44 protein-coding genes (1 of these 44 running past the window's edge) are annotated in these 57,671 nt (G+C 72.1%); 11 read left to right on the forward strand and 33 right to left on the reverse strand.

The genetic code is table 11. The features are described from left to right. Positions 1–322: 322 nt before the first annotated feature. The 7 genes from E1212_RS10955 to E1212_RS10980 form a co-directional block, all read right to left on the reverse strand. Entirely contained in the window at positions 323–1,378 is a 1,056-nt protein-coding gene (locus E1212_RS10955) for an HTTM domain-containing protein (RefSeq protein WP_162605421.1), read from the reverse strand. Further along, on the reverse strand, positions 1,375–2,307 hold the full coding sequence (locus E1212_RS29395; RefSeq protein WP_162605422.1) for a DUF5819 family protein: 933 nt from the start codon (positions 2,305–2,307) through the stop codon (positions 1,375–1,377). Before E1212_RS29395 ends, E1212_RS10955 begins: the two co-directional genes overlap by 4 nt. Positions 2,308–2,317: 10 nt before the next feature. Continuing rightward, a complete protein-coding gene (locus E1212_RS10960; protein WP_131982244.1) occupies positions 2,318–3,460 on the reverse strand; it encodes an HTTM domain-containing protein in 1,143 nt (380 codons plus the stop codon). Then, on the reverse strand, positions 3,457–4,224 hold the full coding sequence (locus E1212_RS10965) for a DUF5819 family protein (RefSeq protein ID WP_131982246.1): 768 nt from the start codon (positions 4,222–4,224) through the stop codon (positions 3,457–3,459). Before E1212_RS10965 ends, E1212_RS10960 begins: the two co-directional genes overlap by 4 nt. 155 nt (positions 4,225–4,379) lie before the next feature. Continuing rightward, entirely contained in the window at positions 4,380–5,891 is a 1,512-nt protein-coding gene (locus E1212_RS10970) for a choice-of-anchor G family protein (RefSeq protein ID WP_131982248.1), read from the reverse strand. A gap of 613 nt (positions 5,892–6,504) precedes the next feature. Further along, positions 6,505–8,802, reverse strand: a complete 2,298-nt coding sequence (locus E1212_RS10975; RefSeq protein WP_162605423.1) for a choice-of-anchor G family protein — start codon at positions 8,800–8,802, stop codon at positions 6,505–6,507. Between the two features lie 322 nt (positions 8,803–9,124). After that, positions 9,125–9,802 (reverse strand): acyltransferase, encoded by a 678-nt coding sequence (locus tag E1212_RS10980; RefSeq protein ID WP_203416744.1) that lies wholly within the window; start codon positions 9,800–9,802, stop codon positions 9,125–9,127. 91 nt (positions 9,803–9,893) lie between these two features. On the opposite strand from E1212_RS10980, the gene E1212_RS10985 reads away from it, so the two are divergent. Further along, positions 9,894–10,466 carry a GNAT family N-acetyltransferase gene (locus E1212_RS10985; RefSeq protein ID WP_131982254.1) on the forward strand — a complete coding sequence of 191 codons (573 nt, stop codon included), beginning with the start codon at positions 9,894–9,896 and terminating at the stop codon, positions 10,464–10,466. Positions 10,467–10,490: 24 nt separating this feature from the next. Here the strand turns inward: E1212_RS10985 and E1212_RS10990 are convergent, their stop codons facing one another. Both E1212_RS10990 and E1212_RS10995 read right to left on the reverse strand, forming a co-directional pair. Beyond that, positions 10,491–11,450: a class I SAM-dependent methyltransferase gene (locus tag E1212_RS10990; protein ID WP_131982256.1), complete on the reverse strand. Its 960-nt coding sequence runs from the start codon at positions 11,448–11,450 to the stop codon at positions 10,491–10,493. Then, positions 11,450–12,244 (reverse strand): enoyl-CoA hydratase/isomerase family protein, encoded by a 795-nt coding sequence (locus tag E1212_RS10995; RefSeq protein ID WP_131982258.1) that lies wholly within the window; start codon positions 12,242–12,244, stop codon positions 11,450–11,452. Before E1212_RS10995 ends, E1212_RS10990 begins: the two co-directional genes overlap by 1 nt. A gap of 67 nt (positions 12,245–12,311) precedes the next feature. Between E1212_RS10995 and glgX the strand changes: the two genes are divergently transcribed. Beyond that, entirely contained in the window at positions 12,312–14,489 is a 2,178-nt protein-coding gene (glgX, locus tag E1212_RS11000) for a glycogen debranching protein GlgX (RefSeq protein ID WP_131982260.1), read from the forward strand. A gap of 39 nt (positions 14,490–14,528) precedes the next feature. Here glgX and E1212_RS11005 read toward each other — a convergent pair whose 3' ends face one another. The 4 genes from E1212_RS11005 to E1212_RS11015 all read right to left on the reverse strand — a co-directional run bounded on the left by E1212_RS11005 (position 14,529) and on the right by E1212_RS11015 (position 19,830). After that, complete coding sequence (locus tag E1212_RS11005) at positions 14,529–14,747, reverse strand: PDDEXK family nuclease (protein WP_131982262.1); 219 nt, start codon at positions 14,745–14,747, stop codon at positions 14,529–14,531. A gap of 30 nt (positions 14,748–14,777) precedes the next feature. Then, a complete protein-coding gene (locus E1212_RS29400; RefSeq protein WP_162605424.1) occupies positions 14,778–14,936 on the reverse strand; it encodes a hypothetical protein in 159 nt (52 codons plus the stop codon). Between the two features lie 708 nt (positions 14,937–15,644). Continuing rightward, positions 15,645–18,194, reverse strand: coding sequence for an alpha-glucan family phosphorylase (gene glgP, locus E1212_RS11010; protein WP_131982264.1), 2,550 nt, complete (start codon positions 18,192–18,194; stop codon positions 15,645–15,647). Positions 18,195–18,306: 112 nt separating this feature from the next. Next, complete coding sequence (locus E1212_RS11015) at positions 18,307–19,830, reverse strand: LVIVD repeat-containing protein (protein WP_131982266.1); 1,524 nt, start codon at positions 19,828–19,830, stop codon at positions 18,307–18,309. A gap of 188 nt (positions 19,831–20,018) precedes the next feature. Between E1212_RS11015 and E1212_RS11020 the strand changes: the two genes are divergently transcribed. The 5 genes from E1212_RS11020 (at position 20,019) to E1212_RS11040 (ending at position 26,645) form a co-directional block, all read left to right on the forward strand. Beyond that, positions 20,019–20,687 carry a DUF305 domain-containing protein gene (locus E1212_RS11020; protein ID WP_131982268.1) on the forward strand — a complete coding sequence of 223 codons (669 nt, stop codon included), beginning with the start codon at positions 20,019–20,021 and terminating at the stop codon, positions 20,685–20,687. 473 nt (positions 20,688–21,160) lie between these two features. Continuing rightward, a complete protein-coding gene (gene treS / locus E1212_RS11025) occupies positions 21,161–22,885 on the forward strand; it encodes a maltose alpha-D-glucosyltransferase (protein ID WP_131982270.1) in 1,725 nt (574 codons plus the stop codon). Further along, positions 22,882–24,282: a maltokinase N-terminal cap-like domain-containing protein gene (locus E1212_RS11030; RefSeq protein ID WP_203416746.1), complete on the forward strand. Its 1,401-nt coding sequence runs from the start codon at positions 22,882–22,884 to the stop codon at positions 24,280–24,282. The genes treS and E1212_RS11030 overlap by 4 nt, the downstream gene beginning before the upstream one ends. 47 nt (positions 24,283–24,329) lie before the next feature. After that, complete coding sequence (locus E1212_RS11035; protein ID WP_131982272.1) at positions 24,330–26,363, forward strand: hypothetical protein; 2,034 nt, start codon at positions 24,330–24,332, stop codon at positions 26,361–26,363. A gap of 9 nt (positions 26,364–26,372) precedes the next feature. Beyond that, a complete protein-coding gene (locus tag E1212_RS11040) occupies positions 26,373–26,645 on the forward strand; it encodes a hypothetical protein (RefSeq protein ID WP_131982274.1) in 273 nt (90 codons plus the stop codon). Here the strand turns inward: E1212_RS11040 and E1212_RS11045 are convergent. Next, positions 26,638–27,684 carry a hypothetical protein gene (locus E1212_RS11045; protein WP_131982276.1) on the reverse strand — a complete coding sequence of 349 codons (1,047 nt, stop codon included), beginning with the start codon at positions 27,682–27,684 and terminating at the stop codon, positions 26,638–26,640. The genes E1212_RS11040 and E1212_RS11045 overlap by 8 nt on opposite strands. Before the next feature lie 83 nt (positions 27,685–27,767). Between E1212_RS11045 and glgB the strand changes: the two genes are divergently transcribed. Further along, entirely contained in the window at positions 27,768–29,642 is a 1,875-nt protein-coding gene (gene glgB, locus E1212_RS11050) for a 1,4-alpha-glucan branching protein GlgB (RefSeq protein ID WP_131982278.1), read from the forward strand. A 238-nt stretch (positions 29,643–29,880) separates the two neighbouring features. Here glgB and E1212_RS30760 read toward each other — a convergent pair whose 3' ends face one another. Beyond that, positions 29,881–32,601: a S8 family serine peptidase gene (locus E1212_RS30760; protein ID WP_203416747.1), complete on the reverse strand. Its 2,721-nt coding sequence runs from the start codon at positions 32,599–32,601 to the stop codon at positions 29,881–29,883. 298 nt (positions 32,602–32,899) lie between these two features. On the opposite strand from E1212_RS30760, the gene E1212_RS11060 reads away from it, so the two are divergent. Next, positions 32,900–35,431, forward strand: a complete 2,532-nt coding sequence (locus E1212_RS11060; RefSeq protein ID WP_131982282.1) for a M14 family zinc carboxypeptidase — start codon at positions 32,900–32,902, stop codon at positions 35,429–35,431. 24 nt (positions 35,432–35,455) lie between these two features. Here E1212_RS11060 and E1212_RS11065 read toward each other — a convergent pair whose 3' ends face one another. The 13 genes from E1212_RS11065 to E1212_RS11125 all read right to left on the reverse strand — a co-directional run bounded on the left by E1212_RS11065 (position 35,456) and on the right by E1212_RS11125 (position 50,130). Continuing rightward, positions 35,456–36,259 (reverse strand): putative protein N(5)-glutamine methyltransferase, encoded by an 804-nt coding sequence (locus E1212_RS11065; RefSeq protein WP_131982284.1) that lies wholly within the window; start codon positions 36,257–36,259, stop codon positions 35,456–35,458. Positions 36,260–36,346: 87 nt separating this feature from the next. Further along, positions 36,347–37,198, reverse strand: coding sequence for an HpcH/HpaI aldolase/citrate lyase family protein (locus E1212_RS11070; RefSeq protein ID WP_131982286.1), 852 nt, complete (start codon positions 37,196–37,198; stop codon positions 36,347–36,349). After that, positions 37,195–38,382: a CaiB/BaiF CoA transferase family protein gene (locus E1212_RS11075; protein ID WP_131982288.1), complete on the reverse strand. Its 1,188-nt coding sequence runs from the start codon at positions 38,380–38,382 to the stop codon at positions 37,195–37,197. Before E1212_RS11075 ends, E1212_RS11070 begins: the two co-directional genes overlap by 4 nt. Then, on the reverse strand, positions 38,379–40,358 hold the full coding sequence (locus tag E1212_RS11080) for an SUMF1/EgtB/PvdO family nonheme iron enzyme (RefSeq protein WP_131982290.1): 1,980 nt from the start codon (positions 40,356–40,358) through the stop codon (positions 38,379–38,381). Before E1212_RS11080 ends, E1212_RS11075 begins: the two co-directional genes overlap by 4 nt. Beyond that, positions 40,358–41,251 carry a ribokinase gene (rbsK, locus tag E1212_RS11085; RefSeq protein ID WP_131982292.1) on the reverse strand — a complete coding sequence of 298 codons (894 nt, stop codon included), beginning with the start codon at positions 41,249–41,251 and terminating at the stop codon, positions 40,358–40,360. Before rbsK ends, E1212_RS11080 begins: the two co-directional genes overlap by 1 nt. Then, complete coding sequence (locus E1212_RS11090) at positions 41,242–42,597, reverse strand: ADP-ribosylglycohydrolase family protein (protein ID WP_131982294.1); 1,356 nt, start codon at positions 42,595–42,597, stop codon at positions 41,242–41,244. The genes rbsK and E1212_RS11090 overlap by 10 nt, the downstream gene beginning before the upstream one ends. A gap of 57 nt (positions 42,598–42,654) precedes the next feature. Beyond that, positions 42,655–43,803, reverse strand: a complete 1,149-nt coding sequence (locus tag E1212_RS11095; protein ID WP_131982302.1) for an ADP-ribosylglycohydrolase family protein — start codon at positions 43,801–43,803, stop codon at positions 42,655–42,657. Then, the gene (locus E1212_RS11100; RefSeq protein ID WP_131982304.1) at positions 43,800–44,852 is read right to left on the reverse strand and encodes an ADP-ribosylglycohydrolase family protein; all 1,053 of its coding nucleotides are present in this window, start codon (positions 44,850–44,852) and stop codon (positions 43,800–43,802) included. The genes E1212_RS11095 and E1212_RS11100 overlap by 4 nt, the downstream gene beginning before the upstream one ends. Before the next feature lie 205 nt (positions 44,853–45,057). Then, entirely contained in the window at positions 45,058–46,017 is a 960-nt protein-coding gene (locus tag E1212_RS11105) for an ADP-ribosylglycohydrolase family protein (protein WP_131982306.1), read from the reverse strand. Beyond that, on the reverse strand, positions 46,017–47,321 hold the full coding sequence (locus E1212_RS11110; RefSeq protein WP_131982308.1) for an ABC transporter substrate-binding protein: 1,305 nt from the start codon (positions 47,319–47,321) through the stop codon (positions 46,017–46,019). The genes E1212_RS11105 and E1212_RS11110 overlap by 1 nt, the downstream gene beginning before the upstream one ends. A 27-nt stretch (positions 47,322–47,348) precedes the next feature. After that, entirely contained in the window at positions 47,349–48,185 is an 837-nt protein-coding gene (locus tag E1212_RS11115; protein ID WP_131982310.1) for a carbohydrate ABC transporter permease, read from the reverse strand. Further along, on the reverse strand, positions 48,182–49,129 hold the full coding sequence (locus E1212_RS11120) for a carbohydrate ABC transporter permease (RefSeq protein WP_131982312.1): 948 nt from the start codon (positions 49,127–49,129) through the stop codon (positions 48,182–48,184). The genes E1212_RS11115 and E1212_RS11120 overlap by 4 nt, the downstream gene beginning before the upstream one ends. Further along, the gene (locus tag E1212_RS11125; protein WP_131982314.1) at positions 49,126–50,130 is read right to left on the reverse strand and encodes a LacI family DNA-binding transcriptional regulator; all 1,005 of its coding nucleotides are present in this window, start codon (positions 50,128–50,130) and stop codon (positions 49,126–49,128) included. The genes E1212_RS11120 and E1212_RS11125 overlap by 4 nt, the downstream gene beginning before the upstream one ends. Before the next feature lie 265 nt (positions 50,131–50,395). On the opposite strand from E1212_RS11125, the gene E1212_RS11130 reads away from it, so the two are divergent. Further along, positions 50,396–52,513: an alpha/beta hydrolase-fold protein gene (locus E1212_RS11130; RefSeq protein ID WP_131982316.1), complete on the forward strand. Its 2,118-nt coding sequence runs from the start codon at positions 50,396–50,398 to the stop codon at positions 52,511–52,513. Positions 52,514–52,576: 63 nt separating this feature from the next. Here E1212_RS11130 and E1212_RS11135 read toward each other — a convergent pair whose 3' ends face one another. The 3 genes from E1212_RS11135 to E1212_RS11145 form a co-directional block, all read right to left on the reverse strand. Continuing rightward, entirely contained in the window at positions 52,577–53,509 is a 933-nt protein-coding gene (locus E1212_RS11135; RefSeq protein ID WP_131982318.1) for a tetratricopeptide repeat protein, read from the reverse strand. Between the two features lie 46 nt (positions 53,510–53,555). Beyond that, a complete protein-coding gene (locus E1212_RS11140) occupies positions 53,556–53,735 on the reverse strand; it encodes a hypothetical protein (protein ID WP_131982320.1) in 180 nt (59 codons plus the stop codon). Between the two features lie 307 nt (positions 53,736–54,042). Continuing rightward, complete coding sequence (locus E1212_RS11145; protein WP_131982322.1) at positions 54,043–55,752, reverse strand: coenzyme B12-dependent isobutyryl-CoA mutase large subunit; 1,710 nt, start codon at positions 55,750–55,752, stop codon at positions 54,043–54,045. A 72-nt stretch (positions 55,753–55,824) separates the two neighbouring features. Between E1212_RS11145 and E1212_RS11150 the strand changes: the two genes are divergently transcribed. Next, entirely contained in the window at positions 55,825–56,280 is a 456-nt protein-coding gene (locus tag E1212_RS11150) for an RrF2 family transcriptional regulator (RefSeq protein WP_131982324.1), read from the forward strand. Positions 56,281–56,293: 13 nt separating this feature from the next. Here E1212_RS11150 and E1212_RS11155 read toward each other — a convergent pair whose 3' ends face one another. Next, entirely contained in the window at positions 56,294–56,944 is a 651-nt protein-coding gene (locus tag E1212_RS11155) for a DUF998 domain-containing protein (protein WP_131982326.1), read from the reverse strand. A gap of 95 nt (positions 56,945–57,039) precedes the next feature. Continuing rightward, positions 57,040–57,671, reverse strand: partial view of an RNA polymerase sigma factor gene (locus E1212_RS11160; protein WP_131982328.1) — the 3' portion only. It continues 622 nt past the right edge of the window; the window shows 632 of its 1,254 coding nt (coding positions 623–1,254); its start codon lies off the right edge, out of view; the stop codon is at positions 57,040–57,042.

The raw sequence follows: 57,671 nt of genomic DNA on the forward strand, positions 1-57,671 counted from the left end.
CCGACCGGCCCGCGCCGGTGCAGCAGGCCTGGCGCCGGGTACGCGGCGAGGTCTAATCCCCCTCGGGGAGCGGGCCATCACGAGGATCACCCGAGCCTCAACACGCCTGCAGGCCTGGTACGGCACGCAATCCCCTGGTGAACGTGATCATCTCGAGCCAGCGGGGCCGGGCGAACGCCCCAGACCAACCGTCAGCGGGCAGCGGAATCCGGCGCCAGCGGTACGAGGCCCAGGGCCGTCCTTGGGGAGGGGCCTAATGGTCTTGAGACCGCCGCGCTCTCGACGATCGAGACGGCTGGGGCTCAGCCGCCAACGCCGCGGCTCACGACGAACTGGACGGTGATGACGGGACCGGGCGCGGCTCCGCCAACTCGGGGTCGGCGGGTGACGGTTCGGGGTCGGGCGGGTGTTGGCGCCGACGGGCCCGGTTCACCCAGCGGATCAGCGCGCGATAGGTGTCGTCGCGGACGAAGATCATGTCGGCGGCGATCATCGAGAGCGAGAACCACGGCAGCGCCATGGTGACGGCGATGCCGATGTGCATCGCGAAGATCGCCAGCAGCGCCAGCACGCGCGTCCCGCGCCGCATCAACAGCAGCGGGAACAGCACCTGCACGAACACCGTCACGTAGCTGCCGACCGTGACGAAGAAGCCGTTGGTGTAGACGAGCTCGTTCAGGCCGGGCCAGGGCGCGTACTGGCCGATGCGCAGCGGGTAGTAGAGGCCGACGCCCTCCTGCCACATGCTGCCCTGGACCTTCGACAGCCCGGAGGTCATGTAGATCATGAAGACCTGCGTGGCGACGGCGATCAGCGCGACGTTGTGGAAGAGCGTGCCGGTCCACGGGGGCAGCGCGATCAGCGGGCGGTAACCGGGCCGGGCGCGCCGGCGGGCGTCGAGCGACCAGCGCATCGACGTGTCGGCGAAGCACAGGAACAGCAGCATGATGCGCACGATGTTGTCGCCGGCGTCGTCGCCCAGCGGGTTGAGCCGCATCAGGCTCGCGATGAAGATCATCAGCACCGGCGTGACGACCCGGGTGCGCCAGCCCAGCGTGAACGCGACGGCGAGCGCGGCCAGCAGCAGGTACTTCAGCGTGAAGACGGTGGTGTTGTCGTCATGGGCGAAGACGGCGGTGAACGGGAAGCCGTACTCGTCGACGGTGAGCCAGGGGGTCAGCCAGCGCGCGCCCGGGCCCCACACATAGTGCCGGTTGGTGAAGTTGACGGTGAGCGAGCCGAGGATCGCGATGCCGATGAGGATGCGCATCGCGGCCAGCCCGTAGGTGGCCTTCTTGCCGTCGAACAGCCAGCGCTCGCCGGAGTCGACGGTCCGCCCGACGGCGCCGGTGACGACCCGGATCGCATCGCCGATCACTGTGACATCCGTTCGTCGGGCCGGGCGACGCCGGACGCGCCTTCTCCGGTACCTCGCGGTCCCGGATCGACGGCCGGGGGAACCTCCGGCCCGCGCCCGTCCGCCGATGTCGCCCGGCCCTCCCGAGACTCGCCGTCCCGGTTCTCGACCAGGCCGTCGACGACGTCGGCGAAGGCGGCCTCGTCCTGGTTCGGGTCGACGAGCACCGGGCGCCAGCCGAAGTCGCGGGTCGTCTGCTGCGGGTTCTCGGGCACCGGGTCGAAGCGGACGTCCCAGCGCGGCACCGGCGTGCGGACCAGCTGGATCTGGACGGCGACGACGTCCTCGCCCCACAGCGCCCGGGCGAACTGGGTGGCGTAGCCGGTGGCGACACGGTCGGCCCGGACGATGTTGGCCACCCGCGACGACGTCTCGCCGCCCTGGGCCGCGATGAGGTCGTCGGCCAGCGGGCGCCAGTCCTCCATGTCGGTGTAGTCGCGGGCGACGATCTCCTGCTGCTCGTCGCTCAACGCGTTCCATGCGGTGTTGACGCGACGGTGCAGGTTCGACGTGAGCCGGCTCGCCCGCGACGGCGCGGGGTCGTGGTGGATCAGCGTCCACTCCAGCCGGGTCGGCTCCTCCCAGTCCGTCGTGCGCAGGGCGCCGGTCTGCGGGTCCTCGACCTGCGCCCGCACCAGGATCTCGTCCTCGGCGTTGACGGGGTTGGGCGCGAACAGGCTCCAGTTCTGCTGGAAGAACGGGCGCATGTACCCGGACACCTGCCCGCCGACGGAGTCCTTGATCGGGTTGGCGGGCGCGTTCCAGAGGAACGTCATCACGAAGTGCAGCGCGACGACGCCGACCAGGAAGAACGCGACACCCTTCGCGATCGGCGGCACCTGCGCGCTCCGGCTCTCGTCCGGTCGCGCGTCCGGCCTCTCGTTCGGCACGCGGGCCAGGCTACCTGGTGGGCACGGGCTCGGCCGGAGCCTCCTCGCCGACGGGGCGGCCGGCAGCCGGGCGGCCGGCCGCCGGCCGGCCGCCCTCGGGCGGGACTCCCCCGCCGGGCTCCGCGGCACCCGGCCGCCGTCGTCGCCGTCGCTCCTCCCACGCGCCCCGGACCCCGGCCGCGATGCCCTGGTAGGTGGAGTCGCGGATGAAGACCTGGTCGCCGGCCATGATGAACAGCGAGAAGAACGGCAGCCCCATGATGACCGCGATGCCCGCGTGCATGCCGAGGACGCCAAGGAGCGCGACCACGCGGGTGCCGCGGCGCAGCAGCATCAGCGGGAAGAACAGCTGGATGAAGACGGAGAAGTACGAGACCACCAGCACGCCGAACGGGTTGTCCGACAGCAGGTCGTTGAGCCACGGCCACGGCCGGTACTGCCCCACCTGCATGGGGTAGTAGACGGCGGTGCCCTCCTGCCAGGCCTCGCCCTGCACCTTGTAGAGCGCCGAGGCGACGTAGATGATGCAGATCTGCGCGGCGACGGCGACGACGGCGAGGTTGTGCACCAGAATGCCCAGCCGGCCGGCGCCACGGCGCAGCGGCTCGGGCGTGAACCGGCGCGGCCACAGGCGGCGGCTGAGGCCCTGCTCCTGCCGTGTCCGGCGGCGGGAGTCGAGCGACCACCGTCCGGACAGGTCGGCGAAGCACAGGTAGATGAGCAGGATGCGGAAGATGTTGTCGCTCTGGTCGCCGTAGAGCGGGTTCGACTCGATGAGGCTGACCCAGCAGATCAGCAGCAGCGGCGCGACGACTCGGGTGCGCCAGCCGAGCGTGAACAGGATCGCCAGGGCGAGGACGATGAGCATCTTGATGGTCAGCGTGGTCGGGTCGCTGCCGCCCTCGAACAGGGTGAAGGGGAACCCGAAGCCGCCGTTGCGCTCGATCGGCGACATCCACTGCGCGGCGTCGCCCCACAGATAGTGCCGGTTGGCGAAGTTGGCCAGCAGGAACCAGACGGCCGCGCCGCCGAAGATGATGCGGACGACGGCGACACCGTACGTGGCGCGCTTGGCGCCGAGGAGCCACTCCTCGCCCTTGCCGACGGTGGCGGCCACGCCGTCCAGCGCGCGGTCGACGGCGGACCCGATCACCGGAACCTCCCGATGGCCTCGGCGAACGCGTCGCTGTCCTGGCCGTCGTACTGGTAGAGCGGGCGGCGGCCGAACTCGCGGACCTGCACGCTGGGGTCGTCGCCGCGGTCGTCGAAGCGCGGCGCGCGGGTCTCTTGCAGCTGCACCTCGACGTACTGGATGCCGGAGTCGCGGCCCCACCAGGCCCACACGAACTGGGTCGCGTACGCCGTCATGGCGCGGTCCAGCCGGAGCACGTAGGAGATGCGGGCGTCGGAGCTGCGGTCCGCCTCGGCCAGCATGCGCTCCTCCATGCGGTGCCACGCGTTCTCGTGGTAGTTCCCGGCCAGCGTCTCGCGCTCCGACGCGGTGACGAGGCGGTACTGCTTGCGCATGTTGCCGGCCAGCCTGCGGGTGACGATGCCGGCGCGCGACGGCGCCAGGCTGTGCAGGATGTTGCCCTCGATCTCGAGGTCGGTGACGTTCACCCATTCGGTCGAGGTGTCGGCGTCGTACCAGCCGCGCACCAGCATGGAGTACTCGACGCTGATGGGCGTCGGGGCGAAGAGGCTCCACTCCTGCTGGAAGTACGGCTGCATATAGGTGGTGAGCGACGTGCCCAGTGTCGTCTTCGCGGCGTTCGCCGGCCCGACGAACACCGCCGTGGCCAGCAGGTGCGCCACCAGCACCGCGCCCAGCGCGCCGGCGACCACCTTGATCCATGTCGGCCGCGGCTGCTGGTGGTGCTGCTGGCGCGCCGCTGCCGTCGTCTCCTGGTCCTGCATCGTGTCTGCCCTCGTGTGTCGACCGCCTGGTTCGACCGGTCCCGGAAACGCCGATCTGGTGGGTCCGCGCCCTGGCTTGGGAGCGGACCCACCGTGATCGATCACCGGAGCCGTGGTGCTACTCCGTGGTGCTGTTGGTGCTCAGTGGTGCTGTGTCACTCGACCGTGAGGCCACGGCGACGGCTCACGGCGTAGGCCGCGATGCCACCGGCCAGGACCAGGCCCAGGCCGAGGATCAGCAGCTGGCTCGAGCCGGCACCGGTGTCGGGCAGCTCGCCGCCGTCGTCGTTGCCGTCCTCGTTGCCGTCCTCGTTGCCGTCGACCTCGGTGCCGTCGACCTCGGTCTCAGTGCCGTCGACCTCAACCTCAGTGCCGTCCACCTCGGTCTCGGTGCCGTCGACCTCGACCTCGGTCTCGGTGCCGTCGACCTCGACCTCGGTCTCGGTGCCGTCGACCTCGACCTCGGTCTCGGTGCCGTCCACCTCGACCTCGGTCTCGGTGCCGTCCACCTCGACCTCGGTCTCGGTGCCGTCGACCTCGGTCTCGGCCTCGTCGGCCAGGTGGTTCGGGCCGACGTGCGACTCGGCCAGCGTCACCGAGACGCCGCCCTCGACGGCACCCAGCACGGTGACCTGCAGAGCCGCGACGCTGTACGCCTCCGAGGTGGAGGCCTTCTCGACGTTGCTCGCCGCGCGGGCCGTCGTCGGCATGGCGGCGCCTGCTTCGGGCTGGTCCGGCTGGACGTTGACCTTGATGGACAGGATGTCGCTGAGGGCGGTACCCAGACCGTCGACCCCTGCATCCTCCAGCAGACCGTCGAGCAGTCCGACCAGCGTCGGACCGAGCACCGGGATCTCGCCGAGCGCGTCGACCAGCACGCCGTTGAGGACGTCGACCAGGGCCGGACCGATCAGCTCGCTGTTGGGCGGCAGGTCGTTCAGACCCTCGAGCAGCACGTCGAGGTCGATCACGATCTGGCCGTTCGAGATGCTGATGCCCTCGCCGAGCTCCAGCGGCGGGATCGCCGGGTTGTTCAGCAGCGGGATGGTGATGACGATCTTGCCTTCGGCGATCTCGTAGTCGCGCGAGACCTCGAAGTCGTCGTCACCGGAGGGCGCGAGGTGCGCCTCCGACGAGATGGCGCCGAGCTCGAGCTCGACGTCGGCGATGAGGTCCGTGAGGCCCTCGCCGAGCAGGTCGGTCAGGTCGAAGGTCGCGTTCGCCGGGAAGCCGGCGTCGACACCCGTGCCGATGCCGCCGTTGTCCGCGACCGCACCGGTCGCGGCGTCGGAGACGGCGCCGTCCTTGGCCGTCGCCCACTGGTTGACCGCACCCAGCTGGATGATGTCGTTCAGGGCGTCGAGCTGGATGCCCTCGGGGAAGTCGAGCTCGATCGAGTTCAGCAGTTCAACAGTGAGCGGGTTGGCCTCAGTGACAGGCTCGGGGTCGCCCAGGTTCTCCACCTCGACGCCGGCGAGCTCGGCGATGTCGTCCAGGTCAGCGCCCAGGACGGTGCCGTCCAGGAATCGCGCACCAGCGCGCGACTCGTCACCCTCGGCCGCTGCGGCGGGCGCGAGCCACGCACCGACAGCGAAAACCGGGGCAATACCAGCTGCGAGCAGCGTTGCCGCTGCGCGACGCCGGCGCATAACAGGTGTTGCAGGCATGCCTTCTCCTCTGGCATTTGCATTTCATGGCGGGCTCCTTCGCAGCGGCCATCAGATGTGCCTTGGCCGGCGAAGCGTGATCATGAACCTACAACTGCTCCGGAGACGTGTCTCGCACTTGGTGAATTTGCCTCCCGGGACACCGACCGCCCATTCACCCCGTGTCGCCCCCGATGCCTCGAAAGGCTCGATCCCGGAATTTGGGATCAGGCAGGACGATCCTTTCTTTCGCCTCGTACCCGGATGATCCGGACACAGTGGGAGCTAACGTCCTGCTGAATCCTGGCCAAATCGGGCGAAACACCCGTCGGTGACGCGCGCAAATCGGGACCACTGGTCTAAACCGAGAGAGTGCCCGCCGTGACCGAATCGTTACCAAAGGCCGACACGCGGGTCCGTTCCCGGCGCTCGATTTTTCCGCCCTATGTCCTGGTCAGAGCACCATTGAGCGGAGTGCGACTGGGCCATTCGGCTGATGGCGCCATGCGTTGTGCATATGTCAGTCGGCGGTGCGCCGGAATGGCCGGGAATGCCGACGGCCGGCGGTGTGACCCGGAGTCCCGGATCCACGACCGCCGGCCGCCGCTTCTCAGTGGGTGTCGGGGCGTTCGGCTCAGCCCTGGCCGATGCCGCGCCGGCGGCTGACCGCGAAGGCCGCGAGCCCGCCGGAGAGCATCAGGCCCAGCCCGACGATCAGCAGCTGGCTCGATGCGGTACCGGTGTCGGGCAGGTGCTCGTCGTCCGCGCCGCGGTCCTCGCGACCGTCGTCGTCGCCGGCCGTGTCGACGCCGTCGACCTCGGTGCCGTCGACCTCGGTGCCGTCGACCTCAGTGCCGTCCACTTCAGTGCCGTCCACTTCAGTGCCGTCCACTTCAGTGCCGTCCACTTCAGTGCCGTCCACTTCAGTGCCGTCCACTTCAGTGCCGTCCACTTCAGTGCCGTCGACCTCGGTCTCGGTGCCGTCGACCTCGGTCTCGGTGCCGTCGACCTCGGTCTCGGTGCCGTCGACCTCGGTTTCGGTGCCATCGACCTCGGTGCCATCCACCTCAGTCTCCGTGCCGTCGACCTCCGTACCGTCCACCTCGGTGCCGTCGACCTCGGTCTCGGTGCCGTCGACCTCGGTCTCGGTGCCGTCGACCTCGGTTTCGGTGCCATCGACCTCGGTGCCGTCGACCTCGGTCTCGGTGCCGTCCACCTCGGTTTCGGTGCCATCGACCTCGGTGCCGTCGACCTCGGTCTCGGTGCCGTCCACCTCGGTCTCGGTGCCATCGACCTCGGTGCCGTCGACCTCGGTCTCGGTGCCGTCCACCTCGGTCTCGGTGCCGTCCACCTCGGTCTCGGTGCCGTCCACCTCGGTCTCGGTGCCATCGACCTCGGTCTCGGTGCCGTCCACCTCGGTGCCGTCCACCTCAGTCTCGGTGCCGTCCACCTCGGTCTCGCCACCGTCGTCCGCGAGGGTGTTGGGGCCGACCGTGGACTCGGCCAGCGTCACGACCGCGACCGGAGCCGAGGGCAGCGCCGTCACCTCGATCGCCGCCACGCTGTACGGGCCGTCGCTGACGCGGGCCAGCGCGCTCACCGGGGCGACCGGCTGGTCGTCCTGGACGTTGAGCGTGATGGACAGGATCGACGCGAGCAGCTCGCCCACCGGGGTGAGCGCGTCGGTGAGCGATTCGACCAGGCCGGCCACCGTCTCGCCGAGCGTCGTGAGTACCCCGCCTTCGGCGAACACCGCCTCGTCGATCAGCCCGCCGACCGTGGTCAGCAGCGTGTCGAGGAGCGGCGCGATCAGCCCGGAGATCAGCCCGACGACGACGCCGGAGCTGTTGTTCACGACCTCGGCCTCGCCGGTGACGATGTTCTGGAGCGTGTCGCTCAGCTGCAGGTCCAGCACGCCGTCGAGGATCGGCAGCGCGCCGTCGACCTCGGCGTAGATCTTCAGATCCAGCTGGGCCGCGTTCAGCGCGCTCTCGACCGCGTCGACCACGTCGCTGACCAGCGTGTCCAGCAGGGTGCCGATGGTCTCGGCGAGCTGGTCGACGACAGCGTTGCTCAGCAGCTCGGTGTTGGGCGCCTGGTCGTTGAGGCCGCCGGCCAGGGTGTCGAGGTCGATGACCAGCGTGCCCTCGGCCAGGTTCAGCTCGACACCGGTGCCCTCGCCGAGCGGCGTCGCCAGGATCTCCTGCAGCGCACCCTGCAGGTCGGTCTCCAGCGTCACCGTGATCTCGGGGTTCTGCACCCCGATGACGGACAGCAGGTTCAGCAGCCCGTCCAGCGACGCGACCGTACTGGCGATGAGGCCCTCGGGTCCGGCCAGCCCGTTGACGGTGTCGTCGACGGTGCCGACGGCGTCCTCGAGGGCGGGCACGAGATCGGCGAGCAGGGGAAGTGTCAGCGTCAGCTGACCGCCGGCGATCTCATAGTCGCGGGTGACCTCGAACTCCTCGCCCGCCGGCGCCAGGTGCGCCTCGGACGAGATGGCGCCGAGCTCGAGTTCGAGGTCGGCGATCAGGTCGGTCAGCGCGTCACCGAGCAGGTCGGTGAGGTCGAACGTCGCGTTGCCGGGGAAGCCGGCCTCGGTGCCGGTCCCGACGCCGCCGTTGTCGGCGACCGCGCCCGTCGCGGCGTGCGAGACGCCGCCGTCCTCGGCCGACGCCCACTGGTTGACGGCGCCGAGCTGGATGATGTCGCTCAGCGGCAGCTGCAACCCGCCCGGCAGCGACACGTTCAGGGTGTCCAGGACCGTGAGGTCGAGCGGGTTCGCGTCGGTGACCGGCTCGGCCTGCCCGAGGTTCTCGACCTCGACGCCGGCCAGTTCGGCCAGGCTGTCGAGATCGGTCCCGAGGACCTCTCCGCTCAGGAATCGTGCGGCCGCGCGCGATTCGTCACCTTCGGCTGCCGATGCCGGCACCAGCCATGCACCGACGGCGACTACCGGGGCCACTCCGGCCGCCAGGAGCGTTGCCGCTACCCGGCGCCGGCGATGTCTTTCCCAGGAAGCCATTCCTGCTCTCCTTGGTCTGTTCGGGGAACGATTGCCTTCGCGCCGCCGCCGAGGATGGCGGACGATGAACGCGACGTACGTCGAGGACCTGGCCTTTGACGGTGTGATCGTACTGGCCCGACAGATCAGTTGACCTTGAGAATTGACGAATTACTCTCCGCGCGACAGGAAATGCGAGCGAAGGTTTCGTAGCGGAGAATACGGACAGATCACGACGCGCAGACCAGCGCTAACTCAGCTGATCCGGACAATCGGCCGCGACATTTTCCGCTGAAACCGCCGGATTTCCCCGGTGCTTGAGAATTCTCGCCGGAACTCCCCCGGCGACGGCCAGATCGGGGATGGTCCCGCGGACGACGGCGTGCGCGGCGAGCACGCAGCCGTGCCCCACGACGGCGCCGCGGAGCACCGTCACCTTGACCCCGAGCCAGCAGTCCGGGCCGATGCGCACCGGCGCCTTGACGATCCCCTGGTCCTTGATCGGCATCGTCAGGTCGTCGAAGCGGTGGTCGAAGTCGGTGACGTAGACCCAGTCGGCCACGAGCGTCCGGGCGCCGATCTCGACGTCCAGATAACAGGTCACCGTCGTGGACGAGCCGAGCACCGCCTTGTCGCCGATGCGCAACGTCCCCTCGTGGGCGTCGAGCGTGGTGCCGTCGCCGATGTGCACCCACCGGCCGAGCACGATCCGCCCGAAGCCGGGTCGCCCGGAGACCCGCGCCCGGCGGCCGAGGAACACCATGCCCTCGGTGACCACCTCGGGGTGGCGGAGCCGCAGCCGCGCCAGCCGCGCGTACCGGACGAGGTACCACCAGGTCCAGGCCCGGTTGCGCACCACCCAGCGCAGCGACGACGGCGTCAGGTAGCGCACCTGCCGGGGATCGCGGCGCGGGCGGCGGAACGACACCGCCACACGGTATTCCATGGGGCGCCGGGCCTGATCAGCCCGTTACGACGACGAGACCGACCCGAAACACCGGCGGCGGAGCCTGGAATCCATGAAGCAGACGCGACTGGCCGAATCGGCACACCTGTTCTCCGGCTCGGGCGTCACCACACGGCTCCGCGACGGGCGCTCGGTCACCATCCGGGCCGCCACGCCGCGCGACGCCGGTGACGTCAGCGCGATGCACGTGCGGTGCTCCACCGAGACCGTCCGGCACCGCTACCACTCCGTCCCGTCGATGACCGGGCGGTTCCTCTCCCAGCTTCTCGGCACCGACATCGCGCTGGTGGCGCAGGCGCCCAACCGGGCGGTCGTGGCGCTGGCGAACCTCGGGCGCGACGACGGCGACGCGGGCGAGCTCGCGGTGATCGTCGAGGACGCCTGGCAGCGGGCCGGTCTGGGCGCGACGCTGCTGGACCAGCTGGTCAGCATGGCCCGGCTGGTCGGCTACCGCGAGGTGTACACCGTCGGACTGCCCGGCAGCCAGTGGTACCGCCGCACGCTGGAACGCCACGGCCGCGCCCGGTTCGAGCGGTCGGACGGCTACGACGCGATGCGGCTGGCGCTGTCCGCTCCGCTGGCCCGGCTTCCGGCGGAACTGGGGGCGACGACGGCGGCAGCGTGAGCCGCCGCCGTCGTCGCCGGGGCACTACGACGGCCGGACCGCCGTCACCGACACGTTGTAGAACAGCTCGCGCGGGACGACGCGCGCCAGCACGCGGTCGGCGGCCGAGAGCCGCAGCCAGCTCTTGTAGGCGAACGTCGCCCAGCCCCAGCCGAGCCGGTCGGGGTTGACGGCGTGCTCGAACGTGCGCACCGGCCAGCCGAACCAGGCCGCCGTCAGCTCCTCGGTGACGGCGTGGGCGTGGGTGAAGCCGGACCGAGTGACCAGCGCCGTCAGCGCGCCGGGGTCGAAGGTGTGCAGGTCGACGACGGACTCGAGCGCGGCCGCGCGCGACGACTCGTCCAGCTCCTCCTGCGGCCGGGCCCACGCCTTGCGCAGCGGCGGCAGGTGCGTCGCGCGCGTGGCCGCCCACCAGGTGGCCCGCGACAGCGCCCGGGCGATCTTGTCGCCGTACGTCGTCGGCTCGCCGCAGATGACGACCCGGCCGCCGGGCTTGAGGACGCGGAGCATCTCGCGGAACGCCTGCTCGACGTCGGGGAGGTGGTGGATGACGGCGTGCCCGACGACGAGGTCGAACGTCTCGTCGGGGAACGGCAGGCGCTCGGCGTCGGCCACCTCGCCGGCGATCTCGAAGCCGAGCCCGCGGGCGTTGCGCCGGGCCGCGTCGACCATGCCCGGCGAGATGTCGGTGACGGTGACGTCGTCGAGCACCCCGGCCTGGCGCAGGTTCAGCGAGAAGAACCCCGTGCCGGCGCCGATCTCGAGCGCCTTCCCGTACGGCGCGTCGGGCCGGCCGGCGACGGCGGCGAAGCGGTCGCGCGCATAGGAGATGCAGCGCTCGTCGAACGAGATGGACCACTTGTCGTCGTAGGTCTGCGCCTCCCAGTCGTGGTAGAGCACCTGGGCCAGCTTGGTGTCGTTCCAGGCCCGCTCGATGTCCTCGGCCGACGCGGGCGGGCGCTCCGGCTCGCGTGCGCCCGTCATCAGCGGCCCTCGAAGGCGGCCTTGCCGGGGCCGCTCTCGATGAACGAGCGCATCCCGATGCCGCGGTCCTCGGTGGCGAACAGCCCGGCGAACTGCTGCCGCTCGATCTCGAGCCCGGTGTCGAGGTCGGCGGACAGTCCGCGGTCGATCGACTCCTTGGCCGCCCGCAGCGCGTAGGCGGGCCCCGACGCGAACTGCGCCGCCCACTCCACCGCCGCCGCGTAGACGTCCTCGCCCTCCGCGACCACCCGGTCGACCAGGCCGATGGCCAACGCCTCGTCGGCTCCCACCATGCGGCCGGTGTAGATGAGGTCCTTGGCGCGCGAGGGACCGACCAGCCGCGACAGCCGCTGGGTGCCGCCGGCGCCGGGAATGAGCCCGAGCAGGATCTCCGGCTGGCCGAGCTTCGCGTCGGCGGCGGCGAAGCGCAGGTCGCAGGCGAGCGTCAGCTCGCAGCCGCCGCCCAGCGCGTAGCCGGTGATCGCCGCGACCGTCGGCTTCGGGATGCGCGCGACGGCGGTGAACGCGGCCTGCAGCGCCACCGACCGGTCGACCATGTCGGTGTAGGACCAGCCGGCCATCTCCTTGATGTCGGCGCCGGCCGCGAAGACCTTCTCTCCGCCGTAGATGACCACGGCGCGGATGTCGCGCCGCGCCGTCACCTCGGCCGCGAGGGTCAGCAGGCCGTCCTGCATGGCGGCGTCCAGGGCGTTCAGCTTCGGCCGGTCCAGCCGGATGGTTCCGACGCCGTTCGCGACCTCCAGCCGTACGGGATCACGCTCACGTTCGCTCATCCCGGCACCGTACCGTGGCCCCGCGCCTACCTGGACGAAGAGGTTCTTGTCGGCGACATGGGCAACAATGCCCCGCGTGGATGTCGCGATGGAGCCATGGCCCGGTCACTGGACCCCGCTGGGAGCCACCTACGACGAGGAGGCCACGAACTTCGCCCTCTGGGCACCCGAGGCCGAGCAGGTCGAGGTCTGCCTGTTCGACGACGACGACACCGAGACCCGGCTGGTGCTGCCCAACCGCACCTTCGACGTCTGGCACGGCGCCGTCCCCGGGCTACGGGTGGGGCAGCGGTACGGCTTCCGGGTGCACGGGCCGTGGGATCCCGGCACCGGCCGCCGGTTCAACCCCGCCAAGCTGCTCACCGACCCGTACGCCCGCGCCGTCGACGGCGCCCTGACGGCGCATCCCGCGCTCTACGGCCACGTCCGCCCGTCCATGGACGCCGGCGGCGACCACCGGGTCCGCGACGACCGCGACTCCGCCCCGTACGTCCCCAAGTCGGTCGTCGTCGACGCCCATCCGTTCGACTGGCGCGGCGACGCTCCCCCGCGCGTGCCGTGGTCCGAGACCGTCCTCTACGAGGCCCACGTGCGCGGCTTCACCATGCGCCACCCCGGCGTGCCCGAGGAACTGCGCGGCACCTACGCCGGCCTCGCCCACCCGGCGTCCCTCGAGTACCTCACCAGTCTCGGCATCACCACCGTCGAGTTGCTGCCGGTGCACCAGTACGTCAGCGAGCCCGACTTCCTGCACCGCGGCTCGCTCAACTACTGGGGCTACAACACGCTGGCCTTCTTCGCCCCGCACAACGCGTACTCGGCCGCCGGCACGCGCGGCCAGCAGGTCGACGAGTTCAAGGCCATGGTCCGCGCGCTGCACGAGGCCGGGCTCGAGGTCATCCTCGACGTCGTCTACAACCACACCGCGGAGCAGGGCGACGGCGGCCCGACCCTCTGTTACCGCGGCATCGCCAACGAGGCGTACTACCACGTCGACCCCGCCGACCGCTCCCGCTACCTCGACTACACCGGCACCGGCAACACCTTCAAGGTCGCGCACCCGCAGGTGCTCGGGCTGGTCATGGACTCCCTGCGGTACTGGGTCGGCGAGATGCACGTCGACGGGTTCCGCTTCGACCTCGCGTCGGCGCTGGCCCGTTCCATGCACGACGTCGACATGCTCGGCTCGTTCATGACGGTCATCGGCCAGGATCCGGTGCTGCGCGAGGTGAAGCTCATCGCCGAGCCCTGGGACGTCGGCCCCGGCGGCTACCAGGTGGGCGAGTTCCCGCACCTGTGGACGGAGTGGAACGACCGCTACCGCAACTCCGTGCGCGACCACTGGCGCGGCGCCGCGGCGGGTGTGCGCGACCTCGCGTTCCGGCTGTCCGGCTCGTCGGACCTCTACGCCGACGACCGCCGCCGCCCGTACGCGTCCATCAACTACGTCACCGCCCACGACGGCTTCACCATGCGCGACCTCGTCTCCTATGACCGCAAGCACAACGAGGCCAACGGCGAGGACAACCGCGACGGCACCGACGACAACCGGTCCTGGAACCACGGCGTCGAGGGCGACCCGGTGCCCGACGACCCCGCGCTGCGCGAGCTGCGGCTGCGTCAGGTCAAGAACATGCTGACGACCATGCTGTTGTCCACCGGCGTGCCCATGCTGCTGTCGGGCGACGAGATGGGCCGCACGCAGCGCGGCAACAACAACGCCTACTGCCAGGACAACGAGATCAGCTGGATGGACTGGTCGCTGCCGGCACAGTTCCCTGAGCTGGGCTCGCTGGTGCGGACGCTGCTCGAGCTGCGCCGAGCCCACCCCGTCGTCCGGCAGCGCCGGTTCTTCGAGGGCGTCCCGGTCGTCGCGGGCGGCCGCAAGGACATCGCCTGGTTCGCCCCGTCGGGCGCGGAGATGACCGAGGCCGAGTGGCACGACGGCTCACTGCGCACGCTGGGCATGTACCTCAACGGCGAGGGCATCAGGTCGCGCGGGGTGCGCGGCGAGCCCATCCTCGACGACTCCTTCCTGCTGTACGTGCACGCGGGTGCGTCGGACCTCGGCGTCCGGCTGCCGGGCCGGTTCTGGGGGGCGTCGTACGAGGTGGTGGTCGACACCGCCGACGCCGGCAGGGCCGGGCGGCGACTGCGGGCGGGCGGCCGGGTGACGCTCGTGAACCGCAGCTCACTGCTGTTGCGCGTGATCGACTTAGATCCCCGCGGCCGCACCGATGGTTGAGGGATCGGTGCCGCCAGGGCGACACCGATCCCTCAACCATCACGCCGGCCCGGCCAGGTAGGCGGCCTCGATCTCCCGCAAGACGGCGTGCGGCTCGCCGCGCAGCCGCGCCGGTGAGACCGGCAGTACCCGCCAGCCCAGCGAGGCGTAGCGGGCGCGCCGCTCCTCGGTGCGTCGCGGCGCGTCGCCGAAGCCGTGAAAGCTGCGCGAGTCGACCTCGACCACGAGGCGCGCCTGCGCCCAGCAGGCGTCGGGCACGATCCCGCGTCGCCCCGGCAGCGGCCGGTTTCAGCGCGGTTCGGGCAGTATCCGGCTCGTGAGCACCAGGTCGCGCAGCTCGCACTCCGGCGCCGACCGGCAGCCGGCGTCGATGTCCTTGATGATGCGGCGAGCCGTCGCACCACCGCGCCGCGGAGCGGCGGCCACCTCGGCCCGCAGTTCCGCCACCGTCGCCGCGCCGACGCTGGACCACCTCGCACATGACCGCTCGCGCGTCGCGCAGGTCGAGCGGCCGCGGTGCGTGGACGACGGTGTCGACGACGGCGCGCGCCGGCGGTACCAGCGTGACCACGCCCGGGCTCGCCACGGTGCCGTCCAGGACCAGTTCCAGCGGCGGTCCCGACCGGCGCAGTTCCTCGAACCGCGCCTCGTCGAGGCACCGCCGCGGCTCAGGCAGCCGCGACGTGCGGATGACCCGGACGAATCCCACGCTCCCGCGATCACGCCGGAAGTCGAGCAGCACGTCTACCCGCTCGCCGGGTTCGGGCCCGTAACGCAGACCCCACCACCGGCACGCCCACGGCCCGGTGACCAGACCATCGGCGCCCACGACGAGCTCCGCGGTGCGCAGCCGGTGGATGTCCTGCAGCGGGCCGGTGAAGGTCGCGTACACACCCGGGACCACCCGCTGCCACGGGCCGCCCGGGCGGACGGCGTGGCGCAGTGCGCTCGGCGACATGCCCGCCGCCAGCGCCTGGGCACGGGTGATCAACCCGTCCTGGACCGCCGCGATCCGGAGCACGTCGACACGAGCCACGGAGCCGAGCCTGCCTCGTGGCATGGCCGTACGGAAATCAGCTCAGCGCAACCTGTGGACAACTCTCGCGGATGGTTGAGGGATCGGTGCCGCCCTGGCGACACCGATCCCTCAACCATTCAGGCGGGGAGGGCGGCCAGGCCGAGCTCCGCGCCGTCTTCGAGCAGCGGGTGCTGCGGGACGACGCGGACGGTGTAGCCGAACGCCCCCGTCCGGCCGAGCAGGACCTCGCCGTCGAAGCGGTAGGCGCCGGTGTCGGACCGCTCGCTCATGGTCATGGGGGTGACCACGGGCTCGCGCAGGTTGTCGCCGTCGTCGACCGGGCCGTGGAGGACCTGGACGGAGACGTCGGACGGGGTCAGCGAGCCCAGCGACACGAAGGCGTGCACCTGCAGCGTCTGGCCGCGCTCGAAGGTGTCGACGGCGGTGGTCTCGACGTGGTCGACGCTCACCTGGGGCCAGGCCGCGCGGACCCGCTCCTTCCAGTCGGCCAGCGACACCGCGCCGCCGAAGTCGGAGTTGAGCGAGCGGCTGGACTCCGCGGCCGGCGTGTAGAGCGCCTCGACATAATCGCGGACCATGCGCGTGGCCTGCACCTTCGGGCCCAGAGTCGTCAGCGTGTGGCGCAGCTGCTCGACCCAGCGGCGGGGGATGTCGTCGGCGTCGTTGTCGTAGAAGCGCGGCCCGATCTCGTTCTCGAGCAGCTCGTACAGCGCGGTGGCCTCGATCGAGTCGCGGTACTCGGGGTCGTCGACGCCCTCGGCCGACGGGATGTCCCAGCCGTTGACGCCGTCGGACCACTCGTCCCACCAGCCGTCGCGGACGGACAGGTTGAGCCCGGCGTTGAGCGCCGCCTTCATGCCGGACGTCCCGCAGGCTTCGTACGGGCGCAGCGGGTTGTTCAGCCACACGTCGCAGCCGGGGTAGAGGTCCTGCGCCATGGCGATGCCGTAGTCGGGCAGGAACACGATGCGGTGCCGGATCTCGGGGTCGTCGGCGAATCGCACCATCTCTTGGATCATCCGCTTGCCGCCGTCGTCGGCCGGGTGCGCCTTGCCTGCGATGGCGAACTGGACCGGCCGCTCGGGGTGCAGCAGCAGCGCCTTGAGCCGGGCGGGGTCGCGCAGCATGAGCGTGAGCCGCTTGTACGACGGCACCCGGCGGGCGAACCCGATGGTCAGGACGCCGGGGTCGAGGACGTCGTCGATCCAGCCGAGCTCGGCCTCCGACGCCCCGCGCCCGCGCCACGCCTCGCGCAGCCGCGTCCGCGCCGCCTCGACCAGCCGCTGGCGCAGCGCCCGCTTCGTGGTCCACAGGTCGGCGTCGGAGACCGCGGCGGTGGCGTCCTTCCAGCCGCCGCCGGCGACGGCCTTCTCCTCCAGGCGCAGGATCTCGGGCGCCACCCACGTGGGCGCGTGCACACCGTTGGTGATGGAGCCGATGGGCACCTCGCGCTCGTCGAACGACGGCCACAGCCCGGCGAACATGCCGCGGCTGACCTCGCCGTGCAGGGTGCTGACGCCGTTGGCGCGGGCCGCGAGCCGCAACCCCATGACGGCCATGTTGAACACCGACGGGTCACCGCCCTCGTAGTCCTCGGCGCCGAGCGCCAGGATCTGCTCGACGGCGAGGCCGGGGCTGGCGTTGTCGCCGCCGAAGTGCTGCTTCACGAGGTCCATGGGGAACCGGTCGATGCCCGCGGGCACCGGCGTGTGCGTGGTGAACACGGTGCCGGCCCGGGTGAACTCGAGCGCCGCCTCGTAGGTGAGGCCGCGCTCCTCGACCAGCTCGCGGATGCGCTCGAGCCCGAGGAAGCCGGCATGGCCCTCGTTGGTGTGGAAGACCTCCGGCGCCGGTGCGCCCGTGATGCGGCAGTACGCCCGCACCGCCCGCACGCCGCCGACGCCCAGCAGCAGCTCCTGCAGCAGCCGGTGCTCGCGGCTGCCGCCGTAGAGACGGTCGGTGACGTCGCGCTCGGCCGGGCCGTTGTCGTCGATGTAGGAGTCGAGCAGCAGCAGCGGCACCCGGCCGACCTGCGCCACCCAGACGGCCGCGGTGAGCACCCGGCCGCCCGGCATGCCGACGGTGATGTGCGCCGGCGTGCCGTCGGGCTCGCGCAGCCGGACCAACGGCAGGTTGTCCGGATCGACGACGGGGTAGCGCTCCTGCTGCCAGCCCTCGCGCGACAGCGACTGCACGAAGTACCCGTGCCGGTAGAGCAGCCCGACGCCGATGATCGGGACGCCGAGGTCGCTGGCGGCCTTGAGGTGGTCGCCGGCCAGGATCCCGAGGCCGCCGGAGTATTGCGGCAGGACGTGCGTGATGCCGAACTCCGGCGAGAAGTAGGCCACGCCCTGCGGCCCCCGGCCGTCGTGGTCCTGGTACCAGCGCGCCTCGGTCAGGTAGTGCTGCAGGTCGTCGCGGGTCGCCTGCACCCTGCCCAGGAACGCCGGATCGGTGGCCAGTCCGGCAAGCCGCTCGGGCGTGACCTCGCCGAGCAGCCGGACGGGGTCGCGGCCGACCTCCTCCCACAGCCGCGGGTCGACGGCGGAGAACAGGTCCTGCGTGGGTTGGTGCCACGACCAGCGGAGGTTCGTGACGAGGTCGCCGAGCGCTGCGAGCGGCTCGGGAAGAACGGTTCGGACCATGAGTCGTCGGATCGCGCGCACCCGGCCAACGGTATCCGCTGACTGTTACACGAGCCTTACCGGCGGACGAGCGGACGGCGACCAGGTCGCCGTCCGCTCGCTTCCGTTCGATGTACGACGATGTCAGCCCCGGTCAGTAGACCGGCTGCGTCTGCACGTTGAACTCGTCGTAGCGCTGGCCCTTGGCCGGCGCGACCCGCTTGTCGCGCAGGTCGAACACGTCGAAGCCGCGCTGGATCTCGTTGGAGTAGATGTACCCGTTGTAGTAGTACGTCGACCAGGCGCCCGCGATGGTGCCCTCGGCGTCGAACGTGCCGCGGTCGAACCAGGCGAACTCCGTCGGGTTGTACGGGTCGGTGAAGTCGAACACCGAGATGCCGCCCTGGTACCAGGCCTGGACGAAGATGTCCTTGCCCGGCACCGGGATGAGCGAGCCGTTGTGCGCCACGCAGTTCTCCGTGTTGGCCTGCTCGCGCGGGATCTTGTAGTACGACGCGAACTCGAGCGAGTCGCCGTCCCACGTGTAGATCGCGTTGGCGCCGCGGACGGGGCCGACCGTCGGGTTACAGGTCGGGCCGCTGCCGCCGCCGAGCTCGTCGGTGAAGATGATCGACGTGCCGGCGTTGTTGAACGTGGCGGAGTGCCAGAACGCGAAGTTCGGGTCGCGCACCTGGTCGAGGATCACCGGGTTCAGCGGGTCGGCGATGTCCATGACGATGCCGTCACCCATGCAGGCGCCGGCGGCCAGGCCGAGGTGCGGGTAGGCGGTGATGTCGTGGCAGCCCCGGGTGCCGCTGCCCTGGTTCGCGGGGTCGGGGAAGAGCACCGGCTCGGCCGCGACGTGCGCCGACGTGGGATCGTCGAGCGGCACGTCGATGATCGAGATCAGGTCGTGCGGCGGCTGGCAGTCCGACAGCAGCGTGCTGGTGTCGTAGGACGAGACGTAGATGTAGACGCTGTCATCGCCCGGCACCAGCGTGTGGGTGTGCGAACCGCACTTGGTCTCGACGGACTTGATGTACCGCGGGTTCTGCAGGTCGCTGATGTCGAAGATCTTCATTCCCTCCCAGTAGGAGCCGCGGTCGGCTGCCTGCTGGGCGGTGAGCGACTGGGACTGGCAGGAGTCGTCGGTCCGGCGCGAGTCGGTCGAGAGGAAGAGCAGGTCGCCGTAGACCGTGATGTCGTTCTGCGAGCCCGGGCACAGCACCTGGGAGACGAGCACCGGCTTGCGCGGGTTCTCGATGTTGTAGACGGAGAAGCCGTTGTAGTTGCCCGCGAACACGTGCTTGCCCTGGAACGCCAGGTCGGAGTTGAGCGCGCTCGTGTTGGCGAACGGCCCCGCCTTCGGCAGGTTCGAGGCCAGGGTGAGGTTCGGCGAGCCGGCCGTCGCGCCCGCCGGGAGGATGCTCGCCGCACCGACGGACTCCTCGATCTCGGCGAGCTCGGACTCGGTGAGGCAGTTCTCCTCGAAGTTGTCGCCGGTGCCGGCGATGGCGTCGGCGTTGGCGCACTCCTCGCTCGCCGTGGACTCCCGCAGCAGTTCGCCGTCGTCGGCGGCCGAGGTCCCGATCGATGTGAGGGCGAGACCGCCGCTCACGAGGGCGGCAACGGCCAAGCCGGCGGCCCTCCTTCTCCAACGATGTCCGATCATGCGCATACCTCACCGGGGTAGAGAGGACAGGGGCCGATCAAGGTCAAGGGCGACAATAACGACAACCGACAAGGTTGGCCATACTTCTGTCACATTCCTGCGAAACATCGACGTGTCCGATTGATGACAAGATCCGACCAGCTGAGACCAGGCCTTACTCTGGGCCGGACCGTCCCCGGCCACCAGGAGGAACGATGCCGCGCGTGACCATCGGCCTGACGACGACGGCCGTGGCCGCCGCCCTGCTCGCGCTGGCCGGGTGCAGCGGCGACGACGGCACCGACCGCGGCGTCCCGGCCACGACGACGACGGCGACCTCCGACACGCGGGTCGTCGCGCCGGGCCGGCCGGGCGAGACCGCCGCCACCATCGAGCCCGGCGAGGGGATCGAGATCACCGAGGGCGGCTACACCGAGACCGACGTGCGCTTCGTCGAGCAGATGATCCCGCACCACCGGCAAGCGCTCGAGATGGCCGAGCTGGCGGCCGATCGCGCACAGGACGAGCGGGTCATCCTGGTGGCCGACCGGATCATGGCCGGCCAGGGCCCGGAGATCACCGCCCTGGAGAACTGGCTGGAGCAGCGCGGCCTCCCGGTCCCGGCCCCCGACGCCACGCACGATCACGCGCTGCCCGGGATGATCTCGCCGCTCCAGCTCGACCAGCTCGCCAACGCCAGCGGCGCCGAGTTCGACGAGTTGTTCCTCACCTACATGAGCCAGCACCATGCCGGCGCCGTCGACATGGCGGCCGCCGCCCTGGCTGGAGGTACGGACCAGCTCGCGATCGACATGGCGACGGACGTGAGCGTCACGCAAGGGATCGAGATCGACCGGATGCGGGAGATCCTCGACAGCCTCTGAGGGGGCCGTTTGCATCGCGCCGGAGCAGGTATGAACAATGGGACGAACCAGCCCATCGGGGTGCCCGCCGGGCGCCTTCGCCCACAGCGAACCACCAGTGTCGCCGAATCGCGTCATCGCAGGTCAGGTCACCCGAAGACGGCAGCGCCGCCGACTCCGGACGAGCCCGTCCGGCAGGTCCGGCGAAGTGGTTGGACCACAGCGCGCGCGGCCGAATAACATTCGCCGGGCACACCCCGCCACGACACGTCCGCGTCACCCTCGCGACACACCACGTTGATCTTCTCCTGCTCCACCCGCACAACGCCGGCCGGAACTCCGCACCGGGGTTGCCGCGTCCTTCCCCATGTCCCGATCACGACGTCACGAGAGGTCATCGTGCGCTGCGAACCGACCGCGCCGGCCCGCCTTCAGGCGCAAGCGGGCACTGGGGTCGCCCTCCCCGCCGCCCTTACCATCGAATGGTGCCGGCCATGAGCGAGTCGCGGCCGCCGGTCGCCCAGGCCGAGCGGCACGGCTGGGTGCTGCCCGCGCGGGGCACCGACCCCGAATGGTTCAAGCGCGCCGTCTTCTACGAGGTCCTGGTGCGGTCGTTCTACGACTCCCAGGGCGACGGCCTCGGCGACCTCAAGGGCCTGACGCAGAAGCTCGACTACCTGCAGTGGCTGGGCGTCGACTGCCTGTGGCTGCCGCCGTTCTTCCCGTCGCCGCTGCGCGACGGCGGCTACGACGTCGCCGCCTACATGGACGTCGCGCCCGAGTTCGGCACGCTCGAGGACTTCTCGCAGTTCGTCGCCGCCGCGCACAGCCGCGGCATGCGGGTCATGACCGACCTCGTCATGAACCACACCAGCGACCAGCACCCGTGGTTCCAGTCCTCGCGCGAGGACCCCGACGGCCCGTTCGGCGACTTCTACGTCTGGGCCGACGACGACACCGGCTACCCGGACGTCCGCATCATCTTCAGCGACACCGAGGCGTCCAACTGGACGTTCGACCCGGTGCGCAAGCAGTACTTCTGGCACCGCTTCTTCAGCCACCAGCCCGACCTCAACTTCGAGAACCCGGCCGTGCACGAGGCGATGCTCGACGTCGTCCGGTTCTGGCTGCGCCTCGGGGTCGACGGCTTCCGGCTCGACGCCGTCACGTACCTCTACGAGAAGGAGGGGACGAACGGCGAGAGCCTGCCCGAGACCCACGCCTTCCTCAAGAAGGTGCGCAAGGTCATGGACGACGAGTTCCCCGACACCGTCCTGCTGTGCGAGGCGAACCAGTGGCCCAGCGAGGTCGTCGAGTACTTCGGCGACCCCGACGTCGGCGGCGACGAGTGCCACATGGCGTTCAACTTCCCCGTCATGCCGCGCATCTTCATGGCGGTGCGGCGCGAGTCGCGCTACCCGATCAGCGAGATCATGGCGCAGACGCCGCAGATCCCGTCGGGCTGCCAGTGGGGCGTGTTCCTGCGCAACCACGACGAGCTCACGCTCGAGATGGTCACCGACGAAGAGCGCGACTACATGTGGTCCGAGTACGCCAAGGACCCGCGGATGAAGGCCAACCTGGGCATCCGCCGGCGTCTCGCGCCGCTGCTCGAGAACGACATGAACCAGATCAAGCTGTTCAACGCGCTGCTGCTGTCGCTGCCGGGCTCCCCCGTCCTCTACTACGGCGACGAGATCGGCATGGGCGACAACATCTGGCTGGGCGACCGCGACGCTGTCCGCACGCCCATGCAGTGGACGCCCGACCGCAACGCAGGCTTCTCCACCGCCGACCCCGGCCGGCTCGACCTCCCGGTGGTCATGGACGCCGTCTACGGCTACCAGGTCACCAACGTCGAGTCGCAGCTGGCGAACAAGTCGTCGCTGCTGCACTGGACCCAGCGCATGGTCGAGGTGCGCAAGCAGAACCCGGCGTTCGGACTGGGCGACTTCGTCGACCTCGGCGGGTCGAACCCGACGGTGCTCAGCTACGTGCGCACGTTCGGCGACGACATCGTCCTGTGCGTCAACAACCTGTCCCGCTTCCCGCAGCCGGTCGAGCTGGACCTGCGCCGCTACGAGGGCATGCAGCCGGTCGAGCTGCTCGGCAACGTGCGCTTCCCCGCCATCGGCGAACTCCCGTACCTGCTCACACTGGGGTCGCACGGGTTCTACTGGTTCCGGCTGGCCAAGCTGCCGGAGGAGTCGATGCCGTGATCGGCGACAAGCGGTTGTCCGAGGCGGTGGCGCTGCTGCCCGAGTGGCTGCGTCACCAGCACTGGTTCACCGGGGCCCGCACGGGCCCGCTCACCGTGCGCCCGGTGGCGGCCACGCTGCTGCACGACGCCGAGCCGCGGGTGTGGCACCTGCTGGCCGAGGTGACCCACCACGACGGCGTCGACGTCTACCAGGTGCCGCTGTCGATCCGCGCCGAGCGCTCCGACCGGCTCGACCACGTCCATCTGGGCCGCACCGACGAGGGCCACGTCTACGACGCGCTGCACGACAAGGAGGCGACGGCCGCGCTGCTGGCCCACTTCGCCGACGACGCGCCGGCGCTCGACGGCCTGCGCTTCCACGTGCGCCCCGACGTCAAGGTGCCCTACGGCGACCAGTCGCTGGTGCTGCCCGGCGAGCACCACAACACCAGCCTCGCCTACGGCGACGCCGCGCTGCTCAAGGTGTTCCGCCGCGTCGACCCCGGCCTCAATCCCGACGTCGAGCTGCACGAGGCGCTCAGCGACGCCGGCTGCACGCTGGTCGCGCCGCTGCTCGGCTGGATCGACGGCGACTGGGCCGGCGACGACGGTGTGGAGCTCACGGGCAGCCTGGCGATGCTGCGCGGCTACCTCACCACGGCGTCCGACGGCTGGGCGCTGGCCACGGCGAGCGTCCGCGACCTCTTCGCCGAGGGCGACCTGCACGCCGACGAGGTGGGCGGCGACTTCGCCGCCGAGGCGTACCGCCTGGGCATGGCGACGGCGCGCGTGCACGAGACGCTGGCCGAGGTGCTGCCCACCGCCACCATGGCGCCGTCGCACCTGCACAGCCTGGCCGACGCCATGACCGGCCGGCTCGACCGCGCGGTCGCCACGGTGCCCGAGCTGGAGCCGTTCGCGGCGGGGCTGCGCGCCCACTACGACGTCCTGCGCACTCGCACCGAGCCGGTCCCCGTCCAGCGCATCCACGGCAGCTACCACCTGGGGCAGGTGTTGCGCACGGTCCTGGGCTGGAAGCTGGTCGACTTCGAGGGCGAGCTGATGGCACCGGTCGAGGAGCGGCGGGCCATGCACTCGCCGCTGCGCGACATCGCCCAGATGCTGCGCTCGTTCGACTACGCCGCCCGGCACCTGGTGGTCAGCGACCACCCGCCCGAGGACCCCGCGCACGAGCAGGTCCTCTACCGCGCGCAGGAGTGGGCGCAGCGCAACAGCGAGGCGTTCTGCAACGGCTACGCGTCGGCGGCGCAGCTCGACCCGCGCGGCGACCTCGAGCTGCTGGCGGCCTACGAGACCGACACCGCCGTCTACGAAGTGGTCTTCGAGGCGCGGCGGCGGCCCAGCTGGCTGCCCATCCCGCTCGCCGCCGTCGAGCGACTGGCGCAGTCCGTCTGACCCGCACGATAGGCTCTCCGTGGGCACCTGACCGGTAAGGAGTGTGGATGACGGAGTACGTGTCCGTGCACCCGGACCGCCTTCGTGACCTGGCCCGCAAGCTGCAAGCAGCGGCCACCACCGTGCGCGAGAAGACGCCCACCATCGTCAACGGCCTCGACGGCTGGGACGCCACCTTCAGCGGCGCGAAGCTCACCGCACTGGCCGACTGGCTCGACGACCAGTGGCGGCCCATGTTCGACCGCGCCGACCTCGCGGCCACCGCGGCCAACCAGCCGCGGGTGAGCCAGACGGGTACCCCGGCGCCCACCATGTTCCAGGTGCCGTTCGAGGTCACCGCGCAAGACATGGCCACCGAGGGCGCGCGCGACGCCGCCGACCTGCGCTCGCAGATGAACAGCGAGGACCCCGCCCAGCGCGACGCCGCCCAGCGCGAGGCCGCCGAGGCCATGGAGGCGCACGCCGACGACCCCGCCTACCTGCAGGCGTTCTTCAACGCCGGCGGCGCCGAGGTCATCACCACCATGAATCGGCAGATCGTCGAGCAAGGCGTACCGCCGTCGGACCAGAACCAGAACCGCCTGCGGCTGTTCAGCACCGGCGTCGCGGCGGTCAGCCGGTTCAGCGAGGGCGGGCAGGTCACGCTCGCCCAGGGCGCACTCGACCCGCTGAGCTCGGTCGACAACACGCTGCAGAACGGCATCATGATGCAGTACGGGCCGGGCGGCGACCAGTACGGCTCGACGTTCCTGCGCACCGTCGCCGACAACGCGCTCGAGTGGCGCGAGCGCAACGACCCGCCCCGGCCGTCGTACAGCGCGGGCGGTGTGGTCGGCACCGGCTACGTCCCCAGCGGCTGGGTGCAGAACGACGACGACTGGTGGACGGCGCTCGGCATCGACGTCAGCTACATCGACACCAACCGCGACGACGCCAACCGCGGCATCGACCTCATCCAGCAGTTCGACCCCGTCAACTCCATCCTCAACCGCACCGGGCAGAACCCCGAGGCCAGCCGGCTGCTGCTCACCGGCGAGGACGGCCTGCAGAACGCGCAGCGACTCATCGACTACGACTGGCAGACGCCGGGCGACCTCGGCCACGACGACAGCGCGCCGGCCGCCGGCGTGCTCATCGCCGGCACCCAGGACCGCGGCCCCGAGCAGGGCGAGCAGTCCGCGCAGGCGGCGGCCAACGTCTTCCAGGCCGGCTACGACCTCAGCCGCCGCGAGCGCAGCGACTACGACAAGGAGCAGTACCCCGAGCTGCCGTCGTCGCTGGCCGAGGCCATGGCCGTCGTCGGCACCACGTACGCCCCCGACATGGCCGCGTCGACGGCACAGCACGACGTCGACATGCACGGCGTCGTCCGCAACCCCGACGGCACCTACTCGCTGCAGTCGAACACCGCCATCATGAACGGCTTCATGAAGGCGTTCATGACCGACCCCGAGGCGGCCGGGGCGTTCCGCGGCGCCATCCAGGGCCAGCTCACCGCCGCGGCACAGCTCGTCTCGACCACGCCACCCGACCCGGACGCGCCGGACATCCTCACTCAGTTCGGCTATCTCAACGGCATGGTCTCCATCGTCTTCGCCGATCAACGCTTCACCGAGGCCGAGGCGCTGGACGCCAGGAACAAGCAGAACCAGATCTACTTCGAGGTCACCAAGGACGTCCTCGAGGCGATCCCGCTGGGCGGCGAGGCCGCGGAGTTCCTGCGCTCGCTGGCCACGGCGGCCGGTGGCTCGCAGAAGGAGAACCTGTTCCCGACCGACAACGCCGACAACGTCGCCGACGACACCCAGTACACGATGATGCAGGACCTCTCCGACATGCGGCAGTACGTCGCCCAGGGCTTCGTGAACTCCGGCGCCTACACGCTGGGTGACCCGCCGCCGTCGTTCGTGCACGACGGCGTCATCGCGCCGGCCACCGAGGCGGAGCAGCTCGAGTTCGACCGCTGGTGGGCCGAGCGGCCGCGCGAGTGGCAGCAGATCGCCGACGACGCGAACCAGGGTTTCAACGACGCCACCGGCGAGTTCGCCCCCGACGACGACCGCTTCACGCCCCCCGAGTAGGAGCCCGCCATGCCCATTCCCTTCGTGCAGGAATGCAACGAGTCGATGAGCATCGTCACCACGGCGGCCGGCGACATCGAGGAGGCCATCCAGGCCGTGCTCAACCTGGTGGGCTCCGAGACGTGGACCGGCCCCATGGCCACGTCCTGGGAGACCGACCTCAACGGCTTCGTCACCGACGCCAGGAACAGCCTCGGCACCCCGCTCGACGAGGCGATCGAGACGGCCCGGGCCAACGCGCGCGAGTGGCAGCGCGAGAGCTCGGCGGGCGCCGTCAACTGACGGCGGGCAGTCCCAGCTGCAGCACGCTGTTGCAGCGCTGGTCGGCGACGACGACCCGGCCCTCCCAGACCGCGACCGACAGCGGCTGGGCCAGGTGCGCGTGCAGCGCCTCGGTGTCGGCGTTGTCGCAGTCGGTGGACGGGGTGGTGTCGTCGGGCTTGAACCCGGTGGCGAGCACGGTGGCGCCGTCGGCGGTGACGTGGACGACGGAGCCGCCCTCGCGTTCGCTGGTGGTGACGATGAGGCCGTCGCCGCCGTCACCGGTGGCCGCCGTGACGGAGCCGATGGCCTCGTCGGGCTGCGTCCACGGGTAGCGGCCGGTCTCTTGCAGCGACTCGTCGAGCAGCACCAGCTCGCCGGCGGTGAGGACGGCGACGCCGGCGGCCGTGCGGGCCGCGACGACGCTGCCGTCGACCGGCGGGGTGGCCGGCTCGGCGCCGGTGGGCGCGTCGGCAGGGCCGGTCAGCGTCCACCAACTCGCGCCCCACTGCACGTAGGTGCCGCCGGGCAGGTCCAGGATGGCGCCGGCGAAGCCGTCGGCCGGCCCGCCGGGAAGCGTCGTCAGCGCGCTGAAGGCGCCGTCGGCCAGGCCGACACGGCCGATCGTTCCCCCGTCGGTGCCGGTCAGCACCAGCAGCGCCTCGGTGCCGACGAGCGCCGCCAGCGGCGCGTCGGGGAAGGCGACGCTCGCGTCGCCCGAGACCGGCTGCACAGTGCCGTCGGGCGACACGGTGAACAGGCCCTCCTGCCGGCGCTGCAGCCCGATCAGCTCCCCGTCCGGACCGGTGGCGACCAGCACGGGCTCGGACAGCCGGGTGCCGGGGACGTAGGCGGTGTCGCGCAGCGCCTCGGTGCCGCCGTTGCCCAGGATGCGGGTCAGCCGGCCCGCGACCACGTCGGGGATGCCCGCCGGCGCGGTGGCGCCGGTCTCGCTCGAGTCGTTGGTGGGTTCGTCGCCGGGGTCGTCACGCCCGCCGTCACACGCCGTCGCCGTCAGCAGGATCGCGGCCAGGACCGCCGCCACTCGCACAGCACGCACGAGACCCAACCGTACCCGTCCCGCGGGGGCGGGCCCGGCTCATCGGGCCGGACGAGGGTGCGGCGGGCCGATAGGCTCGAGGAATGATCGACGCGCAGCGACTTCTCGGTGAGGTCGACCTCCATCTGATCGGCGAGGGCAGGCACGAGCGGCTCTGGGAGGTGCTGGGCGCGCGGGTCACGTCCATCGACGGCGTCGAAGGGACCGCCTTCACGGTCTGGGCGCCGAACGCCCGGCAGGTGCAGGTGGTGGGCGAGTTCAACGGCTGGCACGGCGGCGGCCACGCCATGTCGCGGCTGGGCGGCGGCGTGTGGGGGCTGTTCGTCCCCGGTGTGGGCGACGGCGCGCTGTACAAGTACAAGGTCCACGGCGCCGACGGCCGCTGGCGCGACAAGGCCGACCCCATGGCGCTGCGCACCGAGGTGCCGCCCGCGCAGGCGTCCATCGTCCACCGCTCCCACTACGAGTGGAACGACGAGGTCTGGCTGGCGCGGCGGCCGAGCTCGCTGCACGCGCAACCGATGTCGGTCTACGAGGTCCATCTCGGGTCGTGGCGTCGCGGGCGGTCCTACCGCGAGCTGGCCGTCGAGCTGGCCGCGTACGTCACCGAGCTCGGCTTCACCCACGTCGAGCTGCTCCCCGTCGCGGAGCACCCGTTCGGCGGGTCGTGGGGCTACCAGGTGACGTCCTACTACGCACCGACGTCGCGGTTCGGCCACCCCGACGATTTCAAGTTCCTCGTCGACACCCTGCACCAGGCCGGCATCGGCGTGCTGCTCGACTGGGTGCCGGCGCACTTCCCCCGCGACGACTGGGCGCTGGCCCGCTTCGACGGCACGCCGCTCTACGAGCATGCCGACCCCCGCCGCGGCGAGCACCCCGACTGGGGCACCTACGTCTTCGACTTCGGCCGGCCCGAGGTGCGCAACTTCCTGGTGGCCAATGCGCTGTACTGGCTGACGGAGTACCACATCGACGGGCTGCGGGTCGACGCCGTCGCCTCGATGCTCTACCTCGACTACTCCCGGCCCGAGGGCGCCTGGCTGCCCAACTCGCACGGCGGCCGCGAGAACCTCGACGCCATCGCGTTCCTGCAAGAGACCAACGCGACGGCGTACCGCTCGGTGCCGGGCATCGTCACCATCGCCGAAGAGTCCACCGCCTGGCCGGGCGTCACCCGTCCGACCCACCTCGGGGGGCTCGGGTTCGGGCTGAAGTGGAACATGGGCTGGATGCATGACTCGCTGGCCTACGTGTCGCGCGACCCGATCCACCGGCAGTACCACCACCACCAGATGACGTTCTCGATGATGTACGCGTTCAGCGAGAACTTCATCCTCCCCCTCTCCCACGACGAGGTCGTCCACGGCAAGGGGTCGCTGCTCGGCAAGATGCCCGGCGACCGGTGGCAGCAGCTGGCCAACCTGCGCGCGTTCTACGCCTTCATGTGGGCGCACCCCGGCAAGCAACTGCTCTTCATGGGCTGCGAGTTCGGCCAGGAGTCGGAGTGGGCCGAGTCGCAGGAGCTCGAGTGGTGGCTGCTCGACCGCCACGGCCACGCGGGGCTGCAGCGGCTGGTCACCGACCTCAACGGGCTGTACCGGGCCGGGCCGGAGCTCTGGGCGCTCGATACGGACCCGGCCGGCTTCGAGTGGATCGACGCCAACGACGCGCCCGGCAATGTGTTCTCGTTCCTGCGCCACGGCCCCGACGGCGAGCTGCTGGTGTGCGTGGCGAACTTCTCCGCCGTGCCGCACGAGGGCTACCGGGTCGGCCTGCCGCACGCGGGTCCGTGGACCGAGGTCCTCAACACCGACGCGGAGCTGTACGGCGGCTCAGGGGTCGGCAACCTCGGCGAGGTCCTCGCCGTCGAGCAGCCCTGGCACGGCCGCCCGGCCTCGGTCGAGCTCCGCGTCCCGCCGCTCGGCACCCTCTGGCTCCGCCCCGCCACGAGATGATCACGTTCAGCACGCAATTCCGTGTCGCACTACGATCGCAAGCCTCATGATGCTCGGGTCATCCTCATGGCGGGCCGTTGGCCCACAGGGACAGCGTTGCCGCGAACGTCATGAGGATTACCCGAGCGTCACCACGGTTGCAGGCGTAGTCCAGCACGCGATTTCGCGCTGAACGTGATCATTTCGGGGCCGGGCGCCGTCACCCGGGGTCGGGTGACGGCGCCCTTCGGGACGTGCGTCAGTCCCGGTCCACGACGATGACCGGGGAGTCCCAGGTCTCGACGTGGGCCGGGTTGGACGGGTCGCCGAGCGGCTTGGTGGCCGTCAGCCGCAGGACGTAGCGGCCGTCGGGCACCTCCACCCGCCCGTCGGTGCCGCTGCCGCGCGGCCGGGTGCCGTCCCAGGTGTAGGCGTTGAACGCCGTCGCCGCGCCGCTGCGCCCGACGTAGTCCTCGGAGAACACCGTGTTCAGCCGGCCCGCGTACGGGCGGCCCGGGGTGCCGTCGGCCTTGGCGTGGAACAGCTGTAGCGACAGGTTCTGCGCCGCGTGCTCCAGATGCGCGACGACGACCGGGTAGTCGCCCTCGGTCATCGAGAACGTCGCGCCGTCGGGCAGCAGTGCGAACTGGCCGCCCATGGTGCAGTTGACGCCGACGTAGCGCTGGCAGGCCGTGACGTCGGCCAGCCCCGGCAGCCCGGCGCCGGCGTCGGTCAGGATCGGCAGCTGCTGGTAGTCGCCGACGAAGCCGGCGAACGGCACCCGCAGCGGCTGACCGTCGGCCGGGGTCAGGACCACCCAGCCGCCGTACTGCCCCAGCGCGGGCTCGGCCGGAGCGGTCACCGTCACCTCCACGGACGCAGAACCGCCGGCCGGCACCGTCACCGACGGAGCGGAGAACGCGACCGTCGCGCCGCCCTCGAAGAAGCCCGGGTTGTTCGGCGCGCCCGCGGTGCTGATGCCGTCGGCGTGCGACAGCTCGTACGTGACCGCACTGTCGCCGTCGTTCGTGAGGGTCAGCGTCCGCGTCGACGGGCCCGCCTCGCTCTCGCCCAGCGACAGCTTGCCGGGCGCCACCGCGACCGGCGACAGGATCGCGTCGTCGATGTCGAGCATGCCCGCGCCCTGGCGGTGCGCCGGCTCGAGGTACCCGGCGCCGGGGACCAGCGACCAGTCGGCCGGGTCGGCGCTGTTCTGCAGCACGTCGCGGACCTCGGCCGGGGTGAGGGACGGGTGCGCCTGCAGCAGCAGGGCGACCGCGCCGGCCACGTGCGGCGACGCCATCGAGGTGCCGGAGATGACGGCGTACCCGTCGTCCTCGAGCGGGTAGGTCGAGCGGATCAGCCCGCCCGGCGCGCCGAGGTCCGGCTTCAGCGACAGGTCCGACGCCATGCCGTAGGAGCTGAACGACGAGACCAGCCCGGCGGTCGTGTTCTCGATCGTGGTGGTCTCGTCGGTCCAGGTCAGCGTCGTGGCGCCGGCGGCGATGCGGCCGTCCAGCTCGACGCCGTCGTCCTGCGGGACCGCGACGACGGGGATGGTGATCGGCGGGTCGGCCGGCGACGGCGGAGCCACCGTCGGCGAGAGCGCGCCGGGCACGTTGTTGTAGAGGATGACGGCGGCGGCCCCGGCCTGCTGGGCGTTGCGCGCCTTCTCGTAGAACGGGCAGGTGCCGCGCTCGATCAGCGCGACGGTGCCGCTGAGGTCGGGCAGCGCGCCGGTGGCCGTGCAGGCGTCGGCCGTCGAGGCCGGTGTGCCGGTGCGCGACATGGGCAGGCTGCCCTCGGTCGGCGCCGACGGCGACCCGGCCGCCTCGGCGTAGCCGAACTCGCGGCCGTCGGGGGTGACGGTGAACATCCGTGCGTCGTACTCGGTGTTGTCGAACGACGCGACGCCGATGACCTTCTCGCCGACGCCGGGCGCGCCCGCGGACCAGGAGCCGGCCGCGCCGTTGTTGCCGATCGAGGCGACGACGACCACGCCGGCGTCCACGAGCGCGTCGCTCGCCGTCGCCGTCGGGTACTCGGGCCAGGTGACGAACCCGGCGCCGAGGCTCATGTTCACGACGTCCATGTCGTCGGCATGCGCCCGCTCGAGCGCGGCGAGGATGATGTCCGACGTGGTCGAGCCGCCGCAGCCGAACACGCGGTAGGCGCCGAACTCGACGTCCGGGGCCACGCCGAGGACGCCATCGGTGGCGGTGTCACCGCTCGCGCCCACGATGCCGGCGACGTGACTGCCGTGTCCATTGCAGTCGTCCGGGTTGTCGTCGGGCCGTGCGACCGGTTGATATGCGGCCGAGGTGTCGTCGGCGTTGTAGTCGTCGCCGACGAAGTCGTAGCCGGCCACGACGCGGCCGCTCGGGAACGACGTCCCACCGGGCGCGCCGCCACCGCCGAGGTCGGGATGGTCGATGTCGATGCCGGTGTCGATGACGGCGACCCGGAGGCCGTCGCCGGTGAAGCCGAGCTCGCTCTGCGCGACGTCGGCGCCGGTCATGCCGAGCGCGGAGTCCATGGCGGGTTCCGTCGTGGCGGGGTCGGGCGCGTCGATGGTGACGACGGGGTACACCGCGGCGACCTCGGCGGAGCCGGCCAGCCGGGTGATGTCGGCCTCGGACGCCGACACCGACAGGCCGTTCCACAGCCGGTCGTAGGTGTAGCGGACGTCCAGGTCGGCGCCCTGGGCCTCGGCCTGCGCGAGGAACCGGTCCTGCTGCTGCTCGGCCGCCGCACGGCTCCCGCCGTCGGCCACGGGCTTCGCGGTCAGCTCGACGAACCAGGCGCCGGTGGGCTCGTGGATCAGCTCGTCCGTGGGCTCCGGCAGGCCGGCCAGCTCCGAGAGGTTACCCAGGTAGCCGTCCTCGTCGGCCTGGGCGGCCGAGCCGGCCGCGACGGTCCCGAGCGTTCCTGCCACCAGCGCCACTCCGGCGGTGGCGGCGAGGCCTGCACGCCGGGTCACGGTGTGCCTCCCCGGCGCTCTCGATGGTCGTGTCATCGACGCTCCTCGTTCAGTCGTACGGCAAGACAAGGCCCCGCCGGTCGGACGGGGTTGCCCCGTAACCTATGTGCGTTTTCGGCTCGATTGGAAGACTTGACGGGAAGTCGGCCGGTCCAGTCAGGGTGAATCGGAAGAAATCGTCGCTTCCAGACGCCATATATCGGACGGATCTTGCTCGCCGCAACCTCTTGTCACCGCGCGGCCGAGACGACAGGATGACCAGCACCTTCGCCCGCCCACGTTCCCTGGGGGCTGCCTCATGTGGACTCGCACGCTGCCCGCAGCCGGCCTCGCCGGGCTGCTCACGCTGTCCGTCGCGCTCTCCGCGCCGGCCGCTCCCGAGGACACGCTGACGCCGCCGCCGACCACGGTGCGCGAGCCCGAGGACCGCTCGGTCGCGTCGGACCTCGCGCCGTCGGTCGACTCCCCCGCCGGTGAGTCGCTGCGCTCGCCGTTCTCCGTCACCGCGACGAGTCAGCTGCCGGGCAAGCCGCGCAACGACCTCATCGTCGACGTCCCGGTGAACCCGAACGACGCGTCGATCCCGATGAACCTGGTGCCCTACCACGAGTTCGCGCCGAGGCTGCGCGCGCTGCAGGAGAGCGACCGGGTCAGCGTCGAGATCATCGGCCAGTCGGCAGGCGGGCGCGACCTGCACCTCGTCGTCGTCACCTCGCCGATGTCCGACGCGGAGTGGGCGGAGTGGCAGCGGCTGTCCGACCTGCGCACCGAGGACCCCGACGCCGCGATCGCCGCGCTCGAGGCGGGCGAGTACGACGACTGGAAGTCGCCGCTGTTCGTCAACAACAACATCCACGGCAACGAATGGGAAGGCACCGACGCCGCCTTCCAGGTGCTGGATGACCTGGCGTTCTCCGACGATCCCGAGGTCGTGGAGCTGCTCGACCAGCACGTCGTCGCGATGGTCGTGTCGAACAATCCGGACGGCCGCATCGCCGGCACCCGCGCCAACGGCAACGGCTTCGACCTCAACCGCGACTACATCACCGGTTCGCAGCCGGAGTCGCGTGCCGTGCGCGCCCAGCTGATCCGGTACGAGCCGCTGACCATGCTCGACGAGCACGGCTACGTCAACCCGACGCTGATCGAGCCGACCACCGGGCCGCATGGCGAGAACTACGAGTACGACCTCTACATCCGCCAGGCCATCCGCAACGGCCTGGCCATGGAGGACGCCGTGCTGGCGCTCGGCGAGCCCCGGGTCACCGAGGTCGACATCCCGTGGCGCGACTACGACACCGGCTGGGACGACTGGCCGCCGATCTTCACCCCGATGTACGCGATGTACCACGGCGCCGTCGGGCACACCGTCGAGATCCCGCTGAACCCGCGCGGCGCCACCCTGCCGGTGGCGGAGCGGCACGAGCGGACCCGCATCAACACCGCCGTCGCCCGGGCCACCATCGAGGGGAACTTCGCCTGGGCGCACGAGAACCGGATGACCCTGCTTGCCGACCAGCTGGAGATATTCCGGCGCGGCGAGGCAGGCGAGTCGTCGCGGCCCATCGACGACGGGCTCGCCCTGTCGCTCGCGCTCGGCGCGAACAAGGAGACGTTCCTGCAGGACTACCCGCGGGCCTACGTCATCTCGGCCGAGCGGCGCGGAGACGCGGCCGCCGCGCGACTGGCGCAGTTCCTCCTCGACAACGACGTCGAGGTGCACCAGGCGCGGCGGCCGTTCGCCGCGGGCGGGCAGCGGTACCCGGCCGGCTCGTACGTGGTCGACATGCTCCAGGCCAAGCGCGGCCTCGCGAACACCATCCTCGACGTCGGCCGCGACGTCACCACGAACTTCCCGACCATGTACGACATCTCCGCGTGGAGCCAGGCGTACCTGTGGGGCGCCGACGTCGCGATGGTGCCCGCGGGCGGCTCGCTCGAGACCCGCGCACTGTCGGAGATCGACGCCGTCGCGCCGACGGGGTGGGTGGCGCCCGACCCCGTCGCGCACTTCGGCTTCGAGGCGGACACGCTGGCCGGCATCCAGGCGGTCAACGCGTTCGTCGCGGCCGGCGTGACGGTGCGGCGGACGACGTCCGGCATCTTCACCGTCCCGGGATCGGCGCGAGCGCTGGCCGAGAACGCGGCGGCGACGTACGGCCTCGAGTTCACCGCGCTGTCGGCCGCCGCGGTGCGCGGCGCCGTCCCCGTCGGCATCGGCCGGGTCGCTACGAGCGCGCCGGCAGACGAGTTGCACGCCCTGGCCCGCATGGGCTTCGCGACGACGAATGTCACCGCGGCCGGGTTCAACGCCGGGACCTACGCGTTCAGCGACTTCGACGCGCTCTACGTCTCCACCACCGGGTTCAACCCGCTGCAGCTGGACGCCACCCGGCAGGCGGCGTTCGCGGCCTGGCGGGCAGCCGGCGGCACCGTCGTCGGGCGCGGCGCCGGTGGCGTGACGTTCAACGAGCGTGCCGCGCTGCTGCCGGTGTCAGCCGTCCCGGCTCGCAGCGACGCCAACGGCATCGTCGCGGTGGTCAACGACCCGGCCTCCCCGGTCACGGGTGACGCGTCGCCGTCGTCGTTCGTCAGCTCGCCGCGGCACTTCACCGGGCTCGGCACGGGGGTCCGGGTCGACCAGCGGCTCAGCGATGGGGACTTCTTCCTCGCCGGCCACTGGATCGGGCAGGATGCCGCGGCCGGTCAGCCGGTCGTCGTCAGCGGGGTGGCCGGCGGCGCCGAGGTCACCCTGTTCGCCACCGAGCCGCTGTACCGCTCGCACCCGGAGGGTCTGTTCCCGCAGGTCGCCAACGCCCTCTGGCAGTAGCGACCTGATCCTGACGGGGAGTCGTCATCCGCTGCGGAGGTGACGACTCCCCGTTTCACTGCGCCCGCGCCGGCCCGTCACGACGGTGGCCTCCCACTCATCGTCGTGCAGGTCGGCGGCGACCAGTCCCGCTTCCCTGACGGCGTCGACGGCGGCGGCGGCCTGGGCCGCGCTCAGCTCCAGCAGGAGGATGCCGCGGTCGTCGCGCAGCCAGTGCGGGGCGCCGGCGGCGATGCGGCGCACCAGGTCGAGCCCGTCGCCGCCGCCGTCGAGGGCGGTGCGCGGCTCGTGGTCGCGGGCCTCGGGCGGCATCAGCGCGATCGCCTCGGTCGGAACATAGGGCGGCGACGCCAGCAGGACGTCGACGCGGCCACGCAGTTCTGTCGGCAGCGCGGCGAACAGGTCACCCCGGTGGACGCGGCCGGCGGGCTCGACGTTGCGGCGCGCGCACGCGACGGCGGCCGGGTCGAGGTCGGCGGCATGCAACTCGACCCCGTCCACCCCGGCCACGACCGCCAGCCCGAGCGCCCCCGTTCCACAACACAGGTCGACGACCACCCCACCTGGTCGCACCTGCCGCCGGGCGGTGACGACGAGGAACTCGCTGCGGTGCCGCGGCACGAAGACGCCGGGATCGACCCGCACGCGCAGCCCGGCGAACTCCGCCCATCCGAGGACGTGCTCGAGCGGCAGCCCGGCGACCCGGCGTTCGACCATGCTCGTGAGCTCGGCCGGCGTCCGCGCGGTCTCGCGGATCAGCCGGGCCTCGTCCTCGGCGAACACGCACCCCGCCGCCCGCAACCGCGCGACGACCCCCTCGTCCAGCACACCGCCACCCTACCCACCGAGTTGATCTTGGAGTAACGCCTCCATCTATCGGGCATTTCGCCCACGATTGGCGGCATTACTCCAAGATCAACTTGAGGGGGCGGAGGTGCGGGCGGCGAGGGCGAGGACGCGGCGGGCCTGCTCGGCCATGGCGACGTCGACGAAGCGGCCCCCGGCCAGGACGGCGGTGCCGGAGCCGGCCGCCGTCGCCGCGTCCAGGGCCTCCACCACCTCGGTGGCGGCGGCGATCTCGGTCGCCGAGGGGCGGAAGGCGGCCTCGATGACGGGGAGCTGACGGGGGTGGATCGCGGCCCGGCCCACGAAGCCGAGCCCGCGGCCGCGCGCGCACGACGCGGCCAGGCCGTCGGTGTCGGCGAGGTCGGTCCACACCGCCATGGCCGGGGCGGGCAGCCCGGCCGCGCGGGCGGCGACCACGAGCCGCTGCCGGCACCAGGCCAGCCCGTCGTCGGCGCCGTCGCCGGACAGTCCCAGGTCGGACGCGAGGTCGGCCTCGCCCAGCCCGACGGACGCGACGCCGGGCGCGGACGCGATGTCGTACGCCGCCTCGACTCCGGCCGCCGTCTCGAGCAGCACGTGCACCGGCCGGTCCCCCACCACCGACCGCACCGCCGCCACGTCCTCCGGCGACGAGACCTTCGGCACCCGCACCGACACGCCCGCCGGCAGTCCGGCGACGAGCGCGAGGTCGTCGCCGCCCCACGGCGTCGCCGGCGCGTTGACGCGGACCTGCACGGCACGCCCGTCCTCGACGACCGAGCCGAGCACCGACGACGCGCCCTCCCGCGCCGCCGCCTTCGCCGACGGCGCCACCGCGTCCTCGAAGTCCACGATGACGACGTCGGCCGGCGAGCCGAGCGCCTTCAGAACCCGGTCGGGCCGGTCGGCGGGCACGTACAGGAGGGTCAGGACCAGGCTCATACGACTCCCTCGGACCGCAGCGACGCGATTTCATCCAACGAATAGCCGAGTTCGCCCAGTAAACCATCCGTGTCGGCCCCGTGCGCACGCCCGGTCCACCGCACCGACCCCGGCGTCTCCGAGAGCCGGAACAGCACGTTCTGCATCGCGACCTCGCCCAGGTCCTCGTCGGGTAGCCGCAGCACGGTCCCGAGCGCGGCCAGCTGCGGGTCGGCGACGATGTCCGAGGCGTCGTAGACCGGCGCGACCGCCGCCTCCACCCGTTCGAACTCGGCCACCACCTCGTCCCGCGTCCGCAATGACACCCAACCGGCCACCGCCGCGTCCAGCTCCTCGACGTGCTCGGCCCGGCCGGACCCGGTCGCGAACCAGGGCTCGTCGATGACCTCGGGCCGGCCGACCAGGCGCATGACCCGCTCGGCGATGCTCTGCGAGCTGGTCGACACCGCGACCCACCGGCCGTCGGCACACCGGTAGGTGTTGCGCGGCGCGTTGTTGGCCGACCGGTTGCCGGTGCGCGGCTGAACGGTCCCGAGCTGGTCCCAGAGGGTGAGCTGCGGCCCGAGCACCGACAGCATCGGCTCGATGATCGACAGGTCGATCACCTGCCCGCGCCCGCTCGCCGCCCGCGCGTGCAGCGCCGACGTCACCGCGAACGCCGTGGCTAGCGCCGTGATGCCGTCGGCCAGGCCGAACGGCGGCAGCGTCGGCGGGCCGTCCGGCTCGCCGGTCATGGCGGCGAACCCGCTCATCGCCTCGGCCAGCGTGCCGAACCCGGGCCGCCGCCGGTACGGGCCGACCTGCCCGAACCCGGTGACCCGCGCGAGGATCAGCCCCGGGTTCGCCTCCGACAACGCCGAGTACCCGAGGTTCCACCGCTCCAGCGTGTCCGGCCGGAAGTTCTCGATGACGACGTCGGACTCCCGCGCCAGCCGCCGGAACACCTCCTGGCCGCGCTCGTGCGACAGGTCCAGCGTCATCGTCCGCTTGTTCCGGCCGAGCGTCTTCCACCACAGGTTCTGCCCGTCCTTCGCCGGTCCGTGACCGCGGGACGGGTCCGGCCGGCGCGGATGCTCGACCTTGACCACATCGGCGCCCATGTCTCCCAGGTGCATGGCCGCGAGCGGCCCGGCGAACAGCGTCGCCGCGTCGACGACCCGCACCCCGGCGAGCGGCCCGCTCACGTCGTCACCCCGGGAAGACCCACCGCACAGCGGAAGCCGACCGACGGCGACCGGTCCAGCCCCGCGCCCATCAGCAGGTACTTCGCCGCGAACGACGGCGCCCGCTCGCCGCCGTCGAAGTACCAGTCCGACCCCGTCGGCACCCAGTGCGAACCGCCCTTGAGGATGACGAACCGGGTGCGGCCGTCGGTGTGCTCGCTCTCGGTGAGGTTCCAGACCGTGGGTGCGCCGCGCTCGAGCAGCCCGGCCTCCCCCGCGACCTGCCACTCGTCCTCCGTCGGCAGCCGCAGCCCGGCCCAGGCGGCGTACGCGCGGGCGTCGGCGAGGTCGACGTACGTCACCGGCTCGCCGCCGCGGCCGGCCGGCGGGGCTCCGTTCGCCCAGTGCGCGAGGAACCGCTCCGGCCGCAGCGGCCGGTAGCCGGTGGCGGCGAGGAACGCGGCGAACTCGTCGTTGGTCACCTCGGTCCGGCCGATCCCGAACGGCGTCAGCTCCGCCCGGCGGTGCGCGGTGCCGTCGGCGTGCAGGCGCGGTGGCAGCGGCTTCCACTCGTCGACGTACGGCGCCTCGTCGTACAGCCCGGTCTCGCGGATGCGGTACCGCACGACCAGGTCGTACCGGCCGCCGTCGACCCGCTCCATCCCGGGGACGACGGCGGCGGCCTCGGCACGGGCGGGACCGACCCGCGTGGCCGGCCGCCGCGGGAACTCGCGGTCCGCATCGACGACGGCGTCCCCTGCGGCCACCGCCGCGGCCAGCACCGCCGCCACGCCGCCCGCGGGCAGCTGGCCGCCGATCACCGTCCGCCCGTCGTCGTCCTTGCTGACGTCCAGCGCGACACCGCTCGTCAGCTCGGTGAACGCACCCGCCGCGGCGTCCGTCACCAGCCAGGGCCCGTCGTACGGGGCGTCGCTGCGGTTCACGACGGTCCACAAGGCGACGCCGTCGTGCACCCATCGCGACGCGTACACCGCAGCGCCGCCGCCGGGATGGTCGGCCAGCGGTGTCCAGTCCTCGCTCTGCAGCCAGGCGCGGTACTCGCGCTGCACCCGGCGCATCGACCGCAGCAGCGTCCGGTCGCGCGCGCTCCAGCCGACCCAGACGCCGAACACCGCCTCCCACACGAGGATCCCGGAGCCGTTCAGCCAGGCCGATTGCAGCTCCTCGAGGTGGCTGTGATGCCAGCGACGGGTGTGGTGCAGCACGTGCCGGCGCTCGAACCAGGTGGCCCGCAGCACCCCCGGCACCGGGGTGTCGGCGAACCACTGCGCCCACGACATGGTGTGGTCGTGCACGCGGGCCAGCGGCAGCCGCGACTCGCCCTCCATCGACAGCCCCGGACGCAGCGCGTCCAGCGCCGCCCGGATCCGCGTCGAGCCCTCCTTGGAGCTGTCGAGGAAGACGCCGTCGGCGCCGAGCCGCTCGACCAGATCAACGAGAAGTCCGTCGCTGGACATGTGCGGCCTCGACTGAGAAGCGTGTCTCGGCCGCGTCTCCCACGGGTAGTACGACACGAACACCCGCACCCCGGCGGCCTGGAAGGCGGCGACGACCGACGGCAGCTCAGGCACGTCGAAGAAGGCGAACTGGTCGCGCTCGTCGATGCCCTCGTTCGGGTAGGCGTGCCAGAGCACGACGCCGTCGACACCGCCGAAGTCCCGCTCCGCGGCCGCCAGGTAGCCGTCGACGTCGAACCGGCCGGTCGCGTGGTCGTAGAGCAGCTCGTCCCAGAGCCAGGTCAGTGTGAGGACGAACCCGTCGGTCCGCTCGACGCCGTAGCGGGCGCCGTCGTAGCCGACCCGTTCCCGCGCCTCGGCCCGCCAGCGAGTGAGCGCGTCGCGCCAGGCCGGCCAGTCGGCGGGATCGTCGGGCGCGGCGAAGATCTTCGCCTCGTCCAGCACGGAGAGGTCGGCGGCCGGGTCCAGCGGTACCGTCGCGGGCCGGTCGATCGGACGGGGGACGTACGGGTTCAGCATCAGACCTCCGCGAGGAACGCGTCGATCTCGGCGCGGTCCGGCATCGACGACGACGCGCCCGGCCGCTGGACCGACAGCGCGGCCGCCGCCGACGCCCGTCGCAGCGCGGCGTCCCAGTCCAGGCCCTCGGCCAGGCCGACGGCGAGCACGCCGGCGAACGTGTCACCGGCCGCGGTGGTGTCGACGGCGGCGACGGCGAACGCCGCGACCTCTGTCGACGACTCGCCGCAGACCCGCACCGCGCCCTTCGCGCCCAGCGTCACGACGACGTCGCCGCCCCGCGCCGCGAGCGAACGGGCCGCCTCGACCGGGTCCGCGACGCCGGCCAGTAGCGCCGCCTCGTGCTCGTTCGGCACCAGCAGGCCGACGGCGTCGAGCAGCTCCTCCGGAAGCGCGACGGCGGGCGCCGGGGTCAGCACCACCCGTACGCCCCGGGATCGCGCGTGGACCGCCGCCGCCGTCACCAGGTCCAGCGGCAGCTCCAGCTGCATCAGCAGCAGCTCGGCGCCGTCGATCGCGGCGCGGTGCGCGTCGGTCAGCTCCGTCACGGTCCCATTGGCGCCGGGCACGACGACGATGGAGTTGTCGCCGTCACCGTCGACGGTGATGTGCGCGGTCCCCGTCGACTCGTCGCTCACGACCAGGCCGGACACGTCGACGCCGGACTCGGTCAGCAGCGCGGTGATGCGGCGGCCGAAGTCGTCGTCGCCGACGGCGCCGAGGAAGGTGACGTCGCCCCCGGCCCGGGCCGCCGCGAGCGCCTGGTTGGCGCCCTTGCCGCCGGGGACGGTCTCGAAGGTGCGGCCCGTGACGGTCTCGCCCCGGCCGGGCGCGCGGTCGACGGTGACGACGAGGTCCATGTTCGCGCTGCCCAGGACGGCGATCATCGACATCCCTCCGCGACGGCGACGGTCCGGGCCGCGAGCGCGTCGAAGCCGACGCCGTCGAACCCGGCCAGCGTGGTACTGATCCGGTTGCGCAGCGGCGCGATCCACCGCCGTGGCAGCTCGGCGGCGCCGGTCAGTGCGCCGGCGATGGAGCCGACGGTGGCTCCGTTGGAGTCGGTGTCCCAGCCGCCGCTGACGACGGCCGTGATCGACCGCTCGTAGTCGCCGTCGCCGTACACCAGCGCCGCCACCACCAGCGCGGCGTTGTTCAGCACGTGCACCCAGTGCAGGTGCCCGTAGCGCGCCTCGATCGCATCGACGACGGCCTCCCAGTCGCCACTGTGCTCGGCCGGCAGCGCACGTGCGAACCGCACCGCCTCGGCGTACCGCGACGACGGCGGCACCACCGACAGCCCGGCGTCCAGCACGTCGTCCACCGTCGCCGCGACCAGGGCGGACGCGCAGGCGGCGGCAGTGAACAGCTCGCCGTACACACCGTTGCGGGTGTGGCTGAGGACCGCGTCGCGCCAGGCCAGCTCCGCGGCGCCGGCGGGGTCGCCGGGCCGGGCCCAGCCGAACACGTCGCCGCGGATCTGCGCGCCGATCCAGTCGCGGAACGGGTTGCGCACCGTCGCCGTCGCCGGCGGCAGCCGGCCCAGCAGCAGGTTGCGGTAGGCGACCCGCTCGGCGGTGAACACCCGGCCGGCCGGCAGCGACGCCAGCCAGGCCTCGGCGACGTCCTCTGTGGTGAACGCCGCACCGCGGGACTCGAGCAGCGCGAGGTTGAGCATCGGGAAGTTGAGGTCGTCGTCCTCGGGCATGCCGTCGATGTTCTCGGCCAGGCTGGTCAGCGCGCTGCGCCGGTTCCACGGCCACCGGGCGCCGACGTCGTCGGGCAGTCCCTTCGCCGTGAACCAGTCGGTCAGCGGCCAGCGCCCGGTCGCCTCGAGGATCTCGCGGATCCCGGCCCGCGACACCTTCTCGACCGGCTTGCCGAGCAGGCAGCCGGCGGCGCGGCCCAGCCAGGCGCCGTGCACGCGGTCGAACGCCGCCGGAGTCGACGGCTCCGGCGCCCGCGTCCAGCCCGCTTGGATCGAGGCGAGGTCCGTCGGTTCCGCGGCGTCGTACGGCGACGGACGCGCGTCGACCTCGTCCAGCAGCTCGGCGGCCAGCGCCCGCAGCTCCGGCGGCGCCGGCACGTCCGACGCCCCGGACCGCACCGGCGCGTCGTCGCCGCCCGCCGCGATCCAGCGCGCCCGCAGGTCGGCGACGTCGACACCGTCCTCGGCCGCCTGGGCGAACGCATGCCCGACCAGGTCCTCCGGCTGCACCCAGCTCAGTCTCATGCCCATCCCATCCCCATGATCATCAACCTTTTGTGTCGTCATAGCAGCTCACAAGGTTGATGATCATGGCGCGAGTCCGTCGAACGCCCGGTCCGCCGCCTGCTGGCGCGCGCGATCGGCCGCCCGCACCCGCGCCGTCACCGCTGCCAGCCGCTCCCCCGGCCCGACGAGGTCGACGCGGCTGGCCGCGGCCACCGCCGTCACCAGGTCGGCGGGAACGGCGGCCGGACCGCCCAGCGCGCCCGCGATGGCCCCGGCCATCGAGGCGATGGAGTCGGAGTCGCGGCCGTAGTTGACGCCGCCGATGACGGAGTCGCGCCAGTCGCCGCGGGCGATGGCCAGCAGGCCCAGCGCGACCGGCAGCTCCTCGATGGTGTGCACGCGGCTCGGCCGCCGGGCGCCCAGGCCCTGGTCGCGGTAGTCCTCGCCGACGGTGTCATAGGGCGCGATGGCCGCCCGCAGCCTCCCGGACTCGACCGCCTCGGTCCAGTGCCCGATGGACGCCGCGGTGTCGAGGACCGCCTCGATGCCGGCCCTCGTCCCGTCCTTCGCCAGCCGCAGGGCCGCCGCCAGGACGTCATCGACCGTCGCGCCGGGCGCGGCCGCCGCGGCCACGCAGGCGGCCATGACCCCGGCGGCCTCGCGGCCGTAGGACGACTGGTGCGCGCCGGCGACGTCGACGGCCTCGGCGTACGCGGCGTCGGGGTCGGCGGCGTTGACGATGCCGACCGGCGCGATGTACATGGCCGCGCCGCAGTTGACGGCGTTGCCGACGCCGGCCTCGCGCGGGTCGGCGTGACCCCAGTGCAGCCGCAGCGCCATGAACTTCTCGGCCAGGAACACCCGCTGCAGGGGCAGCGCCTCGGCCTCCAGCTCGGGGATCCAGACCTTGCGGCCGATCATCAGCGGCACCAGCCGCTCGGCCACGTCGTAGGCCGTCAAGTGCGCCTGCGCCTGCTCGTAGACCTCGACCACGAGGTGCGTCATCAAGGTGTCGTCGGTGATGTGGCCGTCGCCCTTGTGGTACGGCGCGATGGGCCGCGCGGTGCGCCAGTCCTCGTGGTACGGCGGGACGATGCCTTCGACCCAGCCGCCCCAGCGGTCCCGGATCTGCCGCGGCGACCAGCCCTCCGTCGCACCACCGAGCGCGTCGCCGACGGCGGCTCCCGTCAGGCATCCGACCGCTGTATCGATGAGTGCGTCACTGGTCACGAGATCGTCCTTCCCTCGATGGAGCCTGCCAGGTCGACGAGGTCGACGCCGGCCAGATCGGGTGAGCAGCAGCCGGCGAGTCGCCGGCACCGCTCGACCCAGGTCGTGGGGAGCGCGCCCAGCCCGTGCGCCGCCCCGGTGAGCGCGCCCGTCAGCGCCGGTGCGCTGTCGGCCAGGGTGGGCAGGCACACGGCGGCGGTGACGGCGGCGATTGGCCGCTCCCCGCCCCGCTCGGCGGCCTGCGCCAGCGCGACGGCGACAGCGACCGTCTGGGCCGCGGCGACGCCGTAGCTGTAGACGTGGTCGACGATCTCGTCGAGCTGGGCGACGGCGTCGGCCGCGGTCTCCGCTGTGGCAGAGACGGTGAGCGCCCGGGACACCGTCGTCGCCAGGAGCCCGTCCGCCGGCAGTGCGTCGGCGGCGGCCGCCGCCCAGGCGTCGGTGAGCGGCTCGCCGCGGACCAGCCGGGCCATCGTCTCCGCGACCGCCCGCGCGGCTGCCAGCCCGTCACCGTCGTTCGTGACCTCGGCGTCCCAGCCGGCCAGCGTGGCGGCCGTGGCCGGGCCGTCGGCGACGAGGCCGATCGCGACCGCACGGACCGCGGCGGCGTCGTCGAAGTGGTGCGGGTTGTCGTGCCCGGTCAGCGGCGGGTCGACCTCGCGGCGAAGCGCGTCGGCCGCGGCGGCGACGCTGATCCGGCCCCGTGGCAGTGTTCCGGCGGCGACGGCGCGGCGCCAGTGTGTGTGCACGTCCGCGCGGCTCAGCGGGCCGGGGCGCGCGGCGTCCAACAGCCAGCGCAGCGTCCACGCCGCCCACTCCGCGTCGTCGCTCGACCCGAGCCGCAGCGGCGCCGTCGGCTGGTTGAGCGCGAACGGCACCGGCAGCGTCGTCACCTGCTGCGTCTCGGCGAACTCGTCCAGTTCGCGGCGCAGGCGGCGGGTCCACGGCGGCAGCAGCTGGGACCGGTGCCGGACGGCGGGCCAGCCGGCCGCGTCGCCGATGGCGAGTCCGAGCAGCGCCCCCGCGGTGCGGTCGCGACGATCGTTCACGTGCGTGCCCCCGGCCGCGCCGCCGCCGTGGCCCGTTCAGCAGGTCCGGCACTGTCGGTGCCCACCCCTAGGGTGGGTCCCACCCGGTCCGGGCGGGGACTGACCGGACCACGGCCGACCGGACCGCGGCCGACCGGACCGCGGCCGACCGGACCGCGGCCGACCGGACCGCGGCCGACCCGACCGCGGCGGACCTGCCGTTCTCTCATGAGCCTTCCTCCAGGTGGTCGGCCAGCCGGTCGGCGAGGTCGAGCGGATGCAGGCCCGCCACGACCTCGCCCAGGCAGCGGCCGGTGACCGGCCCGATCTGCGCCTGCCAGTCCGCAGGCACCGCGCCGAGGCCGCCGTGTGCCCCGGCCAGCGCGCCGGCGATGGCGGCGGTGGTGTCGGCGTCGCGCCCCATCGACACGGCGCCGGTCACCGCGGCGGCGAACGAGCCCTCCGCCGCCAGGAACGCGGCGAACGCCAACGCGACCGCCTCCGGCGCCAGATCGGTCCACGGATACGACCGGACGACGACGGCCTCGAGCAGCGCGGGCACGTCGCCCGCGTGGACCAGAGCCGACCGCAACGACCGCGCCGTCCACGAGTCCGAAGGGACGGCGTCCAGTGCGGCGGCCGCGATGTCGGCGGCGGGGGCGCGACCCGTCATGGCGACGGCGACAGCCGCGGCCACCGCGACCCCGGCGTGCACGCCCTCGCCGGAGTGGCTGACCGCGCCGTCGACGGCCGCCAGCCGAGCGGCCAGAGCCGGGTCCCCCGCCGCGTACACGCCGTGCACCGCGGACCGCATCGCCAGCCCGTCGCTCCACGAGTGCAGGTGCCGTCCGCTCGCCGGCGGCCGCAGCCCGGCGCGCAGGTTCTCGATGGTCCCCAGTTCACTGAACCCGGCGCCCGGGAACCCGCCCGAGCGCCCGGCCAGGTGCGTGACCCACGCGTCGGCCACGTGGTCGCTCGTGAGCCCGGTCCCGTGCTCCAGCAGCAGCAGCGCGCTGAACGCGGCGTACTCGGTGTCGTCCGTGCCCGTAGGCTGGTCGGTCAAGAAGCCCTGTATCCGGTGTCCGAACTTCGCCGCGATCGCCTCGGCGGTCATGTTCTCCGCGGGGGCGCCCATGGCGTCGCCGATGGCGAGCCCGAGCAGGCACCCCCGCGCCCGGTCCCTCATCAACGCTGGTAGCGCTCGAGGACGGCATTGCCCTCGTCGACCAGCTTGGTGCCCAGCTCCTCCAGCGAGATCTGGTCGCTGAAGTACTCCTGGAACGCCGGGTTCGCGATCCGTGACTTCCATTCCTCGAACCCCTTGACCTGCTGGAACGGCGCCATCTCCAGGTCGTCGGCGGTGGCCGTCGCGACGTCCCAGCCGGTGGCCGGGTCGTTCAGCTCCGGGCTCTGCGCCGCCTCCTGGCTGGTCGGCAGCAGCCAGTCGCCGGCCGCCAGTCGGACCTGGTTCTCGGCGTTGAGGAAGTACTCGATGAACCGCACGGCCTCCTCCGGGTGCTCGGTCTCGGCCGAGACCGAGAGGGTCTGGCTGACGGCGCCCTGCGCGCTGCTGTCGCCTTCGAGCGCCGGCAGCGTCACCCAGTCGAAGCCGTCGGGCGCCTGCTCGATGATCTGCTGGCGCAGCCAGATCGCGCCCGGCAGCATGGCGTACTGGCCGGCGAAGAAGCCGGGCAGCGCGTCGGCCGACGACATGCCGATGCCGTCGGGCGAGGCGGAGCCGTCGGTGTAGATCATCTCGTGGATGCGGCGTGGCACCTCCTGGTCGGCCTCGTCGAAGACCGCCTGCACCTCGCCGGTCGGGTCGCTGAAGTAGTCGCCGCCGAAGTTGCGGGCCAGGTTGAGGATGCGGTTGGCCGGCGCGTTCAGCGGGATGACGGCGCCGAACTGGCCGTCGGTGGTGAGCTGTGCGGCGACGTCGCCGAACTCGTCCCACGTCCACGGGTCCTCGATGGTCGGCAGCGTGACGCCGGCTGCCTCGAGCAGTGTCCGGTTGGCGAAGACGACCTGCGACTCCTGCAGGAACGGCACCCCGTAGACGGCGTCGCCGAAGGTCGCGGTGTCCCAGGCGCCCTCGCGGATGTCGTCGCGGATCTCGTCGGACAGGTACTCCGACAGGTCCAGGACGTTGCCGCGGTCGCCGAAGTCCTGCAGCACCGTGGACTCGTAGTGGAACACGTCCGGGGCGGTGCCGCCCTCGAACGACGTCATCAGCTGGTCGTGCACGTTGTTCCAGTCGCCCTGGAGCAGCTCGACCTGGATGTCCGGGTTGGCCTCGTTCCAGGCCGCGACGATGGCCTCGTTGGCCTCGACGCTCGCGGTCTGCCAGGCCAGCGTCTGGAAGGTCAGCTCGACGGGCTCGCCGCCGCTGCCGCCGTCGTCGCCGGAGCCGGTCTCGTCGTCACCTCCGCCGCAGGCCGCGAGCACCAGGCCCGCGGCCGCCGCGATGGCGAGACTTCTCATCGAACGCATGGGTGTCCTCCTCTTCGAGGTCCTGGATCAGGACTTGACGGCTCCGCCGAGCAGCCCGCCGGTGAGCCGGCGCTGCATGAAGGCGAAGAAGATCAGGCTGGGAATCGTGGCGACGAGCGACGCCGCCGCCAGCGGGCCGAGCCGGGCCACGCCCTCGGCGCCGATGAACTTCACCAGCGTCAGTGAGAGCGTCTGCAGCTCGGGGTCGCGGATCAGCACGAGCGCGAACAGGAACTCGTTCCAGGCCGAGACGAACGCGAACAGCCCGGCCGCGACGACGCCCGGTGCCAGCAGCGGCGCGATGACGCTGCGCAGCGTGCGGACCTTCGATGCGCCGTCCATGGACGCGGCCTCTTCGAGCTCGATCGGGATCGTCTCGATGTAACTGCGCAGCATCCAGAGCGCGAACGGCATGCTCCAGACCACGTAGACGGCGATCAGCCCGAGGTAGGTGTCGTACAGGCCGAGGTCGCGCAGCAGCAGGAACAGCGGGATGATCACCAGGATGAACGGGAAGATCTGGCTGAGCAGCACCCACACCAGCGTCATCCGGCTCAGCACCGACCGGTAGCGCGCCATCACGTAGGCGGCCGGAATCGACAGCACCACCGTCACCAGGCACGACACCCCGGCGACCAGCAGCGTGTTGAGGATCGAGCGGACGATCGGCTGCTCGTCGAACGCGGCCCGGAAGTTGTCGAACGTGATGTCGTTCGGAATCCAGGTCGGCTCGATCAGCGCGAGCTCCTGCGGCGTCTTCAGCGCCGTCGAGACCAGCCAGAACAGCGGGAAGGCCAGGAAGACCAGGTAGCCGGCCAGGGCGACGTACTTCAGCGTCGTCGCGACGGGCGTGGAGCGGGTCATCGGGCGTTCGCCTCCCTCACCCGCTGGCGCAGATAGAAGACGACGAACACCGCGATGACCACGACCATCGCGTTGCCCAGCGCCGCCGCATAGCCGTAGTTGCCGTAGCGGAACGCCTCCTCGTAGGCGAACAGCAGCGGCAGCCGCGTCTCGCCGCCCGGCCCGCCCTGGGTCAGGACGTAGACCAGGCTGAACGAGTTGAAGTTCCAGATGAAGTCGAGCGTGGTCATCGCGACGACGACGGGCTTGATGGCCGGCCATGTGACGTTGCGGAAGCGCTGCCACACGCCGGCGCCGTCCATGGCCGCGGCCTCGTGCAGCTCCCGCGGCACGCTCTGCAGCCCGGCCAGCAGCACCACCGTCGTCTGCGGCATCCCGGCCCAGACACCCACGAGGATCACCGCCGGCAGCGCCAGCGAGAACGACGACAGCCAGTCGACGTTCTCGTCGATGATGCGCAGGTCCATCAGGACGTCGTTGAGGATGCCGGCGTTCGGGTGGTAGACCAGCCGCCACATGATGCCGATGACCACCGGCGGCATCGCCCATGGCACCAGCGCCAGGGTGCGGGCCAGCCAGCGCAGCCGCAGCCGCTGGTTGAGCAGCAGCGCGAGCCCGAGGCTGGCGAAGAACTGCAGGATCGTCACCGCGAACGCCCAGATGAGGCCGATGCGGAAGGACTCCCAGAAGTAGGAGTCGCCGAGCAGGTTCCGGTAGTTCTCGAAGCCGGTGAAGCTGGTCTGCGCATTGGCGCCGGCCTGTGCGTCGGTGAAGCCGAGATAGATGCCGCGCAGCAGCGGGTAGACGCTGAACAGCACCACCGGGACCAGCGCCGGCACGGCGAGCATGAGGCCGTCGCGGTCGAGGCCGAGGAAGCCGCGGCGCCTGGCCGGCCTCTGCGGCGGCGTCGTGCGCGGCGGCTCGGTGACGGCGGTGGCGCTCATCGGCTGCTCTCCCTGACGGTCAGCGACGGCGGGACGGTGACCCGCTCCGGCGGCGCGTCGTCGCCGTCGAGCCGGCGCAGCAGCAGCTCGGCGGCGATGCGGCCGCGGTCGGCCGAACCGAGCGACACGCTGGACAGCGCCGGGAAGCTGGTGGCGGCGAGCGGGGTGTCGTCCATGCCCACCACGCGGACGTCGCCGGGGACGTCGCGGCCGAGCTCGCGCAGCGCGTGCAGGACGCCCATGGCGATGAGATCGTTGGCGCCCAGCACGGCATCGACGTCCGGATGCTCGCCGAGCAGCGCGAGCGCCGTGCGCCGGCCGGCCTCGAACTGGAAGTCGGTGAACCGGACGAGCGAGTCGTCCGTGCGCAGGCCCGTCGTGGCCAGGCCGGCCCGGAAGCCGTCGTAGCGGGCCCGGCCCGGGACGGTGTCGAGCGGGCCGTCGATGAACGCGATGCGGCGGGCGCCGGACTCGGCCAGGTGCTCGACCGCCAGCCGGGCGCCGACCCGCGAGTCGGCCCGGACGTTGTCGACCGGGACGTCGTCGGGCAGCAGGCCGATGACGACGACGGGAACGGCGGCCCGCCGCAGCGCCTCGACGTGCCGGTCGGTGACCCGCAACGGGCACAGGATCAGCCCGTCGACGTAGTTCTGGCTGAGGCTGGCCAGCACGCTCAGTTCGTCCTCGACGTCGGCGCCGGTGCTGTGCAGCAGCAGCCGGTAGCCCACGTCGCGCAGGGTCGGCTGGATGCGCCGCACCATCTCGAGGTAGGCGGCGTTGCCGATGTCCTCCATCGCGAACGCCACCTGCCCGGTGTGCCGGGTCTTCAGCGACTGCGCGACGACGCTCGGCACGTAGCCGACCTGCTGCACGGCCGCGTTCACGCGAGCGACCATGTCGGCGTTCGAGGTGTTGCCGTTGAGGGCGCGCGACACCGAGGAGATCGAGACCCCGGCGACCTTGGCGACCTCGTGGATCGTCGGCCGGCGACGCTGCGTCATCGCGTGCGCACCTCCTCGTGGCGGAGCGGAACCGTTTCCGAGGTGTGACGCGGCATGTCAGGAAACGTTTCCGGGATGTGTCAGCCATCGAACCGCGCCCGACGCCGTCCCGTCAAGTCGCCGGTACGAACCCGTGACCTACTGGGGTCTTGACGGGGCGGTTCGGCGCGTGCTGGAGTTGCGCCGACTTCCCTGTTCGCCGACGGCGGCAGCTCGCGAACCGACTCGGAAACGTTTCCAGAACGACGGCGCAAAGGAGCGACGGATGACGGCACGGAACCGCGCGACCGCGTTGGCGGCGACATCGGTGCTGCTCGCGGCGGTGCACGTCGCAACGACCGGCTCCGCGCCCGACGGCGAGGGCGCGGGTCGCGCCGCCACCGCCGAGCCGGCCCGCGGCACCGTCGTCACCGCGACCGCCCCGGCCGGGGCCGCCGGCGTCGCCGTCGACTACGCCGCCTACCTGCCCGCCGGTTACGACGCGGGCGACGACGAGTACGCGACGCTCTACCTGCTGCACGGCCGTGGCGACACCATGGCGGCCTGGCAGCAGGTGACTGCGGACCTCGACGAGCTGATCTCCGCCGGCACCGTCCCGCCGCTGGTCGTGGTCATGCCGGACGCGCCGTGGAGCGAGCGCGGCAACTGGTACGTCGACTCGCGGCACGCCGGCGGCGCCGCGGTCGAGACCGCGCTGACACAGGACCTGGTCGCACACGTCGACGCCACCTACCGCACCGTCGACAGCCGCGACGCGCGCGCCGTCGGCGGCTACTCGATGGGCGGCTACGGCGCCCTGCGCTACGCGCTGGCGCATCAGGACCTGTTCGCCGCGGGCCTGGTGCTGTCGCCCGCGGTCTACGTGCCGCTGTCGCCGGCGGACTCGTCGACGCGCGAGTTCGGCGCGTTCGGCCTGGGCGAGGCGCTGTTCGATGACGCCGTCTACACGTCGCTCAACTATCCGGCGCTGCTCGAGGCCGCCGACCCGGCCCTGCCGACGCACCTGTTCGTCGCGGTCGGCGACGACGAGTGGGCCAACCCCGCGCCCGAGGACGCCCAGCACGACATCGACTTCGAGTCCGCCCGGCTCTACAACGCCGCTCGGCGGGTCGACGGCGTCACGGCCGAGCTGCGGATCATGGACGGCGGGCACGACTGGGACGTCTGGCGGGCCGGCTTCCGCGAAGGGCTGGCCGACCTCGCCGGCTACCTGCGCACCACCGACCCGCTGCCGCTGCCGGGCGAGATCACCGGCACCGGCGGTGACGACCGCGCCGGCGGCATCGCGGTGACGCCGGACGGGCAGACGGTCACCGCCGTCAACGAGGGCGGCGTCGACCCGATGCTGAGCTCCGACGACGGCTGGACGCTGCGGCTCGCCACCCCTGCCGCCGACCGCGTGTACGGCATCCACGCGGCGGGCGACGGCGGCGTTCTCACCGCCGGGTACACCCGTGGCGACCTGGACGGACGGCACCCGGGCACTTCCCGCGACGACGCGTTCGCCGCCCGGGTCTCGGCCGGCGGCGCCCTCGACTGGGTCACGCAGTTCGGCGACCCGGCCGCGGCCGACCGCGCCTACGCGAGCGTCCCGGCGCCCGACGGCGGCCTCTACGTCGCCGGGTACACCAGCGGCAGCGTCGGCGGTGCCGCGAACGCCGGCGACAAGGACGCGCTGCTCGCGCGCATCGGGACCGACGGCGAGCTGCTCTGGACCCGGCAGCTCGGCGGCGCCGGCGAGGACAAGGCGCTCGCCGTCGCCGTCGGCGCGGACCGGCGGGTGTACGTCGCCGGCGTGACCTCGCAGGCGATGCCGGGGGCGACGGCGAACGGCGGGCTGGACGCGTGGGTGGCCCGGTTCTCCGCCGACGGGAAGCGGGACTGGCTGAGCCAGTTCGGGACCACGGAGTCCGACCAGTTCACCGCGCTGGCGCCGCTGCCGGCGCAGGGCGTGGTCGCCGTCGGGCACACCGGTGGCGGGCTGGGCGCGGCCGGCGCGGGCGGCAACGACCAGCTGGCCGTCGCGGTGACGTCGGCAGGCCGGGCCCGCTGGATCACCCAGGACGGCACCGACGGCGACGACCGGGCCGCCGCCGTCCACGTCGGCGCCGACGGCGCCATCACCGTCGCCGGTCACACCGACGGCCGCGTGGGGGTCAGCGCGGGCGGCGTCGACGTCGTCGTGAGCACGCTCGGCAGCCGCGGCCAGGTGCGCTCGCGTGCGCAGTTCGGTACGCCCGAGCGCGACGGTGCCGACGAGTGGGACGAGTCGAACCTCTACCTCAGCGGCGACGGCGGCAGCGGCCTGCTGCTGACGGGGCTGACGTTCGGCGGCGGCAGCGGGCTCGGCGACGTGTTCGCCGGCCCGCTGTCGTCGCCTTAGCAGAGCTGCCTCGGCGCGAGCCGTCCCGCCGAACCGCTGACCCGTACGCCAGTGGGAACAGCGTCAGAACAGGGCGCTGGCCAGCGCCGAGCGCGCCTTCACGACCCGGGGGTCGGCACCGCCGACGATGTCGAACAGCTCGACCACGCGCGCCCGTAGCCGCTCGCGCTCGTCGCCGAAGACCCGGCGGATGGTGCCGATGAGCCGGTCGAACGCCTGGTCGACCCGTCCCGACACGACCTCGATGTCGGCGGCCAGCAGCTGCGCGTCGACGTCGGTGGGGTCGGCGTCGGCCGCGGCCAGCGCTGCGCCGGGGTCGGTGCCGGCCGTGCGGCGCAGCAGCTCGACCTGGGCCAGCCCCGCCTTCGCCTCGGCGTCGGCCGGAGCCTCGGCGAGGACCGCCCGGTAGGCCTCGGCCGCCTTGTCGAAGTCGCCGGCGTTGATGGCGTCATAGGCCGCCTCGAACCGCGGGTCGACGGGCTCTTCCGCCGGCTCGCCGTCGGCGTCTTCGGGGGCGCCGGCCCCCGGGATGGGGTCGGCCCGGCCGGCGACGCCGTTGGCGACGGCCATCTGCAGCAGCTGCTCGATGACCTGCTGCGCCTGCGCCTCGGGGATGGCCCCCTGGAACAGCGGCACCAGCTGCCCGCGGACGACCGCGACGACGGTGGGGATGCTCTGGACCTGCGCGGCCTGCGCGATGGCCTGGTTCGCGTCGACGTCGATCTTGGCGAGCACGAACCGACCCTCGTACTGGGCGGCCAGGCGTTCGAGGATGGGCGAGAGGGTCTTGCAGGGCTCGCACCAGGTGGCCCAGAAGTCGATGACCACGGGCACCGACATGGACCGGGTGAGCACCTCGGACTGGAACGTCGCCTCGGTGACGTCGATGACGAAGCCGCCACCGGCGGCACCCGGCGCGGCCTGCTGCGGCTGGCCGCCCCCGTTGAGGGCCGACAGGTCGACGGCGCCGGGGCGGCTGAAACTCTGCGAGCTCATGGCCCTATCCTCCCCCGATCATCCGCGCCCGTGCCACAGGGGTGGCTCAGTCCCAGTAGGCGCTGCTCCAGTGGCGGGCGTCGACGGCGTGGGCGCGGGGCGGCGCGACGGTCGGGGCGGCCACGGCCGGGCGGGCCGGCTCGTCGCGGCGGGCCCGGCGGCGCAGTACGAGACCGTGCGCGAGCAGGACGGCGATCATGGCCGCCAGCAGCAGCGGAACGAGCATGCGGCCTCCCCGGACGGCGGAGCGCTGGTGCCCGCATGGTGACAGATCCCCGGCGGACCGTCCAGCACCGACTGCTGGCCGGGCCTCGCCCTTCTGTGTGGTCCGCCGGCTCGGAGATGATCACGTTCAGTACGAGATCTCGTGTCGCACTACGCCTGCAAGCGTGTTGCGGCACGGGTCATCATGGTGGGCGCACCACCTCCCCATGATCATTCCCCTCGCGGTCGCTGACACGCCGCCACCGGACATGATCATGAGACCGGCGAGTCCACAGCTCAAGGAATGGGAGGGACGGCGAACAGCGAGCTCAGAACCGGGCCGGCTCGGAGTAGACGCCCCACTCGGCCCGCAGCGCGTCGCAGATCTCGCCCAGGGTGGCCTCGGCGCGGACGGCGTCGAGCATGGAGGGGAGGAGGTTCTCCGAGGTCCGCGCGACCGAGACCATGGCCGCCAGGGCGGAACGGACGGCGTCGTCGTCGCGGGCCGCGCGCCGATCGGCCAGCACCTGCCGCTGCTCGTCCTCGACCTCGTGCGACACCCGCAGGATGTCGAGCTCGCCGGTGACGCTGCCGGTGTGGACGTTGACGCCGACGACGCGTTTGTCGCCCTTCTCGACCCGCTGCTGGTGCTGGAACGCCGACTCGGCGATCTCGCCGGTGAACCAGCCGTTGTCGATGCCGTGCAGGATGCCGGCGGTCATCGGTCCGTACGTCTGCTGCCAGCGCTTGTCGTCGGCGCCCATCGAGCGGATCTGCGCGAAGATCGCCTCGGCCTCGGCCTCGAGCCGGTCGGTCAGCGCCTCGACGTACCAGGATCCGCCGAGCGGGTCGGCGACGTTGGCGACGCCGGTCTCTTCCATCAGCACCTGCTGGGTGCGCAGCGCGATCTCCGCCGCGGACTCCGTGGGCAGCGCCAGCACCTCGTCGAGAGCATTGGTGTGCAGCGAGTTGGTGCCGCCGAGCACCGCGGCGAGCGCTTCGACCGTCGTGCGGACGACGTTGTTGTACGGCTGCTGGCCGGTGAGCGACACGCCGGCGGTCTGGGTGTGGAACCGCAGCCACTGCGCCTTCTCGGTCGTGGCGCCGTAGACGTCGCGCATCCAGCGGGCCCAGATGCGGCGCGCGGCGCGGAACTTGGCGATCTCTTCGAAGAAGTCGACGTGCGCGTCGAAGAAGAACGACAGGCCGGGTGCGAACACCTCGACGTCGAGGCCGCGCGACAGCCCGAGCTCGACGTAGCCGAAGCCGTCGGCCAGCGTGAACGCCAGCTCCTGCGCGGCCGTCGAGCCGGCCTCGCGGATGTGGTACCCCGACACCGACAGCGGCTTGTAGTCCGGCACAGACGCCGCGCAGTACTCCATGAGGTCGCCGATCAACCGCAGGTGCGGCTCGGGCTCGAACAGCCACTCCTTCTGCGCGATGTACTCCTTGAAGATGTCGGTTTGCAGCGTCCCGTTGAGATCGCCGACGGCGACGCCCTGCCGTTCCGCGGCGACGACGTACATGCAGAAGATCGGGACGGCCGGTCCGCTGATGGTCATCGACGTGGTGACGTCGCCGAGCGGGATGCCGTCGAACAGCACGTCCATGTCGGCCGCGGAGTCGATGGCGACGCCGCAGTGGCCCACCTCGCCGAGGCTGCGCGGGTCGTCGGAGTCGCGGCCCATGAGCGTCGGCATGTCGAACGCGACCGACAGCCCGCCGCCGCCGGAGCGCAGGATCATCTGGTAGCGCTCGTTGGTCTGCGTCGCGTTGCCGAAGCCGGCGAACTGGCGGATGGTCCACGCCCGGCCCCGGTAGCCCGTGGAGTAGAGCCCGCGGGTGAACGGGTACTCGCCCGGCCAGCCGATGCGCTCGAACCGAGGATCATCAGCACCGGGAGGCGGCCCGTAGACGGGGTCGACCTCGGTACCGGACAGGGTGGTGAAGTCGGCGTCGCGCACCTTGCCGGTCGCGACCGCGGCGTCGAGGCGGGCCTGCCAGCGTCGGCGGCCTTCTTCGATGGCCCGGGCATCCATGATGGGGTCTCCATATTAGTTGGACGTCCTAGTAACTGGCTCCATCCTACTCGCAGTGGGATGATCGGGCTCGTGCACATCACAGCGCGCGCCGACTACGCCGTCCGGGCGGTGGTTCAGCTCGCCTCGCTGCAGCCGGCGTCGGCCACCCGGCAGCAACTGGCCGACGCACAAGACATCCCCGGCAAGTTCCTCGAGACCATCCTCGGCGACCTGCGCCGGGCCGGGATCCTCGACGCCCAGCGCGGGGCCACCGGCGGCTACCGGCTCACCAAGCCGGCCGAGGAGATCACCCTCGCCGACATCGTCCGGGCCACCGAGGGCCCGCTGGCCGCCGTCCGCGGCATGCCCCCCGAGGACACCATGTACCCGGGGCCGGCCCAGCCGCTGACCCGGGTCTGGGTCGCGGTCCGGGCCAGCCTCCGTGAGGTGCTCGAACAGACGACGGTCGCCGACGTCATCGCCGACCGCCTCCCCGAGCACGTCGACGAGCTGCAGAAGCGCCCCGACAGCTGGGTCCGCCGCTGAGCTACGGCGGCGGTCACGCCTCGCGCCGGAGCCTCACGGCGAGCAGCGACAGCACCAGCATGCCCGCGATGACACCGGCCGCCAGCACCGCCGACGGCGCGAACACCTGCGCCGACGACAGCACGTTCGCGACGATCACGACGACGGCGGCGATCCGGGCCGCCCGGGCCGGGCCGCGCTCCTCGCGCCGGGCGAAGTAGCGGCCGAGCACGAACAGCGCGGCGGTCAGTGCGGCGAAGGCGACCGTCCCGGCGAACAGGTGCACGACGGTGTGCCAGGCGAGCTCCTCGGTGACGTCGTCGGGCGTCCCGGCGGGGAAGCCGGCGCCCGGCTGCATGACGAAGACGCCGGCGAGGACGTAGCCGACCCCGTAGGTGAGCACCAGCCGTGGCGCCCACGTACTGGTGGTCGCCCGCTTCACGCCGGCCGCGCCGGCGATCATCAGCAGGCCAGCCACGACGAAGTTCGCGATCTGGATCCAGCCGAGCGAGCCGACGGCGAGCATGCTCAGCGGATGACGGGAGAGGTCGAACGCGTCGCGGGTCGCGGCCTGGGCGAGCGACACGACCGCCCACAACGGGCCGGACACGGCGAGCGCGCCGATTAGCGTGCGGGTGGTGGCGACGGAGCGGACGCCGGCGTGGGGCGCAGCGAGTGTGGTCATCGTTCTTGCCCTTCTGAAGTGCGGCGGCCCCATTGGCCGCCGTCACCCAGAGGTCGAGCGGCTCGCGGCCGGATCGACACGACCCGGCCGCGACGTCACTCCCCCGCCGCCTTGGCCTCCAACACGGCGCGCTCGGCCGCGTTGTCGCACATCCGCGCTGCCGTCAGATAGGCCGCGCGGGCCTCGTCGCGCCGGCCGAGCCGGTCCAGCAGCCCCGCCCGGACGGCGGACAGCAGGTGCGACCGGTCGAGCGTGCCCGCCGCCGCGATCTCGTCGACGATCCGCAGGCCGGCCGCGGGGCCGGACGCCATCGCGACGGCGGCGGCCCGGTTGAGGTCGACGACGGGCGACGGCGCGAGCTGCCCGAGGGCCTCGTAGAGGACGACGATGCGGTCCCAGTCGGTGTCGGCGACCGAGACGGCGACGGCGTGGCACTCGGCGATCGAGGCCTGCAGCCCGTACGCGCCGAGCCCCCGTCCGGCCGCGGCCGCCGTGGCCAGCGCCGCCCGGCCGCGCCGGATCGCCGACTGGTCCCAGCGGCGGCGGTCCTGCTCGTCGAGCAGGACCGGCCGCCCGGTGGCGTCGAGCCGCGCCGGGAAACGGGCCGCCGTCAGCTCCATGAGGGCGAGCAGCCCGTAGACCTCGGGCTCCGGCGCCAGCTGGACGAGGATACGGGCCAGCCGCAGCGCCTCCTGGGCGAGGTCGGCCCGCATCCACGACTCGCCGC

The organism is Jiangella ureilytica, from assembly GCF_004348545.1.
GTDB classification, from domain to species: domain Bacteria; phylum Actinomycetota; class Actinomycetes; order Jiangellales; family Jiangellaceae; genus Jiangella; species Jiangella ureilytica.

Coding starts and splice junctions, on each gene's coding strand:
- E1212_RS10965 (WP_131982246.1), bottom strand. CDS start 4,224: ATGCAGGACCAGGAGACGACGGCAGCGGCGCGCCAGCAGCACCACCAG.
- E1212_RS10970 (WP_131982248.1), bottom strand. CDS start 5,891: ATGCCTGCAACACCTGTTATGCGCCGGCGTCGCGCAGCGGCAACGCTG.
- E1212_RS10985 (WP_131982254.1), top strand. CDS start 9,894: ATGAAGCAGACGCGACTGGCCGAATCGGCACACCTGTTCTCCGGCTCG.
- E1212_RS10990 (WP_131982256.1), bottom strand. CDS start 11,450: ATGACGGGCGCACGCGAGCCGGAGCGCCCGCCCGCGTCGGCCGAGGAC.
- E1212_RS10995 (WP_131982258.1), bottom strand. CDS start 12,244: ATGAGCGAACGTGAGCGTGATCCCGTACGGCTGGAGGTCGCGAACGGC.
- glgX (WP_131982260.1), top strand. CDS start 12,312: ATGCCCCGCGTGGATGTCGCGATGGAGCCATGGCCCGGTCACTGGACC.
- E1212_RS11015 (WP_131982266.1), bottom strand. CDS start 19,830: ATGCGCATGATCGGACATCGTTGGAGAAGGAGGGCCGCCGGCTTGGCC.
- E1212_RS11020 (WP_131982268.1), top strand. CDS start 20,019: ATGCCGCGCGTGACCATCGGCCTGACGACGACGGCCGTGGCCGCCGCC.
- treS (WP_131982270.1), top strand. CDS start 21,161: ATGAGCGAGTCGCGGCCGCCGGTCGCCCAGGCCGAGCGGCACGGCTGG.
- E1212_RS11035 (WP_131982272.1), top strand. CDS start 24,330: ATGACGGAGTACGTGTCCGTGCACCCGGACCGCCTTCGTGACCTGGCC.
- E1212_RS11040 (WP_131982274.1), top strand. CDS start 26,373: ATGCCCATTCCCTTCGTGCAGGAATGCAACGAGTCGATGAGCATCGTC.
- glgB (WP_131982278.1), top strand. CDS start 27,768: ATGATCGACGCGCAGCGACTTCTCGGTGAGGTCGACCTCCATCTGATC.
- E1212_RS11060 (WP_131982282.1), top strand. CDS start 32,900: ATGTGGACTCGCACGCTGCCCGCAGCCGGCCTCGCCGGGCTGCTCACG.
- E1212_RS11070 (WP_131982286.1), bottom strand. CDS start 37,198: ATGAGCCTGGTCCTGACCCTCCTGTACGTGCCCGCCGACCGGCCCGAC.
- E1212_RS11080 (WP_131982290.1), bottom strand. CDS start 40,358: ATGCTGAACCCGTACGTCCCCCGTCCGATCGACCGGCCCGCGACGGTA.
- rbsK (WP_131982292.1), bottom strand. CDS start 41,251: ATGTCGATGATCGCCGTCCTGGGCAGCGCGAACATGGACCTCGTCGTC.
- E1212_RS11090 (WP_131982294.1), bottom strand. CDS start 42,597: ATGGGCATGAGACTGAGCTGGGTGCAGCCGGAGGACCTGGTCGGGCAT.
- E1212_RS11105 (WP_131982306.1), bottom strand. CDS start 46,017: ATGAGGGACCGGGCGCGGGGGTGCCTGCTCGGGCTCGCCATCGGCGAC.
- E1212_RS11110 (WP_131982308.1), bottom strand. CDS start 47,321: ATGCGTTCGATGAGAAGTCTCGCCATCGCGGCGGCCGCGGGCCTGGTG.
- E1212_RS11115 (WP_131982310.1), bottom strand. CDS start 48,185: ATGACCCGCTCCACGCCCGTCGCGACGACGCTGAAGTACGTCGCCCTG.
- E1212_RS11120 (WP_131982312.1), bottom strand. CDS start 49,129: ATGAGCGCCACCGCCGTCACCGAGCCGCCGCGCACGACGCCGCCGCAG.
- E1212_RS11125 (WP_131982314.1), bottom strand. CDS start 50,130: ATGACGCAGCGTCGCCGGCCGACGATCCACGAGGTCGCCAAGGTCGCC.
- E1212_RS11130 (WP_131982316.1), top strand. CDS start 50,396: ATGACGGCACGGAACCGCGCGACCGCGTTGGCGGCGACATCGGTGCTG.
- E1212_RS11135 (WP_131982318.1), bottom strand. CDS start 53,509: ATGAGCTCGCAGAGTTTCAGCCGCCCCGGCGCCGTCGACCTGTCGGCC.
- E1212_RS11140 (WP_131982320.1), bottom strand. CDS start 53,735: ATGCTCGTTCCGCTGCTGCTGGCGGCCATGATCGCCGTCCTGCTCGCG.
- E1212_RS11145 (WP_131982322.1), bottom strand. CDS start 55,752: ATGGATGCCCGGGCCATCGAAGAAGGCCGCCGACGCTGGCAGGCCCGC.
- E1212_RS11155 (WP_131982326.1), bottom strand. CDS start 56,944: ATGACCACACTCGCTGCGCCCCACGCCGGCGTCCGCTCCGTCGCCACC.